Raw genomic sequence first — 57,671 nt, 5'->3', positions numbered from 1 at the left:
AGTGCACGGCAACAGTTTTGATGCCAAGCTCTTTACATGCGCGCAGAATACGAAGTGCAATTTCACCTCGATTCGCGATGACTAATTTATCTAACATAAAGCAAACCTCGATTATTCGATAACAACAAGCGGTTGGTCGAATTCAACGGTCTGGCCGTCTTCAAGTAGGATTGCCGTAACGATACCTGCTTTATCGGCTTCGATTTGGTTCATCATTTTCATCGCTTCAACGATGCATAGTGTGTCACCGACTGAAACACTTTGACCGACTTCGATGAACGCTTTTGAATCTGGACTTGGTGAGCGGTAGAAAGTACCGACCATTGGCGAAAGCACTTGGTGACCTTTTGGCGCTACAGGCGCGGCGGCTTCAGCCGTTGGCGCAGGGGCAGCGACTGGCGCGGCTTGTTGTGCTGGCGCTGGTGCAGCGTAATGCATCTGAGCCATCTGTACTGGCGCAGTGTTACGACTGATGCGTACCGATTCTTCACCTTCAGAGATTTCTAGTTCAGAAATGCCAGATTCTTCTACCAGTTCGATAAGCTTTTTGATTTTACGAATATCCATCTTTTCTTTCTCTTTATCTTGTGAATACGTCAGCCCTTAAGGTTGGGCCGTAGAGTGTTTGTTTATCGTTGATCGTCTGTGGGTTATTTTGCCTGTAGCGCTTTTATGGCAGCTGCAAGAGCAAATTCATAACCTTGTGCACCTAACCCGCAAATCACCCCTTGCGCCTTATCCGACAGATAGGAGTGATGGCGAAAAGGTTCACGTGCGTGAACGTTGGATAGATGCACTTCAATAAATGGGATGGCGACACCCAATAACGCATCGCGCAGTGCCACACTGGTGTGCGTCAATGCGGCGGGATTAATGATGATGAAGTCGACCTTGCCGTAAGCGGCATGGATGGCTTCGATCAGCTCATATTCGCGGTTCGATTGAAGATGTTCTAACTCAATATCTGCTTTTTGCGCTTGTTCGCGTAATGTCTCGACAATGTGCGCTAAGGTGTCAGAACCATAATGTGCAGGTTCACGTAGCCCTAACAGGTTAAGATTTGGCCCATTTAAGACCAGAATGCGAGATTTAGCAGTCATTGTGTCGACATCTCCCTATATCGTGAAACGAATATTAATATTCCCATATTATTCTTAGGTCAGAGTGAATTTTTCGTCAAAAATTCCCTGAATTTAAGAAATTGCCCAAGATTATAGCTAATTCAGCGCAAATGGCAGCAATTTACTGGTCTTATCAGATAGTTTACTCATTTAATTCTGCAACCGAGTTAACAGAATGAGAAGAACTGAGAGGGAAAGAAAAAGCCGCCACAAGTGTGACGGCTTAATCATCTCAATGCCTCGCGGCAGGTAGAATCGTTAGCGTTAAGACAATTCTGCTTTTTCGGCGATCAATTTATCCACTACGCTAGGATCGGCCAGTGTCGAGGTATCGCCCAAGTTGCTTGTGTCGCCGGTGGCGATTTTACGCAAAATACGACGCATGATTTTGCCAGAACGGGTTTTGGGCAGTGAATCGGTCCAGTGCAGTACATCGGGCGTTGCAATTGGGCCAATCTCTTTTCGTACCCAATCTTTGACCTCTTTGTGCAACTCGGCACTGGGGTAGACGCCATCATTTAAGGTGATGTAAGCATAAATGGCTTGGCCTTTAATATCGTGTGGCACGCCGACAATTGCCGCTTCTGCAATTTTATCAAAAGCAACCAAAGCTGATTCAATTTCCGCAGTGCCCATACGGTGGCCAGAAACGTTTAACACGTCATCCACACGGCCCGTTATCCAGTAGTAGCCATCCTCATCACGGCGTGCGCCATCGCTGGTGAAATACATGCCTTTGAAGGTTGAGAAATAGGTTTGTTCAAAACGGTCATGATCGCCATAAACGGTGCGCATTTGGCCCGGCCATGAATCTAAAATAACCAAGTTACCTTCGGCAGCTCCTTCAATGATGGTGCCCATGTTATCAACCAAGGCAGGTTGCACGCCAAAGAATGGTCGTGTGGCCGAACCCGGTTTAAGTGCCGTCGCGCCCGGCAGTGGCGTAATTAAAATGCCACCCGTTTCGGTTTGCCACCATGTATCGACAATCGGTGATTTTTCGTTACCGATGGTTTTGTAGTACCACTCCCACGCTTCTGGGTTAATCGGTTCTCCCACCGAACCCATAATGCGCAAACTGGTGCGTGACGTCTCTTTGACGGCTTCATTGCCTTTCGCCATCAAGGCGCGAATAGCGGTCGGCGCAGTGTAAAGAATGTTGACTTGGTGTTTATCCACCACTTGACTCATGCGGTTGGTATCTGGGTAGTTGGGAACCCCTTCAAACAGAACGGTTTTTGCACCATTGGCCAAAGGACCGTAAACCAAGTAGGTGTGGCCAGTGATCCAGCCCACATCGGCGGTACACCAAAACACTTCGCCCGGCTGATAGTCAAACACATATTTGAAGGTCATCGCCGCGTAAACAAGGTAGCCACCGGTTGTGTGTAGCACACCTTTGGGTTTACCCGTTGAACCAGAGGTATAGAGAATGAAGAGGGGATCTTCCGCTTTCATGGCTTCGGCTGGGCAGTGGTCGGAAGCTTTTGCGGTTGCTTCATGCCACCACACATCACGATGTTCGTGCCAGTCAATTTGGCCACCAGTGCGTTTAAAGACGATCACTTTGCTGATGTTTTTCACTTCAGGGTGAGTCAAGGCTTCATCGACGTTTTTCTTCAAGGGCACAGCGCGACCGCCACGCACACCTTCGTCGGCAGTGATGACTATTTTGGAATCGGAATCAATGATGCGACCGGAAAGGGCTTCCGGTGAAAAGCCACCAAACACCACAGTATGCACTGCGCCTATTCGAGTACAAGCGAGCATCGCAACGGCTGCTTCTGGCACCATTGGCATGTAAAGACAGACCACATCTCCTTTGCGTACTCCTTGATCTTTTAACACATTAGAAAAGCGACACACTTGTTGATGGAGTTCTTTAAAGGTGAGGGTTTTATCGTCAGCCGGATCGTCACCTTCCCAGATAATCGCCACTTCATCACCACGAGTGGCAAGGTGGCGATCGATGCAGTTGGCGGAGACGTTTAATGTGCCATCTTCAAACCAGCGAATATCTACATGGCCAGTATCAAACGAGGTTTGTTTCACTTGAGTGAAAGGCTTAATCCAATCCACAATCTTGCCGTGTTCACTCCAGAAGCCTTCTGGGTCGGTCACTGATTGTTGGTACATCGCTAGGTAAGTGTCATTATCCGCATGTGTTTTGGCTTTAATGTTCTCTTTTACCGGATAAACGTGGGCTTCACTCATTGCTTTTCTCCTTGTGAATTTGAACAATTTCCCTGTTGATTGGCGATCAAATTGCGCTGAAAGGAAAATCTGTATGTGGGTAACTGTCAGTCAGAGTGCGATTTTCTACAATTAGACTTTAGGATGAGTGTGGGGTAAGTGCTAGCGCGAGTAAGGTGCAACAAAGGGAGGCAGATCACCTTTGGTCAAGCGCACAAACACTAATGCCGCGGCGATGGCATCTTGCAGCGCGTCGTGTTTATCCTGCATCGGCAAGTCGAGATGGCGACAAATCGCCTCTAAGCTGAGGTCGATGTACGCGTTCGGCAGCATTCTCTCTAACTGATCATGATAGATCTGACTTACTTCGATGAGAGCATTGGGCAGTGGAAAGCCTAAATGTCGTCGGCAAGCGAGGTCGAGGATTTTTTTGTCATAACGAATGTGATAGCCCACTAAAGGTCGGTTGCCGATAAAGTCTAATAGGTGAGTGATGGCCTCTTGCTCGTCGATGCCATCGACCAGATCTTGATGGCGAATTTTGTGGATTTTGACTGAACCCGAGTCGAGCGATTGTGGCGCGCTCAAACGCACTTCAAATGGCTGGCTGGTTAAAATACGGTTGTCGATAATTTTGGTGGCGGCAATCGTCACTAACTCGGCGCGATTCGGGTCAAGGCTGGTGGTTTCGCAATCGAGCGACACATATTCCCCTTGCATCGGCGTCGCAAACAACGGCTGATAAGGCGAGTCTTTCAGCTTGTGAAACCAATAATGGCGTGTAAACCAATTCAATTGTTCGCCTCCACTATTCGCGAATTTGATAGTGATAGCCAAGCCACTGCTTGAATTTTTTCACCACGTGTAAACTGTGCCTGAGCAGGTCACGCTCGGTTCGGTCGAGCTGTTTTAAATCGAGTTTATTGGTGCTGTGTTGATTGCTCAGTTGCTGAGCTAAGCGCAATTTAAAGAACTGTTTGAGCGCTTCACTGAGATTATCGGCGGTTTCTTTTTCCAAAACCCGTTGCTCTACTAGCGCCTCGATGCGTTCAAAGGTGTTGTTTTGTTGAACTTGATGTTCAAGGCTTAGGGCGCGAATGCCATGCACAATCGGGAAAATGCCACCTTGTTTAATATCTAAGCCAGATTTGGAGTGTTTTACGGTGCCAAACAGCGTGAGTGGCACAGAAAAACTCAGCGCGGGGCGAGTAAACTCCATCAAAATCAATTCTTGGTCGGCCATTAAATGGCTCAAGTGCTGTTTAATAGGGGCCAATAAGTGTTTGTTGCCCGCGACGGCGTGTGCGTCGGCCATGATCGCAATATCCATCACTTGCTCGGGTTTGGCCGCTTTCACCCATTGGCTAAGCGTGGTTTTCCACTCAGTTTGGCTTTTAACCCATTTGGGATTATTGACCATCACATTGCCTGGACAAAGCGGATAGCCGAGCTGCTGTAAGGTGTGGGTGAGCGTGTCCATGACCACCCCCATTTGATGCCACTGCAAGCCATCTTTGATGATCAGCGCGTTATCTTGGTCGGTTTTGAGGATCTGCTCTCCACGGCCTTCGGAGCCGAGTACGATCAAGCAGCAGTGATCATGCAGCGCGGGTGGCACAACCAAATGAAAGGCTTTTTCGATGATCTGTTCATTGACTGCTGAAATCAGCTCCATAATAAAACGAGTGCGAATGCCATTGTTGATTAGGCTTTCAACCAGTTGCCGCTGTTTGTTGGAGGCGAGAGCTAACTCTTCTACGCAGTTAGCGCGAGCAATACTTAACGTCAGCACGTGAGAATGAGTGGAGAAAGCACTGAGAATTTGTGTCATGTCCAGCATGCCAACGGCTTGATGGCCATCACACACCATCACCCGTTTTATGCGGTTGCGCGTCATGGCGATCATCGCATTAAACAGAAAATCGCCATCGTTGATGTGCAGCACAGGAAAGGTAGCTATTTCCCCAACAGGGGTATCGAGCGGGTGGTTATCGAGCATAACGGAATGCAGCATATTGGTGCGCGTGACGATAGCATAAGGGTGCGCGCTGGGGTTTTCGATTAAGCGTTGATCATGCTCGGCAAGACGAACTAAGGCCGCATCAACTCCGTTATCGCGTAATTGCTGGGTTACTTGGTTGAGCGGTTGATCTGGGCTTAAAATCATCGGTGGATGGTAAATCGAGTCATCAACCTTAGTTAAAATAAATTCGGCTAAATTCTTCTGCTGATGCGCCACATCAAGCAGAGCCTGGCGTTTGGCGAGGTTATTGTCGAAGTAGGCGGCGAACTGACCGTTGTCATTATACAGTTCGAGAAAGACGGCTTTCGGCAGCAGATAGCTTAAGGTATCTTCCAGCGCCACGTACTGATGCTTGGCTTTTTCTTCAAACAGTGCGCGTACATCAAACATGTCATCGTTGGCGTAGTGAGCAAAAATCTCTTTGCCATCTGGCGAGCGTTCTTCGACCGCACCTTTGATCAGTACGTGCAGATACAGGCTGGCTTTACCACTGGCCTGCAGCAGATCGTTGCTACGAAAATACGCCACATCCAAGGATGAGCGAAGTCGCTGTTGCTGCGGCGGTGTTAAGCGGTCAAAGGGCGGTGACTGCATGTTGAATTTGTCAGGCATAACGATCGTCACTCAGAAGAAATTCCTATCTAAGTGTGACAAAAATCGCCACTACCTCCAGACGACTTTGGTCTAATGAGTGATATGACCCGCAAGGTTGTGAATAAGGAAACAGATTTATCAGTAAACTTCCCTTTTTAGAATCTTAAACTGCCTGCATAATACCGCCGTTTTCTCTCCCTCGTTTTGTTCAGGATGAATCATGCTTAACCCCTCTCCATATGGTTGGATATCGCAGTACTTTGTTGGTTTCTTCTTTGCGTATGGCGTTTACTTGCCATTTTGGGCGCTGTGGTTTGAAACCCAAGGTGTGTCTGCAACCGATATTGGCGTATTAATCGGTATGGGCTTTGCCACGCGTTGCGTCGCTAACTTTGTGATTACGCCGCGTATCCATAAGGCCGAGCTTCTTCTACCAGCACTGCGTTGGTTAAGTTTGGCGGCGTTTTTATTTATTGGTTTTCACTTTTTTACGGGCGGCAGTTTCTGGCTGATGGCATTAGCTACTGTGTTGTTTAACCTTTGCTGTGGCCCCGTGGTGCCGCTATCTGATGCGATGGCTAACTATTATGCACGCTTAAAAATGCTCGATTATGGTCGCACCCGCTTATGGGGGTCGGTGGCTTTTATCGCTGGTTCTACCGTGGTTGGCGTACTTGTGGCACGTTATGGCTCTGACATGATCCTCTACACCGCCTTGGCTGGGGTGTTTGTTTCGCTATTGATTAGCTTGCGCAATCCCAACCCAATGCCCGTGACGGTTGGTGATGCACATGCCGTCCGGCCGAAACTGACGCAGTTATTGCGTGAATGGCCAGTGATAAAATTCTTGATTTTAGCGGCGCTAATACAGGGCAGTCACGCGGCGTATTACAGTTTTAGTTCGATTCACTGGAAAGCGGCGGGGCATTCGGAAGAGCTAATCGGTTATTTATGGAGCCTTGGGGTTGCCGCTGAAGTCGCGGTATTTGCGCTCAGCAAACGCCTTTTTTCAGGGTGGTCACTACGCACACTATTTGTTGCCGCGTCGATCGGGGTTGTGGTGCGCTGGGGGCTTATGGCATCGACCACCGCGCTGCTTGCGTTGGGGACGATTCAACTGCTGCATGGGGTGACGTTTGCGATGGCGCATATAGCGGCGATTCAATACATTCAGCACGCACCGCAAAGCAAAATGGTGGCTATGCAAGCGCTGTATAACGCCATTCCACTTGGGGCATTTATTGCGTTGATGACTACCTTGAGTGGCTGGGGTTATGAACGCTGGGGCGCGAATGTATTTTGGGCGATGGCGGCAATGGGTATCTTAGCGCTATTGATCAAAGTCGAACCGACCTCATCTAACGTGTCAGGTATTGAGGTAATGAAAGCTACGCCTGAAGCACAGAATTAACCTTAACTGATTGAGATTAAAAATTATCCTTAGTTAAATGAAGCCTCTTCTTTGAAGAGGCTTTTTTGAACCGATAAGGATATCAAATGCAAGGATGGATCGTCGTTCCCGTTTCGCTCGCTTACTTAGGCGTGCTGTTTCTCGTCGCTTGGTATGGTGATAGGCAAAGCCAATGGCTGGCGAAATGGCGACCGTGGATCTACAGCTTATCGATCGCAGTCTATTGCACCTCTTGGACTTTTTACGGCACTGTGGGTCAAGCGGCTAGCAACCCTTGGTCATTTCTGCCTATCTACATTGCGCCTATTTTAGTGTTTACCCTTGGCTGGCGTATGTTGGCGCGGCTGATTTTGATCGCGAAGCGCGAACATATTACCTCCATCGCCGATTTTATTGCTGCTCGCTACGGAAAATCGCAAGGATTAGCGGTAACCGTAACTTTGATTGCCGTGGTGGGCATTTTACCTTACATCGCCTTGCAACTGCGCGGCATCACTATGGGGCTTGAGATTGTCGCCCCCAACCTCGCTACGCAATTTGGTTATCAGAATTATCACGTCTCGTGGTTTGTGGTCGCGGCTTTAGCGCTATTTACCATGCTGTTTGGTACACGGCATATTGATAACACCGAGCACCACCGCGGCATGATGATGGCGATTGCGTTTGAATCGATTGTTAAATTGGTCGCTTTTTTAACCGTGGGCGGTTTCATCATTTATCTGGCTTCAAGCCGTGAAACGGTTGATCTAAGTGCGATTGCCGAGCAGACGTATCAAGCGCCCAACTGGCCAACGCTGTTGATCCACACCGTATTAACCATGATGGCGATCATCTGCTTACCGCGTCAGTTTCATACCATGGTGGTAGAAAATGAACGCGCGCAAGATCTACACACGGCACGCTGGTTATTTCCTCTTTACCTGACTTTAATGGGATTATTTGTTCTACCTATTGCATGGGTTGGGCAAAGTTTGTTAAGTGGCAGCCCCGCCGATACTTATGTGCTTAGCGTGCCTATGTCGGTGGGCGCAGAGCAGATAGCGCTACTGGCGTTTTTAGGTGGCACGTCAGCGGCCAGCGGCATGGTGATTGTCTCGACCATTGCATTGGCGATCATGGTTTCTAATGATTTGGTGATGCCGCTTCTGCTGCGCCGCATGCGCTTAACTCAGCGCAACTACCGTCATTTATCAGGGTTGTTGCTCAACATCCGTCGCGGGTTGATTCTATTGCTGCTGCTTGGCGCTTGGGGTTTTTATCAAGCGTTGGATGCGATTGGTTCTTTATCGGCGATCGGTTTTCTCTCATTTGCGGCGATTACCCAATTTGCCCCTTCATTGATTGGTGGCATGTACTGGCGTGAAGGCAACCGCAAAGGCGTTTATGTTGGATTGGCGGTCGGTTTTACTGTGTGGCTAGTAACCTTAATGAGCCAAACGGAGATGTTGGCGGGCGATGCACAAAGTAACGTTCTGTTATGGATGATCACCCCGCCGGATTGGTTGGTGCAGATGGGGCTGAAAAACTCAGATTGGGGCATGATGCTCAGTGTTGCACTCAACACATTCTGCTACGTTGTTGTCTCTATGGTGACTCGTCCGAGTTTGAGTGAGCGTTTGCAATCGGCTTCTTTTGTCGGTACGCCGCTGCCTGAGAGTGAGAATCTCAGCTTGTATCAAAGCCGCGTGACAGTGGCTGAGCTTGAAATGTTGGCCGCTCGTTTTGTGGGGCGCACTCGTGTTCGCACTGCCTTTCGCCAATATTGGAGCCAGCAGCGAGAGACGTTACTGCCTAACCAACAAGCGCCATCTACCTTAATCCGTCATACAGAAAGAGTGCTAGCGGGGGTGTTTGGTGCTTCTTCGGCCAAATTGGTGCTCACTTCCGCACTGCAAGGGCGCAACATGCAACTTGAGGAAGTGGCGACCATTGTTGATGAAGCATCCGAGCTGTACGACTTTAGTCGCGGCTTATTGCAAGGGGCCATTGAGCATATTGGTCAAGGAATTACCGTGGTCGATAAAAAGTTACGGCTGGTGGCGTGGAATCAACGCTATCTCGAACTGTTTGAGTTTCCCGCTGGGCTGATTCAAGTGGGGCGGCCGATTGCGGATGTGATACGGCACAACGCGCAACACGGATTATGCGGCCCTGGTGACCCTGAGGATCACGTGCGGCGGCGGGTGTATCACCTTGAGCAAGGAACCAGACATACCTCGGCGCGTATTCGTCCTGATGGACGAGTTATTGAAGTGCAAGGCAACCCGATGCCTGGCGGCGGGTTTGTGATGAGCTTTAGCGACATCACCGTTTTTCGCGAGGCGGAGCAGGCATTAAAAGAGGCCAATGAAACCTTGGAAGAGCGCGTGCACCAACGAACCCTAGAGCTTGAAACCCTTAATAAACGTTTGGTGGCGGCAACTCAAAAATCAGACCAAGAATCGCAATCAAAATCGCGCTTTTTGGCCGCTGTCAGCCACGATTTAATGCAGCCGTTGAACGCTGCGCGCCTGTTTGCCTCTTCGCTCTCGGAGGTGGCCAAAGAGACGGAAGTGAAAACGTTGGCGGGTTATATAGAGAGTGCTCTGGGCGCGGCTGAAGATCTGATTGGTGATTTGCTGGATATTTCACGTTTAGAGTCCGGCAAGCTCGATGTGCATTCTCATAGCTTTGCTATTAATGATGTATTTTCGAATCTTAACGCTGAATTTAGCGCCTTAGCTAAGCAGCAAGGGATTGATTTTAAAGTGATCCCATCCTCGCTCTATGTGATGTCTGACCCTAAATTATTACGTCGCGTGGTACAAAACTTTCTCACTAACGCGTTTCGCTACAACCCTAAAGGTAAAGTGGTGCTGGGTGTACGCCGAGTGCGAGATCAGGTCAGGATTGATGTTTGGGATAATGGCATTGGTATCGAGCAAGATAAGCAGCAAGAAATCTTCGAAGAGTTTAACCGTGGTAGTCAAGTCCGTTCTGACCAAGGTTTGGGGCTCGGTTTAGCGATTTCAAAAGGCATTGCATATGTGCTGGGTCATGAAATTTCGATGCGCTCTTGGCATGGAAAAGGCAGCGTGTTTTCGCTCTCTTTGACGCGCGCTGAAGCTGTCAAACAGGCTCCGACACTGGCGATAGAACAAGGTATGCCATCTGATCTCAATCATCTGCGCGTACTGTGTGTGGACAACGAAGCTGATATTTTAGTTGGCATGAACGACCTGCTCGCAAGGTGGGGGTGTGATGTCAAAGTAGCAGCGGACTTACTGCAAAGCCTGAAAGCATTAGAAAACAATTGGTTGCCTGATGTTATTTTGTCGGATTACCGCTTAGATAATGGTCGCACTGGTTTAGAAGTGTTGCAGCAGTGTCGCTTGCGGCTTGGAGATAGCTTTGAAGGGGTCATCATCAGCGCTGATCGCACTGAAGAGATGATGGATGCGATTAAATCCAATGGCTTTAGCTTTATTCCCAAACCAATAAAACCACTCAAACTGCGCGCGTTGTTGAATCGAGTCAATTAAGCATGCAGCATAAAGCCGATGCGTGGGCATCGGCTTTATGGTTGTTATCACACTTCACTGCGGAGCGAACATCGAGCATGACGCTCGCAGGTGAAGATTAGTGGTCGTGAGCTTGCCCCGCGCCTTTCGGGAAGCGGATTGATTCCACCATTTCTTGCACTTCGGTTGGAACTTCTGCGGTAAATTTATTCACCACAATCGATACCACGAAGTTCAAACACATACCTAACGTACCAATGCCTTCAGGGCTGATACCAAACAACCAGTTATCTGGCGTGCTGGCTGCCGGGTTAATGAATTTGAAGTAGATGATGTAGGTTGCAGTAAAGATAATCCCTGCGACCATGCCCGCGATCGCGCCTTCTTTATTCATCTTCTTGTAGAAGATGCCCAAAATAATGGCCGGGAAGAAGGAGGCGGCTGCCAAGCCGAAGGCAAACGCTACCACCTGAGCCACAAACCCCGGTGGGTTAATGCCTAGGTAACCAGCACCCACAATCGCAATGATGGCGGCTAAGCGTGCGGCTAACAGCTCTTGTTTATCGGTCATGTTTGGTTTGAAGCCTTTCTTCAATAAGTCGTGAGAAATTGACGTCGAGATAACCAATAAAAGACCTGCAGCTGTCGAAAGCGCAGCAGCTAAACCCCCAGCGGCGAGTAAGCCAACCACCCAGTTTGGCAGTTTTGCCAATTCAGGAGACGCCAATACGATGATGTCACGGTTAATGTTCATCTCGTTGCGCTCATCGCCGGAGTAAAACATACGACCGTCGTTGTTCTTATCTTTCCAGCTTACAAGGCCAGTATTCTCCCAGTTTTTAAACCAAGTAGGCGCGTCTGTTGCGGGTACGCCTTGCATGTCTGGGCCATTAATGGTCTCAATCATGTTCACGCGAGCAAAAGCAGCAACACCTGGCGCTGTGGTGTATAGCAAAGAGATGAACAGCAATGCCCAACCCGCAGAGATACGCGCATCACGCACTTTAGGCACAGTGAAGAAGCGAATAATGACGTGAGGAAGACCAGCAGTACCCACCATCAAGGCTGCGCAGATAAAGAACACGTCAACCTTGCTCTTGTTGCCTTCGGTATAAGCGGTGAAGCCGAGCTCTTGAGTTAAGCCATCGAGTTTATCGAGTAGGTAAACATCGGTACCAGTAATGGTTGAGCCCATACCAATCTGTGGCAGAGGGTTGCCTGTCATCATGATCGAGGTGAAAATGGCGGGAACAAGGAAGGCGAAAATGAGCACGCAGAACTGTGCAACTTGCGTATAAGTGATGCCTTTCATGCCACCGAGTACCGCATAGAAAAACACGATCCCCATACCGATGACGATACCAACGTTAATATCTACTTCGAGGAAGCGAGAGAATACCACGCCGACGCCGCGCATTTGCCCCGCAACATAAGTAAACGAGATAAAGATGGCGCAAAATACCGCCACCATACGCGCGGTCTTTGAGTAGTATCGCTCACCGATAAAATCTGGCACGGTGAACTGGCCAAATTTACGCAAGTAAGGTGCAAGGCAAAGTGCCAATAACACATAGCCGCCTGTCCAGCCCATCAAGTACACGGTACCATCATAGCCAATGAACGAGATGATACCCGCCATTGAGATAAACGAAGCGGCTGACATCCAGTCCGCTGCGGTTGCCATGCCGTTAGCAACAGGGTGAACACCACCGCCAGCAACATAGAATTCACTGGTCGATCCTGCACGGGCCCAAATGGCAATGCCGATATAGAGTGCAAACGTAATACCGACCAGAATAAACGTCCAAGTTTGAATATCCATTTCGTAAACCTCTTAGTCTTCCTGCACGTTGTATTTCTTGTCGAGCGCATTCATGCGCACAACGTAAATAAAGATCAAGGCGACAAAGGTATAGATGGACCCTTGTTGTGCGAACCAGAACCCTAGTTTGAACCCGCCTAAATGAATCGTATTAAGTGCGTCGACGAAAAGAACGCCTGCACCATATGATACCAAGAACCACACTGCCAGCAGTGAGCCCATAATTCCCAAGTTTTCCTTCCAGTAGGCTTGAGCATGTTCGGTTGATTGGAACGCCATGACCTTCTCCTTCGGTTTGCATATCGTAGTGTTAATTTAATGTTACGAAATTAAGATAGCAGTGAAAGGGTGGTGGGTCTGTGCAACTTTAGTCGGGAGGTTGTTTTTTCCAATTCATTGTAACTAATTGAAATTCCTCAGTTTTGAAGGTCTTTCTTATGTTGAGAAAATGTTAAATTAGCCAAAAGTATAAGATCATAAGCTCTTGATTGGAAAATCGCTCATGGCGAGTTAACGATTTTTTATGTGGTTGGTTATTCATGCCGCGATAAAAACGATCAATGTTTACATAAAGTTGTCTTAAAAACGGATTAAACTAAGGCACAATGGAACGCGAATTTATGTTGGTTACTCAATCAATAATAATTAAATCAATAAGGAAGGAATATGGATGCAATCGCTATCAATGGTTTTTTTCTCGTAGGTGCTTTGCTGATTGCATTAAGTGTGTTGTTAAGTCCAGTCTCTTCTAAGTTAGGAATTCCTATTCTGCTCGTTTTTTTATTGGTGGGTATGTTGGCTGGGGAGGATGGCCCCGGTGGCATCTTATTTGATAATTATCCGATTGCTTATTTAGTCAGTAACTTAGCGCTCGCTATCATTTTATTGGATGGCGGCATGCGTACCCGCGTTGCCAGTTTTCGGATTGCCTTTTGGCCGTCAGTCTCATTAGCGACGATTGGGGTAGCAATTACCACTATGCTAACGGGGTTAATGGCTGCATGGCTGTTTAATTTGGAGTTGCTACAAGGCCTATTGGTTGGTGCGATTGTCGGCTCAACCGATGCGGCGGCGGTTTTTTCTCTGCTGAAAGGACGAAGCTTGAATGAGCGCGTCGGTTCAACGTTAGAGATTGAATCGGGCACTAACGATCCAATGGCGGTGTTTTTAACCGTGACATTAATTGCGGTACTGGGTAGCCAAGGCGATGATCTCAGCGCAGGATTCTTGCTGCTGAGTTTTATCCAGCAATTTGGCCTCGGGGCTTTATTTGGATTAGCCGGAGGTTGGCTGCTCTGGAAGCTGATTAATAGCAATCAACTTCCAGAAGGGCTCTACTCCATTTTGGCCATCAGTGGCGGTTTGATTATCTTTGCGCTGTCCAATTCACTCGGCGGCAGTGGTATTTTATCCATCTACTTGACGGGTTTATTACTGGGCAATAAACCGACTCGTTGCCGCTATTCCATTTTGAACGTACTGGATGGGATGACGTGGCTTAGCCAAATTGGCATGTTCTTGGTGCTTGGGTTATTGGTCACACCTTCTGAATTGCTGACCATTGCGGTGCCGGGCTTTGCGCTCGCCTTTGGTATGATTTTGTTTGCGCGCCCCATTTCTGTATGGATTGGTTTATTGCCATTCAAAGCATTTACTGCGCGTGAAAAGTGGTTTATCTCTTGGGTTGGACTGCGCGGCGCTGTACCCATTATTTTAGCGGTTTTCCCAATGATGGCCGGTTTGCCGAATGCGCAGCTCTATTTCAACTTAGCCTTCTTCGTGGTGATGGTGTCGCTAGTGGTGCAAGGGGGAACCTTGATGAAAGCGGCCGCTTTGGCTCGCGTTGAACTACCGCCCAAACCTGAGCCAATTTCACGTACCGGTGTTGAGATATACCCGTGCAGCGAATGGGAAATGTTGGTCTATAAACTCAAACAAGATAAATGGTGTATTGGTGAGCCATTACGCAACCTCTCTATGCCTGAAGGAACACGTATTACCGCCGTGTTTCGTGACGAGCAACTGCTTCACCCATCGGGCAGCACTAAGTTGCAAGAGGGCGATGTCTTGTGCGTGTTAGCACAGGAGAAAGATCTCGAATCACTGAGCAACCTATTTAGTGAAGCGCCAGAAAAAGCCTCGTTAGAGCGCTTCTTTGGTGACTTCTTTTTGGATGTGGATGCAAAACTCGTTGATGTCGCAGCCTACTATGGTTTGACGATTGAGCACCTCAATCAAGAGATGACGCTCAACGATTTGCTGATCCAAGAGCTCGGAGCCACACAAGTACTGGGTGACCATTTTGAATGGCAAGGTCTGTATCTGGTGGTAGCGGATGTGGCCGATTGGCAAGCAACCAAAGTCGGCTTGCGATTACCTTTAGAAGAAACGTTAGATGAAGCGAGCGAGTAGCCGACTACTCGCCCAACTCATTGAGTAAAATTACTGCTTGAGTGCGGTTTTTAACCCCAAGTTTACGGAAAATAGCCGTCATGTGCGCTTTGATGGTCGCCTCAGAAACATTAAGCTCATAGGCGATTTGTTTGTTGAGTAGCCCATCAGAGAGCATGCCTAATACTTTGTATTGTTGCGGGGTTAAGGCGGCAATTTTCTTGGTTAAATCATTGCACGCGGCGTGATTGGCAATTAGCCCTTCAGGGAAAAATGGGTCACCGGCTAGGACTTGATTGAGTGCTGCGATCAGCGCGCGCATGTCACTCGATTTCGGAATAAAGCCAAACGCGCCATGGCTTTTTACTTGCGCTACTACCGAAGGCTCTTCACTGGCTGAAATCACCACAATCGGTAAATCAGGGTATTCGGCTCGCAAGTGAATGAGCCCTGACATCCCATTTGCGCCTGGCATTTTGAGATCCAACAGCAGCAAATCCACATCGCTCTGTTTGGTTAATAAGGCTAACAGGGCATCTAGCGAATCCGCTTCCAATAAATTGGCACCGCTTATCGCCATATGCACCGATTGAAATAGCGCATTGCGAAACAGAGGGTGGTCGTCAGCAATGATGATGGTGTAGGTCGAATCCATGACGTTTTACACTTTTAGCAATGTCGTTAAATCGATTATTGACCGCGATCTCTCGCTGAACAATCTTTATACGCTAAAAGTCTGAACTGTATCCACTTTTTGTCTGATACTTAGTAGTGACTGAGCCTGATCTGAGAGTGGTGTATGTCAGGCGGTTCGAGAAGAAGTGATGGCGTTCACGCGCTATTATTGCCGACGGTTGCAATGGCTTGCTCAAACAGTCGGCAATAATCGGTAAACCTTAAAGCTGATGGGCGATGAGGTGTGCTAAAAAGCGATCGGCTGGCATAAAACCGCTGATACGTGCGTTTGAAACGCGTTCACCTTGCGCATTCCAAAAATCAATCGTCGGTAACCCTAGCACGTTCATCGCCTTGAGCAGCTCAATATCTTGTGGCTGATTTTTGGTGACGTCCGCTTGCAATAGCACAAAGTTTTGCAGTTTCTGCGCGACCTCTTGCTGATGGAAAGTGTACTTTTCAAACTCTTTACACGCCACGCACCAGTCGGCGTAGAAATCGAGCATGACGGGTTTACCTGCTAATTTGGCTTGGCTCAACTGCAAGTTGAGCTCGGCAATATTATTCACCCGAATGAACTCGACATGGCTACGGCTTGCTAGGTTGGTTTGTTCTGGCTTAAACCACACATCTAGTGCAGGTTGCGCTGAAGCAAACAGACCCAATACCGCAATAATGCCAACCATGCTCTGTTTCCAGCCACCAAACGGCAAGCTGTTTTTACAATGATAGAGCCAACCAAACGCGGCGATCCCAAGCGCGGACCAGAGCGCCGTTGACCACACTGGTGGTAATAAGCGTTCAAGTAAGAATATCGGCGCAGCCAGTAAAATAAAGCCAAACAGTGTTTTGACTCTCTCCATCCAGCCACCGGCTTTGGGGAGTAGTTTGTTACCAAATACGGCGACCAAGATCAGTGGAATCCCCATGCCCATTGCTAAGGCATACAGTGCAATCGCCCCCGTGAATAGGTCGCCACTTTGCGCGACATACAGCAGCGCGCCAGAAAGAGGCGCGGTGGTGCACGGTGAGCAAACCAAACCGGAAATCGCGCCCATGGCAAACACACCAACACTGCTACCGCCTTGCTGCTTATTACTCAGGCTGTTTAGCCACGTCTGCACTTTGCTTGGCAGTTGCAAGGTATAAACGCCAAACATCGACAAGGCGAGTAGCACAAATAGGGTACTGAGACCAATCAGTACATAAGGGTGCTGTATCGCGGCTTGAAATTGTAACCCAGCCGAAGCGACGACTAGGCCAAGTACGGTATAAGTGAGCGCCATACCTTGCACGTAAATAAACGACAAAATCAACGCGCGCCGTGGTGAAAGTTGACCACGACCAAGCACGATACTGGTGAGGATCGGGTACATAGGGAGTACACAAGGTGTAAAGGCTAGGCCAACGCCAAGTGCTAAAAAGAGCAGCGGTGTCCACCAAGAATCGGCGAGGCGGCTTGCTAGCCCGTCTTGTTCAGCCACGGGCGCTTTTGGTGAAGCTGTTTCGCTTTTCGCCATATTGGCCGCCGTGTTGTTGTCAGAGCGAGTATCGCTTGCCACAGCTTGAAGGTCGATAATTCGCGTTTCTGGTGGATAGCAAAAGCCCGCTTTTGCACACCCTTGGTACTGGATAATTAATTTGGCGTTCGCTGCTGCACTGAGGAGCGGTACATCGACAAACAGTGGTTCAGTATAGATCTTTACATCACCAAAAAATTCATCACGATATGGCTGACCATCGAGCATCTCTATTTCACCAAGCTGCGCATTTTCGGCGCTGATACTGATCCGATCTTGGTAGAGGTAATAGCCCTGCTTGACCTGCCAATCTAAGAAGACCTGCTTACCTTGCTGCTCGGCATGAAAAGGAAACGCTTGGTCAACTGGGACAAATTGATTGTCGGCTGAGGCCAAACCGAGGTTGTTACCACTATTGAATGGATTGTCATTGCCGAAGACTGCTAACGCAGGTTGGGAAAGTGTCAGCAGAGCTAGCAGTACAAAGGAAAAGAGTAGGCGCATACAAAAATCGAGTCTTCATTAGGTGAGTGTCATCTTAACCCAATCAGACCGCTTTTCGGCGCAATAAGTTTCACAGTGATGGAAAAATCGTCGCTGATGAGGCAGTGAAGCGAGAAAAGCCAAGTGAGGTTGTGGACCTCACTTGGCTGGGCGATGGGGGTTAAGCGACACCTAGGCGAGTTTTCACCACCGCTTCACACGCTTCAATATTATTGATGTCTTTGGGAATAATAAGCACAGTGTCATTACCACCGACCGTTCCTAAAATCTCAGTGTGGGGATCAATATCAACCAATCGTGCGACCAATTGAGCACTTCCAGGATGCGTTTTTACCACCACAGTGGATTGATTGTGAGTGATAAACTCAATTTGTGAGGCGATAGATGACTCAACACGCACTGGCGCGGTTTCGACCGTAATGCAGTATACTTTTTTGCCGCACGCATTTTGCACTTTCACCACACCAAGTTGGGAAAGCAAGCGTGACACAGTGGATTGGCTAATGCCCTCATAGCCGAGCTCTATTAGCCTGAGTCGTAGCTCATTTTGGTTAGCAAAACTTTGTTGTTGTAGGATTTTTTTACAAGCGGAAGCTAACGTTTTGTCATCGGTTTGCATTGCGCCGTGGGGGATTTTTCTGTTCACGGGCGGTTCCTTTTATACACGCTACTGCGTCTGGGGTATCGGTGATCCTTACCATGCCAGCACACTCCCAAAGCCATAGAGTGTGAGTTCACGTTATGTTTGACGCCAATGGCGCAACGGTTGAGCATTGCTCTTTTCCCCTCTATAAGTGGTGGGGGATTATTATTGATGCCTGTAGCTTAACATTAATCAATGTGTCGCTTTTTGCGGGGGATCACCAAATAATAAACTAGATTACCGATTGATTTTTGGCGTTTTATGTTGATTTGATGGAATAATATGCACGGAAATATGCAAGATTCGGAAGTTGTCCAGCGCCGAGTTAGGACGCTGGAGGCTCGCAGGGCTGTAAACGCGATGGATGCGCGCTTAGTGCTGTTTTAGCAACGTTCAGTCATGATTTCGCGCGAGAATACTTTCTCACAATAGTGGCATTTGAGATGCACATTCTCTTGTTTGAGCTGCACTTTAAAGCGGCTCTCGACAGGCTCGCCATGAGAGATGCAGTTGCTGTTTGGGCAACGAAATACGCTGTCAATTCGCTCTGGCAAAGTGAGGGTCAGTTTGTTGACCACTTTATACTCTTCAATTTGATTGACGGTGGCTTTCGGGGCATACAGTGCTAATTGGTTCGCTTGCTCTTTGGTGAGATAAAGGTTTTCTATTTTAATCAGATCTTTATTACCTAACGCAGAAGAGGGTAGGTTTAGGCCAATCGTCACACGTTGATTGGTTTCATTTAACTTAAACAAAGAGAGAATTTTGATCCCAAGGTTGGCAGGGATATGGTCAATCACGCTACCGTTACGAATCGCTTCAACTTGCAATTGGGTCTCTTTTACCATGATGTTATCTCCTACTTATAAGGTTGGGTTAAGAACAAGGGCTAATAAAGCTTCACGCGCATAAACGCCGTTTTCGGCTTGTTGGAAATAGTAGGCGTAAGGTGTTTTATCGACATCGGTGGTGATTTCATCGACCCGAGGCAGTGGGTGCAGCACTTTTAAATTGTGGCGCGCTTCTTTTAATGTTTCTGCGGTTAAGATGTAAGCCGATTTCATGTGTGCGTATTCGGATGCATCAAAGCGCTCTTTTTGTACGCGCGTCATGTACAGCACATCCAGTTCAGGCACGACCTCTTCAATGCTGGCGTGCAAACTAAACGCAATGCCAGCCTCTGAGAGCTCTTCGCAAATGTAATCTGGCATCGCCAGCACTTCTGGGGCGATAAAAAAGAAACGTACATTGTTGAATTTCGATAAGGCTTGGGTGAGCGAATGGACGGTGCGGCCATATTTTAAGTCGCCGACGAACGCGACGTTAAGGTTATCGAGCCTGCCTTGCGTTTCATAAATGGAAAACAGATCGAGCAAGGTTTGAGTTGGATGTTGGTTAGCTCCATCACCACCGTTGACTACGGGGACGCCGTTGGAAAACTCAGAGGCTAAACGTGCAGCGCCTTCTTGTGGGTGGCGCATAACAAATGCATCGACATAAGAGGAAATAACTTGCACCGAGTCAGCTAAGGTTTCCCCTTTCTTGGCAAGTGACGTATTGCCGCCATTATCAAAACCAATCACTGTGCCGCCTAGGCGCTGCACTGCCGTTTCAAACGACAAACGGGTACGTGTAGAAGGTTCAAAGAAGCAGCTTGCTACTACTTTATTTTTGAGAAGTTCAGGGTTTGGTTCCGCTTTAAGCCTTGTTGCGGTTTCAACAATCAGCTCCAGTTCCGCGCGGCTCAGTTCTGGAATGGAAATGATGTGCTTGTTAAATAACGAATGCGCCATAACGTGTCTTCCCTCTGTATGGTTCGCTTTGGCTACTAGCCTTTGCGAAATTTTGCTTAAAAAAAAAGCCCCCTAAAATAGGAGGCTTCAATAACGTTCAGAACAGAAAAACAAAACAGCTAACTCGACCGGCGCCGGGTGTAATGGATGGCGTTGATGGGGAGTGCTGCGGTTCATTTTCTGCTCCGTTTAGACAAATTGCGAAGGATTATACGGACAAAAAACACGCTGGCAATACTCTTTGGAAAATATCCAGAAAATGGATTTTTATGCGAAATTAGCTTAATTTCGATGTTATTTACTACGCGTTTACAGCTAAAGCATAAGCGCGATTTGTGAGTGTTATTGACTGAAAAAAAATGCGAGCTTTATTCAAGCTCGCATCGATTCAACATCAAAGAGATGAAGTAGACGATTCATCGCCTACATTCATTATCTACTATTCGTTACCTAAGTTAGCTGCCCTAAGTTAGTTACCTAAGGTGGCCACCATCACGGCTTTGATGGTGTGCATGCGGTTTTCAGCTTCATCGAACACGATGGAATGCTCAGATTCAATCACTTCATCGGTCACTTCAACGCCTTTGGCAAGCACTGGGTAGTTTTTCGCAAGCTCTTTGCCAACGGTGGTATCTTCGCCGTGGAAAGCAGGCAAGCAGTGCATGAATTTCACATGTGGGTTACCAGTGGCTTTTAGCATTGCCATGTTCACTTGGTAAGGCAGCATCAATTCAATGCGCTCTGCCCATGCTTCTTTCGCTTCGCCCATCGATACCCAAACATCGGTGTAAAGGAAATCACAGCCTTGAACGCCTTCTTGAACATCATCTGTAAGCGTAATTTTCGCGCCTGTTTGCTTTGCAATAGTGCGACATTCCGCGACTAATTCTTCGGTTGGCCAGAACGCTTTTGGTGCAACAAGGCGAATGTCCATGCCCATTTTCGCAGCGCCCACCATCAAGGAGTTACCCATGTTGTTGCGTGCATCACCGAGGTAGGCAAATTTCATTTCATGGAGGCGTTTGCCACGGCCATGTTCGATCATGGTAAGGAAATCAGCCAGAATTTGTGTTGGGTGGAATTCGTCAGTTAAGCCGTTCCATACTGGTACGCCAGCGTAGGCACCAAGCTCTTCAACGATCTCTTGACCAAAGCCGCGATATTCGATGCCGTCATACATGCGGCCTAAGACGCGCGCGGTATCTTTCATCGATTCTTTGTGGCCAATTTGTGAACCTGATGGGCCTAAGTAGGAGACTTGAGCACCTTGGTCAAACGCCGCTACTTCGAATGCACAGCGAGTGCGAGTTGAGGTTTTTTCAAAGATAAGTGCAATGTTTTTGCCTTTGAGACGAGGCTGCTCATAACCGTTGTATTTGGCTTTTTTCAGCTCAAGTGATAGATCCAATAGGTGCTGGATTTCGCGTGGAGTGAAATCAAGAAGTTTTAGAAAGTTACGATTGCGTAAGTTAAAAGCCATGATCTTTTCCTCATTTGCAACGCTTGCTTCTGATGAAAGGGTGGAAGAAAGCGTTAATATTTGTTTAAAGTTAAAAACAGTTGTTTAAAGTTAAAAACAGATTCGGTTTATAAAATAGATTTTAAAAACAATGTTTTAGTCACGCGTAATATTGGTACCTGCTGTGCCTTCTAAGATGCGTAGGCCATCTTCTAACGCACCGATCCCAACGACTTTCCCGCCTTGTTGAATGAATTCGCACGAGGCTTCAATTTTGGGCCCCATAGAACCGGCATCAAATTGATAGTTGGCAAGCTCGCTTGGCGTTGTGCTGCGCAGCGCATGTTGGGTTGGTTTACCCCAATCAAGGTAAACGGCGTCAGCATCGGTCAAAATCAGCAGCGCGTCGGCGTTCAATTGTTTGGCAAGAAAGGCAGCCGACATGTCTTTGTCGATCACTGCTTCTACACCGACTAATTTGCCGTTTTCACGTTTGACTGGAATACCGCCACCACCAGTGCAAATCACTAAATGACCGGCACTGATAAGCTGGGAAATCGCATCATGTTCGACGATACCTATCGGTTGAGGGCTCGGAACCACACGGCGGAAGTATTGGCCGTCGGGTTTGACTGTCCAGTGGTATTTCTCAGCCAATTCACGCGCTTCTGCTTCTTGATAAACTGGGCCAATCGGTTTGGTTGGGTTGGCAAATGCAGGGTCTTTCGGGTCGACCATCATTTGGGTCAACATGCACGAAATATTGCGTTCAGGCAGCATGTTTTTGAACTCTTGCATCAACATGTAGCCAATCATCCCTTGAGTTTCACTGCCCAATACGTCGAGTGGGTACGGCGCTACTTTTTTGTATTCGAGACCTTGTAGTGCCAGCAGGCCAACTTGAGGGCCATTGCCATGCACCAGCACCACGTTATAGTGTTTGGCTATTTCGGAAATGGTTTTGACTGCAATTTCAATGTTGCGACGTTGAACATCTGCTTCTAATGGCTGACCACGACGAAGTAGCGCGTTTCCACCTAATGCAACAACAACGGTTTGTTTGCTCATAATTCTATCTCTTCTAAGGTGGGTTGAGGCGTGCAGAGGAAATTTGCCTCAACCCATTTGATTAACCTAAGGGCTAGATACCGTCACGCTCAATTGGGCAGCTCATGCAGCGTGCACCGCCACGGCCACGACCCAATTCGTCACCAGGAATAGACAGAACAGTGATGCCTGCTTTGTCGTATTTTTCATTGGTATAGGTGTTGCCTTCATAGCCAATCACTACGCCAGGTTTGACGGTTAGGACATTGTTTGCATCGTTCCACTGTTCACGTTCTGCATTGAAGTTGTCACCGCCCGTTGTGATTAGGTTGAGCTTGTCAACGCCAAGTGCTTTTTCGATGGCGGTAACGAAGTAACCTTCTTCTTTCACGTTCACGGCACCAGACTCATCGCCTGTGAGGCTCCAGCATTTCACATCTTTGCGTACCACTTCTGGATAAACAGAGAAGGTGTCTTCACGCATGTGTGTCATGACGGTATCTAAGTGCATGCAAGAGCGGTGTTTTGGTAGTTCCATCGCAATGATTTGCTTCGCTTGGCCATGTTTAAATAGGCCCGCAGCTAAGTGTTCAACACCTTGCGCTGTGGTGCGCTCAGACATACCAATCAGTACTGCACCTTTGCCAATCACAAGAACGTCGCCACCTTCAATGGTTGAATTATCGTAATTAATGCTCTCGTCATCACCGAAGTATTTAATGAAGTCTTGGCCCGCAAAGCTTGGATGCCAGCGGTAAATCGCACGCACATGGTTGGTTTCACGTTGACGTGCAGGTTTTGCCATCGGGTTGATTGACACGCCACCGTATACCCAGCAAGACGTATCGCGAGTAAAGAGATGGTTTGGCAGTGGTTCAATGATGAAATCGGTTGGTGCATGCAAGCCTTGCATCATTGAAGAGGATTTCATTGGCATTTCAGCGTAAGACAAACCACCTGTCAGGATTTTTGCCAATTCAAGGTTTGGCAGATCGCTGAGGTAGCAGCGCACGTCATTCGCAAATGTTTTGCCAAGGCGGTAATCCGATACTTGTTGAGTAAGCAGCCACTCTTTTGCGACGGGAACCGCTAGCGTGTCGGCTAATAGATCGGTCAGCAGTAAAACTTCAACACCTTGGTCACGTAGCGTTTGTGTGAACGCATCATGCTCTTTCCCCGCACGCTCTACGGCCAATACATCATCAAACAAAAGGTCGTGACAGTTGGATGGTGTTAAGTGAGTGAGTGAGCGTCTTGGGCGGTGAACAAGAACTCGACGTAATTGACCAATTTCAGAACCAACATATAACTTACTCATAATAGTATCTCTCTTAATTTATATGCATTTATGCCGTTATATTTTTGACATTAAATTCAACTTGTTCTGGATAAATACATAATTATTTCTGTAGGGAATTCAGTATGAATTTATTTATTCACTTCTTTGTTCTGCAATTAATATTACCCTTGGTCTGTATATGTTCTTAGAGGTCCATCACAGAATGATTTATATTGAAATTCGGCTAAAATAAGAGTTTTTTAACAATGTTTATGCAGTGTTTATATTGTGAGTGTCATATTTATTACTGCTTTTTTTATGGATGTTCATTCAATTTAAATCTCACGCAGCACTACTCCATATAGGATCGGTATTTTGGTTGGGAATTTTATGCACCAAAAACACATCGATAATTCATCGAATTGGTTAAGAATATGCACTTGAAAAGGGTATATAGTTGAATATGAGTCGAAGAAATGGGCTGTGTTAACATAACTTTCTTAATAAAACTTGATCTCACGCAGGCTTTCTAATGTAGATGTTTTGTCTGAATGGGCGTAATAGAGGACGGAAAATGAGAGATGAAATAGCAGGCGATCTGAATTTGGTGATAAAGGAATATCGGCCGCATTTTATTTAGTCACCAAAAGTGGTTATTTATCCCAGCCGATTGCTATAAAAAAATAGCCATCAAAACTAATGGCTATCTAACGATGTTGAAAGCCATCATTTCCTGATTTGGCTAACGTATCATGTTTAGAGTTGAGTAGCTGCGCAGCCAATGAGCTTAAGTCGGCCTGCCAATAAAAAAGCCGCAATCATGCGGCTTTTAAAGGATGTGACGCGGTTTTCACCTACGACATATCGTTCATCAGTTTGGCGCTATAGCATCGCACCTAGGCTGAGAGATAGCATAATGAATACGCACAATATGCCTAGCAGTGGTGCGACCCATTTCACCCAGCGAACATAAGGTACGCGAGCAATTGCTAAGCCGCCCATCACTACCGCAGAGGTTGGCGTGATGAGGTTGACTATCCCTGAAGCTGATTGGTAAGCCGTGACGACAAGGTCGCGACCAACGCCTGCAAAGTCAGCCAATGGAGCCATGATGGGCATGGTTAATACCGCAAGGCCAGAAGACGAAGGTACAAGGAAGGAGAGAAGAATTTCCAGTAAATACATTACGTTAATAAAAATGACGGATGAAAGGCCAGTAACCATTTGCTCGGCTGAGAACAAAATAGTGTCGGTGATCATCCCGCGGTCCATGATCACCACAATGCCGCGTGCGATACCAATGATCAGCGCTACGCCTAATAGGTCTCGTGCACCATCAATAAAGCTGGTGGTGAATTCCTCTTCACTCATACGAGCAATTAAACCGATAATGATGGTTGCGCCCAAGAACATGGCTGAGATCTCAGCCATCCACCATCCAGCAACAGATACCCCATAAATCATCACGCCAAAAGCGGCCGCGAAAATGGTCAAAATAACTTTGCGGGTGGCGGTGAATTCGAGTTTCTCTCCACTTTGGTTGCCAAGGAAGTGAGCTTTGTTCTCTTCGTACTTGTCGTACACAATCGATTTGCTTTGATCTGCTTGCACCATTTTCGCGTAGCGCATCACGTACAGTACACAGATAACCCAACCGACAGCTAACATTGCTAAGCGCAACATTATGCCATCAGTAAACGGAATGCCCGCTGCGTTGGCCGCAATTACGGTGGCAAACGGGTTGATAGTGGAGCCCAGCGTACCGATACCCGCGCCAAGCAGTACGGTAGCGGCGGCAACCAGTGGGTCAAAACGAGCGGCCATCATCACAGGTACGAGTAAGGTGTAGAAAGGTAAGGATTCTTCCGCCATACCGTAAATCGTACCGCCTGCGGCAAACAGCGCCATCAGGATGGGTATCATCAACTCTTCACGCCCTTCAAGCCGCGCTGTTACGCGTTCAATGCCCGCATCAATCGCACCTGTTTTGGTCACTAGGCCCAAAAAGCCACCAATGACTAAAATGAACAGAGACACGTCAATCGCGGCAGCTTCGTAGCTGTTGTGGTCATAAAAGCCGTCAATCGGTGCCATCAACACATCGATCACCCCTTGTGGGTTACCTTCTGCGTGTTGATAAGTTCCCGCAATAGGCACTTCTTTGCCCAGTTCTTCATTCATGGTGCGCTGATACTGACCGGCAGGCACAATCCAGGTTAAAAGGGCCACAAGAGCAATTAGAATGAAAAGGATGGTGTAAGCGGAAGGAAACTTAAAGTTAGCAAAGAAGCCACCTTTAGGTTCCGTGGATACAGTTTGGGTTGTCATAGCGATCTCCTTACACTCAGAGAACAACGAGATTCTGAGTGTGTTCAGCGGCTAATGTTCTTCAGTCTTCCAGCCCATTAAAATATTATCTATTAGGGGTGAAAGAATAAAAAGTTATTGGAACTTCAATTAAATACGTTAAATGAAAAGTTTTAATTATTATTAAGTGAACATAAATGCTCACTTGCTCAGATATCTGTATAAATTCTAAGGTGAGTTTTAAAGCGTAACTTTGTCTTGCTTCACAAAAAAATAGTACCGAGTTACACACCATTTTTTTAGGGAATTTAATTTAGGGTAATTGAGTGTAAATAATGGAATTATATTCTTACGCTTTTTATTCGAAGACATGGAGATAGGCGGATAATCGTTGTAGGGTAAATATATTGAAATTTTATTCATTAAGCTGAATGAATGAAGAGAAGTAATTATTTATTGCTTTATTGATATGTATCAATATTTTATACGTAACAAATAAAAAGGGAGCCAAAGCTCCCTTATAACAATAGTAGAGATTACATCAAAATATTGGAGAACAACAAACCAAAACCAATACTAAACACCATGCTTAACAAGCCTGGGAGCATAAAGCTGTGGTTGAAAATATACTTACCAATACGAGTGGTACCAGTCCGGTCAAAGTCGATAGATGCGATGATAGGGCCGTAGTTTGGAATGAAGAAGTAACCGTTAACGGCAACGAAAACCGCAATAATAATGGCTGGTGGCAAACCCAAGGTTATTGCAACAGGGACTAACACGGCTGTTGTTGCGCCTTGGCTATTGACCATCACCGACAGAGCAAATAACGCGAACGCGAATGTCCATGGTGCGACTTCCACTAAGCCAGAGACCGCTTCTTTGACCATGGCACCATGGCCGGCAATGAAGGTGTCACCTAACCAAGCGATACCGAAGATCGCCACGATGGCACGCATACCTGCATGGAATACGGAACCTTGGCTGATGGCGTTGCCGTCAGGTTTGCACAGTAAAATGATCAGCGCCGCGATAGACAGCATCACGATTTCAATCGTGTGCGCCATCCCCATGGCTGAGCCGTTAAATTGTGGGCGCAAGCTAGGCAATGCACCCATCACCACCACCACAATGGCACCGAACAAAAATAGCCCGACCGATTTTTTCGCTTGTGGCGTGATTTGAATATCAGCAATTGATACTTCTTGTTCCATCTCTGCGCGAAATTCTGGGTCTTGCAAGCGACGTTGATATTCTGGGTCGTCTTTCAGTTCAACACCGATTTTATTGACGAATAAGCACGCGCAAGCCAAACCAAGAATGGTACTTGGGATGGTGATCATCAACACATCCGTTAGCGTGATGCCTTGTGGTTCTAAGAAGGCGACTAACGCCACGACGGCGGCCGCAATTGGGCTAGCTACAATCGCAAATTGTGACGCGATCACCGCCATACCTAAAGGACGTTCTGGACGAATACCACTGCGACGGCTCACTTCAGCAATAACGGGCAGTACTGAATAGGCCACGTGACCTGTACCAGCCATCATTGTAAAAAAGTAAGTTACCAAAGGGGCGATGAAAGTGATGTGGCGAGGGTTTTTATGCAAAATGTTAGTGGCAATTTTGATCAAATAATCTAAACCGCCAGCCGCTTGCATTGAGGCTGCTGCTGCAACCACGGCCATGATCATCAACATCACATCAATCGGTGGGCTGGTTGGTTGCATGCCAAATCCAAAGCTCAGTACAGCAAGGCCAATACCGCCCATCACACCAAGCCCAATACCACCAATCCTTGCACCAATTAGGATACATCCTAATACGATAAGGAACTCAATTAAGAACATCTTATACTCCTAAAGATAATGAAAAATAGGGTCATTCTACAGGTTCAGCGATATTGAACGGTATGCTTTGCGCCATGATGTAACGCAATTTTTCCTCACTTAATAACTTGTAGAAAGTAAAAAGGCTCTGAATCAGAGCCTTTTTTGATTATTCGTAGCGTTTCGCTTTGTACTGAGGGCGCATAAAGTTTTCGACGGACAAGATGTCATCGAGCTCTTCGGCGGTGAGTAAGCCTCGCTCAAGCACCACTTCACGTACGCTCTTACCCGTTTCCGCACAAATTTTACCCACGATGTCACCTTCATGGTGGCCAATATATGGGTTAAGGTAAGTCACGATACCGATAGAGTTGAATACGTAAGCTTCACACACTTCTTTATTGACAGTGATGCCGTCAACACACTTGTCACGAAGGTTTATGCAGGCGTTTGAAAGAATTTCAATTGACTCAAACATGCTTTGTGCAATCACAGGTTCCATCACGTTTAGCTGTAATTGGCCACCTTCTGCGGCAAAGGAAATAGTGTTGTCGTTACCAAGTACTTTAAAGCACACTTGGTTGACCACTTCAGGCACCACAGGGTTTACTTTTGCAGGCATGATGGAAGACCCAGCTTGCAGTTCAGGTAGGTTCAACTCGTTTAGACCCGCGCGAGGGCCAGATGAAAGAAGACGCAAGTCATTACAGATTTTAGAGAGTTTCACAGCAAGGCGTTTTAGCGCGCCGTGCGCCATCACATAAGCCCCGCAGTCAGAGGTTGCTTCAATTAAATCTTCCGCTGGTACCACAGCTAAGCCAGTCACCGCAGCAAGGTGCTTCACTGCCGCCGCTTGGTAGCCCGGCGCTGCATTGAGGCCAGTACCAATAGCCGTTGCACCAAGGTTGATTTCAAGCAGCAGTTTAGAGGTGTACTCTAGGTTGCGGATCTCTTCATTAATGGTGACCGCCCAAGCGCGGAACTCTTGACCTACGGTCATCGGTACGGCGTCTTGCAATTGAGTTCGGCCCATTTTCAAAATGCCAGAGAACTCTTGGCTTTTTAGCTCAAACGCACCTTTTAGATAGGCAATTGAATCAATCAGTTTCAGGATGCTGTTGTATACCGCAATACGAAAACCAGTAGGGTAAGCACAGTTGGTTGATTGGCTTTTATTAACGTGGTCATTGGGGTTGATGAACTCGTACTGACCCTTTTCTTTACCCATCAATTCCAGAGCAAGGTTTGCGATCACTTCGTTGGTATTCATATTGACAGAAGTGCCGGCACCGCCTTGGTATACGTCTGACGGAAATTGATCCATGCACTTACCTGTTTCTAGGATCAAGTCACATGCTTGGAGGATGTAATTAGCCACTTGGCTTGGAATGACGCCGAGCTCTTTGTTGGCTAGCGTGGCAGCTTTTTTAGTCATCACCATACCACGTACAAATTCAGGCACATCAGAAATGGTTGATTTTGAAATATTAAAGTTTTCGATAGCGCGCAGCGTATGAATGCCGTAATACGCGTCAGCAGGAACGTGACGTTGACCTAATAGATCTTCTTCGATACGAGTGGCCGAGTTAGCTGTAGCAGCTGTCGTTTCTGATAGGTTAGCCATAACAGGATCCTTAGAGAATTATTCTGATAATTAGTGAAATTATTAGCCATTTCTGCAACTTAAGAGTCCATTCGTCAGAGTTTTAGGCTGGAAAATCCGTCCTGACTTCTGTGGCACATCATACTTAACCTAGATTTAAAAAATAGTAAGTGGATCACCTTTTAAGTCAATATTTGATGAAAATTTGATGTGTATCCATAGGCGTTATTTTCAGGTTTAAAAAATGATTCTCACCTTGATTAACTAATAAGTGACGATTATGTTGGTGGTGGTATTTATTTGTATGCATGGGGTTTGTTTGTATTTTGTTAGCGAAGGTTAGGCTTTGTCGGTGTGGATATTGAGTGATGGCTAAGTATATGGTCTATAAATGTAAGGATGGTATTGGCATAAGGATGTATTGATATGACGCAAGTCGATGGGCTCTCCCTTACACAGTTTCAAGACTATTTTTTCCGGTCGCTTGATATCATTCCTCTCCCGATAGTCGTTTCGCAAGGGATAATTTCTACCATAGAGGGAGATAACAATCGGCAGCATCTCTATTTTAATCAGACTTTTGTGAAAGAGTTAGGTTACACCATCCAAGATATTCCTGATATTTCTACTTGGTTTACCACGGTTTATCCAGATCCTGAGTATCGGCAAGAAGTTGCTCTAATGTGGGAGAAGGAAGTCCATGCTTCGATGCTTGCGAACCGACAAATTGCAGAAATTCCCGCACTAATTAAGTGTGGTGATGGTTTGCAACGTTGGTTTACCGTAAGTGCTCAAATTAAGGCTGAGTGCCAGCCTAATTGGCATATCGTTACTTTCCAGAATATTCATCAATTAAAAGCGTCGTTGGAAGAGGTGCTTCATATCTCCAATTCCGATCCTCTAACCCATTTAACTAACCGACGTGGCCTAGAGTATTGGATTGAAGATAGGGAGTTGGGTTGTGATGTGGGGGTTATCATGCTCGACATTGATCATTTTAAATCGATCAATGATAATTTTGGACATATGGCGGGCGATCAATTGCTGTGTACCTTGGCCAATATTCTTTGGCAATCCACCAGTATTGATGCCTGCTGTGTGCGCTGGGGGGGCGAAGAATTTTTAGTTGCCTTACCCGGTGCATCTCCACAAGAGGTGATCGCAATGGCCAATAAAATTCGTTATCACATCGCTTCGTTTGGATTCTATTGGCAGGGGAAGCTTGTACCCGTGACGGTGAGTGCTGGCTGCACGACAGGCGTATTGTTTGATGGCCTTGATAGTTTGATTCAAAAAGCCGATGTTGCATTGTATCAAGCCAAGTTAGGTGGCCGTAATCAGGTTGTGTGCTTTGATTGACTAGCGGGTGTTGTAGTTGCTTGTGGTTGACGGTAAGGTGAGAGCAATAAACAAAGGAGGGCGTGTGTTTCCAATCTTACTTCTGGCTTTTATTTTTGTGCCAATCATTGAAATTGGTCTCTTTATCCAAGTAGGCAGCTTGCTAGGTATGTGGCCAACCATCGCCTTGGTGCTGATTACGGCATTCGTTGGTGCTTCATTGGTTCGTAGTCAAGGTATTCAGACCTTATTGAGTGTTCAACATCGCTTGCAACAAGGTGAGCTACCTGCTCAACAAATTGTTGAAGGTGTAATATTGGCGGTGGCTGGAGTTCTGCTTTTAGTTCCTGGCTTTTTGACCGATGCACTTGGTATGGTGGCGTTATTGCCAGCCCCTCGTGCGTTACTTGCCAACTATTTGATGAACAAAGTAGTCGTAAATAGTGCTAGTCATTTCCAAACGGAATTTCGCGCAGGCCGGCATAGTCATGGTTCTTTTTCCCAAACTCCTTTCTCATCATCGGAGGCGGGAGAAACATTAGAAGGTGAGTTCGAACGTAAAGAGGGCGAACGCAACAAGTTGAATTAAAAGGCTTTGATGAGCCTTTGGGATTGACCAGAGTTGACCGGACAATTTAGATCGCGAAATAGGTTGCTTAGTGTAACGTTAAAGCCTATAGTGGCCTCGCTCTGTTGTTCAGGGGTTATTAATGAAACAAAAAATAAAAGTAAAAGTAAATTCTCAGAATCCATCGTAAAAATTGATGTCCTCAGTGTTTCCCTTACCTTATTCGTAACATTAAATAATTCAATCTATCAGTGCATTGCGCATAAGCGCGATAACTTTATGAATTTAAATAAAAGGGACACATTATGTCTAACAAAACAACTGGTTCTGTAAAATGGTTTAACGAAACTAAAGGTTTCGGCTTCCTTACTCAAGATAACGGCGGCGCTGACGTGTTCGTACACTTCAATGCAATCGCTTCTGACGGTTTCAAAACTCTAATTGAAGGCCAAAAAGTGTCTTTCAATGTAGAAAATGGTCAAAAAGGCCTACAAGCAGCTCAAGTAACTGTTCTGTAATCTAGCCTAATATCTAGAATTAATAAAAAGGTCGCCTAGGCGGCCTTTTTGCTATTTGGTGATTTATCTTCCTACCGTTTTAGAACACTAGCGCTGTTATTGCGCACCTTCAAAGCCCATTTGACGCCACGCTTCAAACGCAATAATAGCGACCGCATTAGAGAGATTTAAACTGCGAGCTTCTGCCATCATCGGAATACGAATACGTTGTGTCATCGGTAGGCTTTCGATGACTTGCGCTGGTAATCCACGAGTTTCTGGGCCAAACATCAACACATCTCCTTTTTGAAACTGCGCATCGACGTGGTGCCCCGTGGTTTTAGTGGTACAAGCAAAAATCCGGTACGTTTCGCGCTCTGCATTGAGGTAGTCCATAAAGGCATCCAAGTTGGCATGACGCGTTACGCGCGCTAAATCGTGGTAATCAAGCCCTGCGCGGCGCACTTTCTTATCTTCTAGATCAAAACCTAGCGGTTCAATAAGATGCAAATTAGCGCCGCAATTGGCACACAAGCGAATAATATTTCCGGTATTAGGGGCGATTTCAGGTTCGTAAAGTGCGATATCAAACATGGTATAGCTGCTCTTAAAGAGTGTGGGCCGGAAGTATAAGGTGACGAGCCTATTGAGTACAAGTCACCCGTTATTTGGCGATATAGGCATAAGTGGAATTTAACTATCCAATGGGAGCGTGAATTGTACTTTTAACCCACCTAATTGGCTGCGACTTGCGTGAATCGTACCGCTGTGTTGACGAATGGCACTTTCGGTGATGGCTAAACCTAACCCTGTACCACCACTGTGCCTATCACGCGCAGTGGAAACACGATAAAAGGGGCGGAAAATATCGTCTAACTCGTTTTCGGGAACGCCTTCACCATTGTCTTCCACGCAAACCGATAGTCTGCCTTTTTCGACCGAAAAGGTAATATTGATTTCATCTTTGCCATAGTAAATGGCGTTACGCACAATGTTTTCCAATGCGCTCATCAGCAGTTTTGGTGTACCGGAAATCGTGTGCGGTGGAATCGCATTATAGGTGAGTCTTTTTTCCATCTGCTCCGCCTCAAATTGGGCATCACTCAATAATTCCTCCCATAAACTGGATAGCGGTTGAGTTTCTCGGCTGAGATGGCTATTGGTTTGCATACGCGAAAGCGTCAGAAGTTCACCGATCATCTGCTCTAAACGCTGTGCTTCGGTGTCGATCCGCTCCAATTCTGAGCTGCTACCTTGTTTTCGAGTGGCAAGTGCATTGGCCATTCTCAGTCGCGTTAAAGGGGAGCGCAGTTCGTGTGAAATATCCGACAGCAATCGCTGCTGGCCAGAAATCATCTGATTGACGGCTTCTACCATTTGGTTAAAGCTTTTTCCTGCTTGGCGAAATTCACTGGTGCCTTTTTCTAAGCTTGGGTCGACCACAAATTCGCCGCGAGCGACCCGTTTGGCGGCTTGCTCGAGGCGGCTGGCGGGTTGACTCAATGCCCATGCGAGCCATAAGAGTAGTGGTGTACTGACGAGCATCACGGCAAGCAGTAGGCCGAACGGACGGTCGAATAGTTGCAATAAGAACGGAGGGGGCTCATTCCAGCGAATACCGACAAACATGAGTAGATCTTGCTTAGCAAGGGTAATTGGCAATGGACCTGAAATCATATAACGGCCATAGAGCTTCTGTTGTGGCTTATCAATGGATTCAATGCTGGTCACGAAATTTTGGAGTGCTTTAAACTTAAAGTCGGCTTGAGTTTTGGTGGTGAGAATTGTGCCATCTGGCGTTGTGATAAAGAATTGTGGAGTGCCGTTCTTCTCGCGCATGTGCCCTTCACCACGCTTGTTGCTGCTACTTTCTAAACGAAAGAGGATGCGTGTGAGTTCATGCTCATCTTTAAACATACTCTCTATTTTTTGTTTTAAGTGTGTAAGACGTTGGTATTCATCGCTAGGTATATCACGGGTTTTACGAGGATCAAGGTGCGGCAGTGCTAATACTGCGATCAGCACCAGCAGCATCGTAAACCAAAAAATGGCAAAAATTCTGCCATAAAGGCTGTTGATTTTAGGTAGGCGCATTAATCCTCCAGAATCATGAGGTAGCCACGACCACGCAGCGTTTTAATCCGTGATTTACCATCGACACGCTCAGGTAATTTCTTGCGTAAATTCGAGACGTGCATATCAATCGCGCGGTCAAAGGCCGCCAACCGTTTTCCTAGAACATCAAGGCTGAGCGCTTCTTTAGTTAAGGTTTCGCCTGGGTTTTGCACAAAATGAGTCAGCAAGGCAAATTCCGTGGTGGTAAGGTCCAGCAATTGCCCTTGGCAATAGGCTTCCTGCTTGCTGGGGTATACTTGAATATCTTGGCACTCAATGACTTCATTATGTTTGGTGCCATTGCTGGTTTGGGTTCGGCGCAAAATCGCGCGAATGCGTGCCAGCAGCTCTCGGTCACTGAAAGGCTTCGGTAAATAGTCATCCGCGCCGAGTTCTAGACCGATGACGCGATCGATCTCCTCTCCTTTGGCGGTGAGCATTAATACCGGGGTATGCCAGTTTTCACGTAACTTTTTCAGCGTTTCCATCCCATTAAGCTTAGGCATCATTACATCGAGTAAGACAAGATCAATGCGATCATGAATGGCCGCGAGCCCGCTCTCTCCATCATTCGCTTCAGAGACATCGAAGCCTTCATAGCTCAAGACTTCTTTTAGTAAGCTGGTGAGCTCAGTATCATCATCAATCAGAAGAATATGCGCCATGTGTCGCCTCGTCGTTGGGGAAGTTATGGGTACAGTTTACTGCGAAATAGGCAAGATATTCAGTGAGCAATAAGCTCTTTACGATTCTTTACGCTCACTATACGTTGCTTTACCGTACAGGCCCTATTCTACACTCAAGCGCTGTGAATACAGCTTGTTAGAATCCACTTAGTGAAGGAATAGATGATGAAAATGGCAAAAAAATTAGTACTTGCGGCGGTGATACTTCCTCTGACTCTTAGCACAGCAAGCGTCTTTGCATTTGGTGGTAAAGAGCAGCATAAAGGCCCAAATGATGAGTGTGGCGGTTTTGATCGCGGCATGATGCAGCAGCTTGATTTGACGTCTGATCAACAAGCAAAGCTGAAAGGAATGCGTGAGGCGAATCGCGAAGCGATGAAGGGTGAGCACAAAGGTCAACGCCAAGCGAAAATGAAAGCGCACCATGACAAAGTACAGGCTCTCGTGCTCGCTGAGAACTTTGATGCGGCAGCGGCAAATGAACTAGCCAAAGAGATGGTCGATCAACAGGTCGCTCACCGTGTCAAGATGCTAGAAAAACGTCATGACATGATGAGTGTGCTAACTCCGGAACAAAAAGCAAAACTGCAAACGCTACAACAAGATCGCATGCAGAAGTGCATGGAAAATGGTCCTAAGCACATGAAAAAAAATAGCTAGTCATTGATAACCGCTAATCATTGATAACCGCTAATCATTGATAACCGCTAATCATTGATAATAGGCCTCGGGTGAGGCCTGTTCATTTTTGTGTCATATTCATTCTTAATTTGAGAAGGTATACTACCTGCTCATTCTCAAGCTGATTTTAGTGATATGAAACAAGAATACGCACGCCTTGTTACGCTTGCTGCCTGGACAGCAACCCTTGTAGCCTCATTGTTGCTGATAGTAAAAGTGATCGCTTGGTGGGTTACTGGCTCGGTCAGCCTACTCGCATCCTTGATTGATTCCTTACTTGATATTGCCGCTTCCGTGGTCAATTTAATTGTGGTGCGTTACGCACTGCAGCCCGCAGATAAAGAGCACGCCTTTGGTCATGGTAAGGCGGAATCGCTTGCGGCTCTTGCCCAAGCGATGTTCATTTCAGGCTCGGCCTGTTTTCTTATCCTCAATGGGGTTGACCGTTTTTTCCGCCCACACGAATTAACTTCTCCTGAATATGGCGTTTATGTCAGCCTGTTTGCAATGCTAGTGACTTTTGGCTTAGTGTTGTTCCAAAAGCATGTGGTGAAAAAAACGGGCAGCCAAGCCATTGCCGCGGATTCATTGCATTACCAAACCGATCTGTTCATGAATGCGGCGATTATGATCGCGCTTATATTGAGCTGGTTTGGCTTTAAACAGGCCGATGCCATCTTTGCGATCGGCATTGGCGTTTATATTCTTTACAGCGCTTTTCGTATGGTGCAAGAGGCCATTCAGACCTTATTGGATCGTAAGTTACCTGATGAGGAATTGAAGCAAATCCGCACAGAATGTCTTTCTGTGGCTGGTGTGTTGGGTGTGCATCAATTAAGAACTCGCATGTCTGGACCTGTAAGATTCATTCAGCTACATCTGGAACTAGATGACAATATCCGCTTGATTGAGGCGCATCGCATTTCCGATGAGGTGGAAGATAAGCTACTCGAGGCTTTCCCGGGAGCTGATGTATTAATCCACCAAGATCCTTATTCTGTGGTGTTTGGACCAGAAAAAAAGCAAAAATCACAAGGGTGGTAGCGACAAAAACGCGCTTATTAACTATCTTTTTAAGAACAATAAATAAGCCTGATTCTGATATGAATCAACAAAGCATTAACTCAAAACTGTAATACTCTTACATAAGTAGCAAACTTACATAATTTCGTGCAAATAACAGTAGTATTCCTCTTTAGGAAAGGTAACATTATGCACAGATTAGAAAGATTTTGCTGTCGGTTTTATCGCTAACGGACAGCGTAAAAAATTAGTATTAAGTTCCCAAAAAATCGAGGGTGAGCATGATTAAGAAGATCGGTGTTTTGACTAGTGGCGGTGACGCACCTGGCATGAACGCAGCAATCCGTGGTGTTGTTCGTACGGCACTCGGTGCTGATTTGGAAGTATTTGGTATTTACGATGGCTACCTTGGTCTTTATGAAGATCGCATTAAAAAATTGGATCGTTCAAGCGTTTCTGACGTTATCAATAAAGGTGGTACTTTCCTAGGTTCTGCGCGTTTCCCTGAATTTCGTGAAGTCGCAGTACGTGAAAAAGCGATCGAAAACCTAAGAAAGCATGGTATTGATGCTTTAGTTGTCATCGGCGGTGACGGTTCTTACATGGGTGCGAAAAAGCTGACCGAAATGGGTTTTCCATGCGTTGGTTTACCAGGCACGATTGATAACGACATTGCTGGTACCGATTACACAATTGGCTACTTAACAGCATTAAATACGGTTATCGATGCGATTGACCGTTTACGTGATACTTCCTCTTCTCATCAACGTATTTCTATTGTTGAAATTATGGGTCGTCATTGCGGTGATTTGACTCTGATGTCGGCGATTGCAGGCGGTTGTGAATACATCATCACCCCTGAAACTGGCCTGAATATGGAGCAACTGATTGCAAATGTTCAAGACGGTATTAAGAAAGGTAAGAAACACGCCATTATTGCACTGACTGAGTTGATGATGGATGCTAACCAACTGGCGAAAGAAATTGAAAAAGCAACGGGACGTGAAACTCGCGCTACCGTGCTGGGTCATATTCAACGCGGTGGTCGCCCGACGGCGTTTGACCGTGTTCTTGCGTCACGCATGGGTAATTTTGCGGTACATTTACTGCTTGATGGCCACGGTGGTCGTTGTGTTGGTATTCAGAAAGAGCAGTTGGTTCACCACGATATTATCGACGCAATTGAAAATATGAAGCGTCCAGTTCGCACTGATTTGTATAAAGTGGCTGAAGAGCTGTTTTAATCGCTTCTTCCATCTTGGTATAAAGTGAGTAAATAAAAAAGACCGCATTGCGGTCTTTTTTGTCTCTTTATGCTTTGTCGTTAAAATAAAACAGAACAAAGCACTGGCGGATTACAAAATGATCGCGCGCACTTCTGGGTCTTTGCGTTCTAAGTAGTGAATTGATTTAATACGGCGAATGGTACGACAGCGGCCACGAATTAATAGCGTTTCTGTGGTGGCGATGTTGCCTTTGCGGGTAATACCTTCCAGCAGATCCCCTTTGGTGATACCAGTAGCTGAGAAAATGACGTTATCACTGCGGGCCATCTCTTCCATTTTCAACACTATGCCAGCTTCGACACCCATTTCCGCGCAGCGAGCTAACTCTTTTGCACCGTAAATGCGGTTTTCTTCCGTATCGCCTTTGACTTCATGACGTGGTAGTAGACGGCCATGCATGTCACCATCTAGAGCTCGGATGACCGCGGCTGAAACCACTCCTTCAGGTGCACCGCCGATGCAGTACATCACGTCGACTTCACTATCAGGCATACAAGTTAGGATCGAGGCGGCGACATCGCCATCTGGCACAGCAAACACGCGAACACCCATCTCTTGCATCTGCGCTATGGTGGCATCATGGCGAGGTTTCGCTAAGGTGATCACAACTAGAGTGTCTAATGGTTTATTCAGCGCGGCGGCGATATTTTCTAAATTCTCTTTTAAAGGCTTATTGAGGTCAATGCATCCTTTAGCGCCGGGGCCAACCACCAATTTTTCCATATACATATCAGGTGCTTTAAGGAAGCTGCCTTTTTCGCCAGCCGCCAAAACAGCCAATGCGTTTGACTGGCCCATTGCCGTCATGCGCGTACCTTCAATAGGATCCACTGCGATATCAACCGCATCGCCACCAAGGCCAACAAGCTCGCCAATGTAGAGCATTGGAGCATCGTCAATTTCGCCTTCACCGATTACAATTTCACCTTGGATGTCGGTTTTATTGAGTAGGTTGCGCATGACTTCTACCGCTGCGCCATCGGCCGCATTTTTATCGCCTCGGCCAAGCCATTTGTAACCTGCCAGTGCGGCACCTTCAGTGACTCGAGAGAATGCCATTGCTAAATCGCGTTTCATGCTAGCTCCAAAGAAAAGGGAATAGGAAATTTCGGCGGGAATTTTAGCATATCAAATAGTAAACGTTTGCTTTTTTAGTTCGCAAGGGTTGCACTTGATCAAAGCTAAGCCTCAAATTGAGCAAATCCATGGCCAGATAAAGTGTTTTTCGGCCTAGGTTTGGCGCTTAAGTGAGTTGACGGTTAAGTTGAGCCGATTTTTTAGCCAAATAGCGAGAAAATTTGCATATAGTGAGTGTTTCTGAGCGCTGTGCTGAGTAGAATGAACCAATAAGTGAAATTTTGTTCACCTCAACCGAATAACTAAGGGTATGCACCATGTCTTTTGAAGTATTAGAACTACTAGAAGCAAAAATTCAAACCGCAGTTGACACCATCGCACTTCTACAAATGGAAGTGGAAGAGCTTAAAGAAGAGAAACAGCAGCTCGTGAATGAAGCGAATGAGCTAAAAGTAGCGCGTGAAGAGCTTGAGCAAAAAGCGCAGCAGATGGAGCAAGAGCAGAATGCATGGCAAGATCGTATTCGTAGCTTACTTGGTAAAATGGACGACGTGGAATAATCTGCTCGCTTAAGTGATACCACAACGCCGACATCAAGTCGGCGTTACTTTTAATCAATCATCGCGTTTTATCACGAGCAACATTTACCAATAATAGCGTTATGAGTGCAGAGAAAGTTTATGCTTTCGGTCTTACGCCCAACGTATGGCACAATGCGTAGGTCATTTCAGCGCGATTGAGCGTATAGAAATGGAAGTCTTTGACGCCTTCACGGCTTAAAATGCGAACCATGTCAATTGCTTGGCTTGCACCCACGAGCTGGCGTGTGGTTGGGTCATCATCTAATCCATTAAATTGTTTCGCCATCCATCCGGGGACTTTAACGTTGTTTTGCGCGGCAAAGCGAGAAGCTTGTTTAAAGTTTGATACCGGTAGAATGCCCGGTACAATTTCAGCATCAATACCAGCAGCTACGCAGCGGTCGCGAAATCGTAAGTAGCTTTCAACATCAAAAAAGAATTGAGTAATTGCGCGGTTTGCACCTGCATCAATTTTGCGTTTTAGATTGACCAGATCGGATTGCGCGCTTTTCGCTTCAGGGTGGACTTCTGGAAATGCCGCGACAGAAATATCAAAATCATGGCGAGATTTGAGTAGAGTCACTAAGTCGGAAGCATACATTTCTGGTTTGCCGCCACCAGCGGGAATATCGCCACGCAGTGCAACTATGTTCTGGATGCCGTTGTGCCAGTAGTCATCGGCAATCTGAATAAGCTCATCGCGAGAGGCATCAATGCAAGTGAGGTGCGGTGCTGCAATAAGGCCAGTTTGATCTTTAATCTCTTTAATGATCGAATGGGTGCGGTCGCGCTCGCCAGAGTTTGCCCCGTAAGTCACAGAAACAAATTTAGGTTGCAGGGTTTTTAAACGGTGAACGGAATTCCACAATGTCTCTTCCATTTGCGCTGAGCTGGGTGGAAAAAACTCAAATGAGACATTGATATTATCTGATAGCTCAGCCACGTTCTGGTTGAGTGCATCAATATGACCGGCGTGCGTGTATCCCATTTTATTTCTCCCTGTGGCGTTCTTCCGCCAATCTATCATTCCTTAAGTTGACGTTTAGACGTCTATATGTCCACAGAATGTATTGAATAGCATTTAATGTCAACACTGTAATTATGAATATTATTCATGTTGATTGTGAGTGACCTTCAAGTCATGCTCAACCTCGGTATGCATGACCTAATATCATCCTTTCGCAGTTAAATTAAGGAGCCTAGTGGCCCCTTAATCTGGAATAAGCTGGAGTGTTACAGCAAGCTTGACAGCAAGTTGAGGTCAGATTGGATAGCTCCTGCTGTCACTTCTCTACCAGCGCCCGGGCCACGAATCACTAACGGGTTATCGCGATACCATTTACTCTCGATAGCAAAAATGTTGTCACAAGGTAAAAGGTTAGCCAAAGCGTGTTCACGCTCTAAAGCTTCAACCCCCACCGTTGCTTTGCCATTTTTCTCAAGCCTTGCGACATAGCGTAGCACTTTATCTTCACGTTGTGCTTTGGTTAGTCTCTCTGCTAATTTTTCACTCAGCAGTTGGCCTTTGTCTAAAAAGTCATCCAGTGAGAGGTGCTTGAGCTCATCAGGAACCAGTGATTCAACTTTGACATTTTCCGGTTCGATATGTAATCCCGCTTCACGGGCTAGGATCACCAGTTTGCGCATTACGTCTGAACCATCCAGATCGCTGCGCGGATCAGGCTCGGTAAGTCCTTGTTGCCATGCTAAATCGACCAGTTCGCTAAACGGTATTGAGCCGTCGAATTGCTGAAATAACCAAGATAAAGTGCCAGAGAAAATACCAGAGAGGGCGACGATTTCATCACCGCTTTCACGCAAATCACGTACCGTGTGGTTAATGGGTAAGCCTGCGCCAACCGTCGCGTTGTAGAGCCAATGGCGGCTAATTTTCGCGAACGCTTCTTTTATTTGGTGGTAATCGACGCTAGAGGAAGAGCCCGCGACTTTATTCGCTGAGATGAGGTGCACCCCATTTTCAGCAATGTTGAGGTAGTGATCAGCCAGTTCTTTGCTTGCGGTTACATCGAGCACAACCGCTTCGTCATATCCTTGAATATTGCTTAATCGCTGTAGCCAAGCCATTCCTTCACTGGCAATCGCTTCATCGTCAAAATGCTTTAAAACCGATGCTGCATCAATCCCTTGCTCATCAAACCAATAGGTTTGGCTATCGACCACCGCGACCAACTCGAAGTTCATGCCATGGCGTTTTTCTAACTCTGATTTTTGTTCAGCAAAGAGTTTTAACCAACTCGAACCAATGTTGCCTTTGCCACATAGTGCCAGTGCGACCCGTTTTTGCGCCTGAAATAGTTGGTTATGCATACCCACCACTAAGGGGGTGATCGGCGTTTTACGCAGTACTGCGACTAAACTCAGCCCAGATTCGGCTTCACAGATAAACTCGATCGGTGATGAACGTAGCTGTTGATAAAAGCCGTAGCAGTGATTGGGGTTTTTCGTCACTCCCGCACCCACGGCACCGACTAATGAAAAGCCTTCTTTGAGTTTAATTTCTGCTTCAAAAGCGGCATCTTGCAGATGGGCTAGGGCTCCACCTGAAATCTCAGCAGTATAGGCAAGGCGCAGTTGGTGTTGATCGGCTTGAGTATCGAAAGCTAGCGGTTCGAGTTGAGCACGACGCAAGCTGCGTAGTACATCATTTTGTAGGCGCTGGAAGTCATGCCCGTGAGCAAAATTAAGCTCAATCAACAGCACATCATCAAGTGAAGTAATGATTTTGGCACCGCGTCCCGATGCCAATACACGCTCAATACGAGTCGATCCTGCTTCGGGTTGATAACTGCAGCGCAAGTGCAAATCCATGGTGCTTTGCGCCACGGGCTGCAAAGTTCGGCTGTGCAATACTGGGGCGGCAAGGCGCGCTAACTCGTTGGTTTCGTCCAAACGCAGTAGCGGCAGTAAACAGGCATCACTAACAATGCGCGGGTCGGCGCTATAAACACCGGCCACATCACTCCAAATCGTTACTCGGTTTACTTCCGCAAGTGCGCCGATCATCGTAGCGGAGTAATCAGAGCCATTGCGCCCAAGTAGCACAGTATCACCTTGTTCACTGCGAGCCATAAAGCCTGTGATGATCACTCGGTGATGCGCGTGTTGTGCCAAAATTTCTTTCAGCAAAGGGTAGGAGCGGGCGCGATCCACTTCCGGTTGTGTGCCTGCTTGCGCGCGAAGAAATTCGCGGGCGTCTTGTGCCACAGCCGCAAGGTTATGTTGATTGAGTAACGCCGCCAATAAGCGTGATGACCACACTTCACCATGGCCAAGTACCGCCGCTTGTTGAGCTGGCGATAGGGGCGCGCAAAGCTGACCCAAGGTGCGAATTTCGTTGGTGAGTAAAGTGATGAGCGGTTGCGCTGCATCTTCATCGAGCAGCGCGTTGATTAAATCGATTTGGTACTGACGGACCGATTGCAAGTTCTCATGAGCTACTCGGCCATCTTTATTGAGAGCGTCGAGAAATTCGATTAAACGATTGGTGGTTTTTCCTGCGGCAGAAACCACCACCAAATCATCAGCTTGAGAATACTCTTTTAAGATATTAACGACCCGTTTGTAGCATTCAGGATCGGCAAGGCTGCTACCGCCAAACTTGTGCAATTGACGTAGGGCAGTCATTAATAGGCCTCCTTCGCTTTAGCAAAGGCTTGCACGAGATCGTCAATCAAATCTTGGGCATCTTCTAAGCCGACCGATAGGCGTAATAGCTGCTGTGAAACACCGGCTTCGGCCAACGCTTCTTCGCCCATCGCTCGGTGAGTCATCGAAGCGGGGTGGCAGATTAAGCTCTCCACGCCTCCTAATGATTCTGCCAGTGAGAATAATGTTAACTGAGAGACAAAATATTTGAGCTGTTCAAAGCTGCCCGCAAACTCAAAACTGAGCATAGAGCCAAAGCCAGATTGCTGCTTTTTCGCTATCTCATGGCCAGGATGCTCTGGCAAACTCGGGTGATAAATGACCTTTACTAAGGCTTCGCTTTGCAGATAGTCCAAAATGGCACGTGAGCTTTCCTCATGGACGCGCATTCTTGCGCCTAAGGTACGAATGCCACGCAGCGTCATATAGCTATCAAAAGGGGTTCCCGTTGAGCCAAGGCAGTTGCCCCACCATGCTAGCTCTTCAGCGTGCTGCTCTGTTTTGGTGATAACAACTCCGCCAATCACATCGGAGTGGCCATTGATGAATTTGGTGGTGGAGTGGATGACAAAATCTGCGCCCAACTCTAATGGTTTTTGGAAGACAGGCGTTAAGAAGGTGTTGTCAACCGCCACTAATGCACCGACGGCGTGTGCTTGTTGGCAAATATCAGCAATATCGACCACGCGAACTAATGGGTTGGATGGGGTTTCAATGAGTACCAATTTGGGTTTTTTCGCCAAAGCGGCCTGCAAAGCGTTTGGATCGGATTGATCAATAAAGAGTGTCTTAAAATCGCCTTTTTTGGCGCGTGTATTAAACAGGCGATATGTGCCACCGTAACAGTCATGCGGGGCCACAATCAGATCGTCAGGACTTAAAAAGGCGGAAACCCATAGATTCAGCGCCGAAGTGCCACAGTTAGTCACCACCGCGCCTTGACCCGATTCGAGTTCAAACAACGCTTTTTCGAGCAGCCCTCGATTTGGGTTGCCAGAGCGTGTGTAATCGTATTTAGGCACTTCACCAAACGCAGGAAAGCTATAATTTGTCGAAAGATAAATTGGAGGCACAACAGCATGATATTGAGAGTCGGATTCAATACCGGTTCTAACGGCGATGGTGGCTGGCTTGCGAGTGGTCATGACGGTTTCCTTACTTAATTAAACTCAATAAACTGACTTTTATTGAGGGGTTCCTGCTTTATCTGGGGACAACGAAATGGCAACGTCCATTGTCTCGAGTATTAGCTATATCCGATAGTGCGTGAGATTGCTATCCCCTTTCTAACTTGAAGTTGCTGCGATGTTGGCTAGGTTCACCTACTTCAATCACATAGTCTGGCTGCCTTGACTTGCCGCTCTGCTGAAATTTCAAGTATTTCGGGTATCTCTTTGTCGATAATGGCACACTTTACTGAACTCAAAAGAAGACGTCAATATATCTAGACGTCTATATGTCTTTGCTTGTGGCGGTAAATCCCGCTAAAATCCAACTTTCAAATTTTTAACGACCAATTACGATAACGAAGGTGCGCAATGGCAGACTGGAATGGGGAATACATTAGCCCATATGCTGAACATGGGAAGAAGAGTGAGCAAGTCAAAAAAATCACCGTTTCAATCCCATTGAAAGTGTTGAAAGTATTAACTGATGAGCGCACTCGCCGTCAAATCAATAACTTACGCCACGCAACAAACAGTGAGCTGCTGTGTGAAGCCTTCTTGCATGCTTATACCGGTCAACCTTTACCGACCGACGAAGATTTGAGAAAAGATCGTCCAGACGATATTCCGACGGAAGCAAAAGCATTAATGACCGCCATGGGCATTGAATTTGAAGCGTATGATGATGAAGAAGTGTAGCGCGTAATTGCGGTACAACGAGATAAAATCGAGAGGATACTGGGTAAGTTGCCATTGTGACTTTGGCTCTGTGTCTCAGAATATAAAAAAACCGCTGAAAGTCAGCGGTTTTTTTTCGAGCGAGGCATTTAGCCGCTCAAGCTTGTGATTATTCTTGCATGTAATTGACAGGCATCTCGATTCGAGCGACGCCAGAGTCAACCGCTGCTTGAGCAACCGCTTTAGCAACACGAGGCAGTAGGCGTGGGTCCATCGGTTTTGGAATGATGTATTCAGGGCCGAAACTTAACGCTTTTACGCCTGCAGCTTTCAACACTTCAGCCGGCACTTCTTCTTTAGCCAGTTCACGTATCGCCTCAACTGCGGCTAGCTTCATTTGGTCATTAATTTCACTAGCACGGACATCCAAAGCGCCACGGAAAATAAATGGGAAGCACAACACGTTGTTGACTTGGTTTGGATAATCGCTACGACCTGTGCCGAGAATTAAATCATCACGTACCGCGCGTGCGAGTTCCGGTTTAATTTCCGGATCCGGGTTTGAGCAAGCAAATACGATCGGTTTATCGGCCATTAATTTTAGCGCTTCGGCAGGCAGCAGGTTGGGGCCTGACACACCTAGGAATAAGTCAGCGCCTTCAATCACATCTTCCAGTGTGCGTTTGTCGGTGTTATTAGCGAACAACTGCTTATATTCATTAATGTCATCGCGACGAGTATGAATCACACCTTTGCGATCAAGCATGTAGATTTTTTCACGCATTGCGCCGCACTTAATCAATAGTTCCATGCAAGCGGTGGCTGCTGCGCCAGCGCCAAGACAGACGATAGTGCATTCGTTGAGTTTCTTGCCTTGCAGTTCAATCGCATTGAGCATGCCAGCTGCGGTAACAATCGCAGTGCCGTGTTGATCGTCATGGAAAACAGGCACATTACAGCGTTCGATCAAACGGCGTTCAATCTCAAAGCAATCTGGTGCTTTGATATCTTCTAAGTTGATGCCGCCAAAGGTGTCGGCGATATTGGCAACCGTATCGACAAATTCATCGATTGTGCGGTGTTTTACTTCAATATCAATTGAATCAAGTCCAGCAAAGCGTTTAAACAGTAGCGCTTTTCCTTCCATGACGGGCTTGGAAGCCATCGGACCTAAGTTACCTAAACCAAGAATAGCCGTGCCGTTTGAGATCACAGCGACGGTGTTGCCTTTCGCAGTGTATTTATAAACGTTGTCGATGTTCTGTGCGATTTCACGAACCGGTTCAGCGACGCCCGGGCTGTAAGCTAAAGCAAGGTCTTCAGCCGAGTCGGCAGGCTTAGTTAGTGAAATGGCAATTTTACCTGCGGTTGGGTAAGCATGGTAATCGAGTGCGCGTTGGCGAAATTGTTCTTCTGCCGTTAATTCTTGGTGAGTGTCATCAGACATAGGTATAAGTGCTCGTGTTGGATTGGAAAAGGTCCATAATTCTAATGGATGTCGCTCAAACTTCCTAGGCGGGAACCTGACGTGCTTCATCAAAAAATGGAGAAAATGTCGCAGATAAGACCAGTGCGTACTGACAACTATACAAAAAATGCCAACAAAAAAGGATGCCGAAGCATCCTTTTTTAATTTTCTAGCAAAAAAGAGATTATTTGCTAGAAAGAGCACCGAAACGCTTGTTGAAGCGATCTACACGGCCGCCAGTATCAACGATACGTTGCTTACCAGTGTAGAATGGGTGACATTTGTCACACACGTCTAGGTGGATAGAATCTTTGCCTAGCGTTGAGCTGAACTCGAAAGAGTTGCCGCAAGAACAAGTCGCGCTAACTGCTTTGTACTCTGGATGGATACCAGCTTTCATGGGATAACCTCTAATTGGGCCGCGTCGCTATCCGAATCGAAGCCGGACACCACACGTAGTTAATAAAAAAATGTTGATACCGCTGACTGCTTAACATCAAGCAAGAAGCCATATCATCAAGGCGCGATATATTAATGAATCCTCTTCAGTGGATCAAGCCATTTCGCCGCTATTTTCGCCACATTTTTGTCCAATGACGAAGCTCGAATTTCGGTGACGCATCCAGTAGACTGTCTTTTCACATTTTTTGTAGAACGAACGGTCGATTATGCGCCCCACCATTGCACGCGTTGCCTTACCTGTCCCATTGGATAAGCAGTTTGATTATCAGATCCCAAGTCATCTGTTTCCGATTGTTGGTGGACGAGTGTCGGTGCCATTTGGTCGGCAAACTCTGGTGGGTATCGTCACCGCTATAGTCAGTGAGTCTGAGTTTTCAGTCGATCAATTAAAGCCGCTAAAAGCGGTGCTCGATAGCCAGCCAGTCTGGCCAGAGAAACTCTATCAATTGCTGTTATGGTGTAGCCAATTTTATCAATACCCATTAGGCGACACGTTATTTAATGCATTGCCTGGCGCATTACGCAAAGGGAAAGCGGCCGATTTTTCGACCTTAGTGGAGTGGCAACTGACGCCCAGTGGGCGCGATCAACTCATGCAAGGATTCGGGCGAGCGGTAAAGCAAGCCAAAGTGATGACGATGCTTGAGTCTGGCGCTGTGCCCCATCAACTGTTTATTGATGAAGAGGTAGGTAGCAGCGTACTCAAAACCTTACAAGAGAAAGGCTGGATAGAATCACTGGAAAAACGGCCGACACAGACGGCTTGGCCGCAGAATGTTGAAGCGGATGTGGAAAAGCCCAAGCTAAACCAAGAACAAGCGATCGCGATTGCTTCAATTAATAGCCATCACCATTTCGCATGCTATTTACTTGAAGGGGTCACCGGTTCAGGGAAAACCGAAGTTTATCTAAACTTAATCAAGCCCGTTTTAGAAAAAGGACGTCAGGCATTGGTACTGGTGCCTGAGATTGGTCTAACACCACAAACCATTAACCGCTTTCGTAAGCGATTTAATGTGCCAGTTGCCGTGGTCCACTCGGGGCTCAATGAAACCGAGCGCCTCAACGCGTGGTTAGCGGCGCGTGATAATATTGCGGGCATTATCATTGGTACTCGCTCAGCGCTGCTAACGCCTTTTGCAGATCTAGGTATCATCATTGTTGATGAAGAGCACGACGCTTCGTATAAACAGCAAGATAGCCTACGCTACCATGCAAGAGATGTCGCGGTAATGCGTGCAAATCTTGAGCAGATCCCGATTGTGCTCGGTTCTGCCACTCCAGCATTAGAAACGTTGCATAATGCATTGAGTGGCAAATATCATCACTTAAGCTTAACTCAGCGTGCGGGCGTAGCGGTTCCCACTAAAAACAAAGTGTTGGATGTGAAAGGCCTGTTTTTAGAGAGTGGGTTATCAGCGCCGCTGATTGCTGAGATGAGAAAACACCTCAGTGCAGGTAACCAAGTGATGCTGTTTCTCAATCGGCGCGGCTTCTCGCCCGCGCTGATGTGCCATGAATGCGGTTGGATTGCCGAGTGCAAACGTTGCGATGCGTACTATACCTTTCACCAATACAGCAGTGACATGCGCTGTCACCATTGTGGCTCGCAACGTTCGGTGGTTCATCAGTGTCAAGGTTGTGGTTCAACTCAGTTGGTTACGGTTGGGGTAGGTACTGAGCAACTTGAAGCGCAACTGGCGCAGCTTTTCCCCGAATATAAAACGGTGCGTATTGATCGCGATAGTACGCGTCGTAAAGGCAGTTTAGAAAGTGCTTTATCATCGATTCGCCAAGGTGAGTATCAGATTTTAATTGGCACGCAGATGCTCGCTAAAGGGCACCATTTTCCCGATGTGACTTTAGTAGCGTTATTGGATGTGGATGGTTCGCTATACAGCAGTGATTTTCGTGCCGCCGAACGCTTGGCGCAGCTATTTACTCAAGTGGCAGGTCGAGCAGGGCGCGCTAGTAAACCCGGCGAAGTGATTTTACAAACGCATCACCCGGAACACAGTTTGCTGCAAGCACTGTTGCAAAAGGATTATCGTCATTTTGCAGAAACCGCGTTAGAAGAGCGGAAAATAGCGATGTTGCCACCTTACACCTATCTCACACTGTTTAAAGCGGAATCCAATCAAGCTTCGATGGTGGAAGAGTTTTTACGCCAAATTAGGCATACGTTAGAAGCGCATCCGTTATTTGATGATTCGTGCTTAGTCTTAGGGCCAACTCCAGCCCCATTGGCGAAAAGAGCGGGCAAATATCGCTGGCAGTTATTACTGCAAACTCAACATCGCTCCAAAATGCAAAAACTATTGATGAGTGCTAAGCCTGCGATTGGACTGTTACCATTAGCCAAGAAAATTCGCTGGTCGTTAGATATTGAACCGCAAGATCTCAGTTAAACCTCAGTAGCGTTTTCGATGAAATGAGATGTAACATATTGAAGCAATCGAGTGCTAAAAAGGTTACTGTTATTTTTGTCAGCCTATTTAATCCTCTCTAATGTGAGTGGCTTCACGCTTATTATGTGAAATTTGTTAATCTGACCGTAACTTTCTGGGTGGAAATGAATAGACTATCACTCATATATCCGCTGTGAATAACAGCTCAGCGTTCAAAATGGATAACCAGATTTTACAACCGGATTTTATAAACATAACAACGGGTGATTTCAGCCCAGTAACAACTTTTAAAGAGGTTAATTTCTATGGCGACAATGAAGGATGTTGCCCAGCTTGCAGGTGTATCAACCGCCACAGTATCTAGGGCGTTGATGAACCCTGAAAAAGTATCATCTTCAACGCGAAAGCGTGTCGAAGATGCTGTTTTGGAAGCTGGTTACTCACCAAATTCTCTCGCTCGCAACTTACGCCGTAATGAATCTAAAACCATTGTCGCTATCGTGCCTGATATTTGTGACCCTTACTTCACAGAGATCATTCGTGGTATCGAAGATGCGGCGATGGAACATGGTTATTTAGTACTGTTGGGTGATAGTGGTCAGCAGAAAAAGCGAGAAAGTTCGTTAGTTAACCTCGTATTTACTAAGCAGGCCGATGGCATGTTGTTGCTGGGAACGGATTTGCCGTTTGATGTTAGTAAGCCGGAGCAAAAAAACCTGCCACCTATGGTTATGGCATGTGAATTTGCGCCAGAACTTGAGTTGCCGACGGTACATATTGATAACCTTACTTCAGCGTTTGAAGCGGTGAACTATTTGACGCAGCTCGGGCACAAACGCATCGCGCAAATATCGGGGCCAGCAGAGGCCACGCTGTGTAAGTTCCGCCATCAAGGTTATCAACAAGCCTTACGCCGTGCAGGAATTACCATGAACCCTAATTATTGCACTTATGGTGATTTTACTTTTGAAGCTGGGGCTAAAGCACTGCGCCAATTATTGGCGTTATCTGAGCCACCCACAGCCATTTTTAGTCATAATGACAGTATGGCTATCGGTGTCATTAAGGAAGCCAAAAAATTGGGCTTGCGCGTTCCACAAGATATTTCAGTGGTGGGATTTGATGATATTCAATTTGCGCTCTACTGCGATCCACCGTTAACGACCATCTCACAGCCGCGCTATGAGATAGGACGTCAAGCGATGCTCATGATGCTCGATCTTCTTCGCGGTCAAGAGGTTGGCGCAGGTTCTCGACTATTAGAAACCAAGTTAGTGATTCGAGAAAGCGCAGCACCTCCTCGCTTGAGCTAACCACATGCAGCGCACTTTTGATGCGCTGCAACTCTTTCAACACTATTAAGTCGTTGGAAACTGCATTAACATTGGCACAAACCATCAACTTTTGAATTCTCTGTGGCTAATAAAGATTATGTAAGGCGCGGTCGTAGTCCGAAAAAGCCGACCCCGAAAAAAACAACTCCACGTCGTAAACCTTGGCGTAGTGGCTTATTGGCACTGTTGCTCGTTTCCTGTTTTGGTTATGGGCTGTTCTTACTCAGCCGTGATCCTGAGCCGCCTCAAGCGGTTGTGGTTCCTACAAAACCAGTCGCAAAACCTAAGCCAGAGAAAGTGATCCCACCGCCTCCAGAGGAAAAATGGGATTACGTGGATAGCTTGCCGAAACGTGAAGTGGAAGTGGTAGCCAAAGAACAAAAAGTGTCTGAAATCCCTTATATCATGCAGTGTGGGGCGTACAAAACTTCGGCACAGGCTGAAAGCCGTAAACTTGATATCGCGTTTCAGGGTTTAAAAAGTGAAATCCGAAAAACGGAAGGCAGCAGTTGGTATCGCGTGGTATTAGGGCCATACAAATATAAGCGTGATGCGCAGCGTGACGAGCATAAATTACAACGCGCTAAAATTGAGCCGTGCGCCATTTGGACTGAACCACAATAAGAGCGATCACTCACCGCATCCAATCGATTCGCGGTGAGTGTTTTTTGTGACTTGAAATCTTCCCCAACCATCCTCATATATTTGCTAACTCCATCGTGAAAACAAATAAGAGGTCCTGTCGTGACTACCATCGTCTCTGTACGTCGTAATAATAAAGTTGTCATCGCCGGTGACGGACAAGTATCGCTCGGTAATACCGTAATGAAAGGCAACGCGCGCAAGGTTCGCCGTCTGTACAATAATCAAGTCTTGGCAGGGTTTGCAGGTGGCACAGCCGATGCGTTTACCTTGTTTGAGCGCTTTGAAAGTAAGCTGCAAATGCATCAAGGTCATCTTACTAAGGCCGCGGTTGAGCTGGCAAAAGATTGGCGTAGTGACCGAGCACTGCGTAAGCTAGAAGCGATTTTAGCGGTGGCTGATGAAACTGCATCGCTCATTATTACGGGCAATGGTGACGTCGTTCAACCAGAAAACGACCTGATTGCTATCGGTTCGGGTGGTAATTTTGCCCAAGCTGCGGCGACCGCATTATTAGAAAATACCGATTTAGATGCACGTGAAATCGCTGAAAAAGCACTGAAAATTGCGGGCGACATTTGCGTGTTTACCAACCATTTCCACACTATCGAAGAACTAGAAATACCGGCGGAATTGCTACTGCAACAAACAGTGACCACCGAAAAATAAAGACAGTGTTAGGGTAAAGAATTAAGGAAAATCTGATGTCTGAAATGACTCCACGTGAAATTGTTCACGAATTAAATCGCCATATTATTGGTCAAGATAAAGCCAAACGTTCGGTGGCGATTGCGCTGCGTAACCGCTGGCGTCGCATGCAGCTCGAAGAGAGCTTGCGCGCCGAAGTAACGCCGAAAAACATTTTGATGATTGGTCCAACTGGGGTGGGAAAAACGGAAATTGCTCGTCGTCTCGCCAAGCTTGCCAACGCACCATTTATTAAAGTGGAAGCGACCAAATTTACCGAAGTGGGTTATGTTGGTAAAGAAGTGGAAACCATTATTCGCGATTTAACCGATGTCGCGGTAAAAATGACTCACCAGCAAGCGATGGAAAAAGTGCAATTTCGCGCGCAAGAGCAAGCAGAAGAGCGTATTTTAGATGCTTTATTGCCGCCAGCTCGTGATGCTTGGGGAGAGAATGAAAAGGGCGAAGAGAGCTCGAACACTCGCCAAATCTTCCGTAAAAAGTTGCGTGAAGGAAAGCTCGACGACAAAGAGATTGAAATCAATGTCGCTGTCCCTCAAATGGGGGTTGAAATTATGGCACCTCCAGGCATGGAAGAGATGACCAATCAGCTGCAAGGTTTGTTTCAGAACCTTGCAGGGGATACCAAGAAAAAACGCAAACTCAAAATCAAAGAGGCCTTCAAAGCTTTGACTGAGGAAGAAGCGGCAAAATTGGTCAATCAGGAAGAGCTGAAAGATCAAGCTATTTTTAATGTTGAAAATAACGGCATTGTCTTCATCGATGAGATTGACAAAATCTGTAAACGCGGCGAAAGCTCAGGTCCAGATGTGTCGCGTGAAGGGGTACAACGTGATTTGCTACCTTTGATTGAGGGCAGTACCGTCTCGACTAAGCACGGCATGGTTAAAACTGATCATATCCTCTTTATTACGTCGGGTGCATTCCAAGTGGCGAAGCCCTCTGATTTAATCCCCGAGTTGCAAGGCCGCTTGCCGATTCGCGTCGAACTTGAAGCATTATCGAGCCATGACTTTAAACGTATTTTGACTGAGCCGAAAGCCTCTCTGACCGAGCAGTATATTGCGCTGATGAAGACGGAAGAGGTGCACATTGAATTCACTGAAGATGGCATCACTCAAATTGCGGAAGCCGCGTGGAAAGTGAATGAAACCACGGAAAATATCGGCGCACGTCGCCTGCATACCGTGATGGAGCGTTTGATGGATGAAATCTCATTTGATGCAACAGAAAAGCCTGGCTCCTCAATGATTATCGATGCCGCCTACGTCAAGCAGCGCCTAGGTGAGTTAGTCGAGAATGAAGATTTGAGCCGCTTTATTCTTTAGCGGATCGAATGGCCAGTACACTGTTTGTAGCCCGTCCAAAGTGACGGGCTTTTTATTGCCGTGTTATACTCGCCAGCAGAACAGTATATACTGACCCCTTTTTTGAACGGCAGTGACCTTGCATGAAGAATTCGCTCCATATCTGGCTTGATGCGGCCAGGCCTAAAACGCTCCCTCTCGCGCTAGTTTCTATTTTAACGGGCAGCGCGTTAGCTTTCTCATCGGGCCATTTTTCGTTGCCAGTAGCGCTGCTTGCTCTGCTTACCGCAACTTTACTACAAATTTTATCTAACCTTGCAAATGATTATGGTGATGCGGTCAAGGGCACGGATAATGAGGCTCGCTTAGGGCCAATCAGAGCGATTCAGTCCGGTGCGGTGACGCTCGATGATATGAAGCAAGCGATGCTGATTAACATCACATTGACGGTTATCTCGGGTTTGGTGTTGATTTTTTATGCACTGGATAGTGTGCAAAGTATTCTGGCTTTTGTCGGGCTGGGCGTGCTCGCTATTGTGGCCGCGATTGCTTACACGGTCGGTAACAAACCCTACGGCTATGTCGGCTTAGGTGATTTATCCGTGTTCATTTTCTTTGGTTTACTTGGGGTGTCTGGAACCTATTTCTTGCATACCGGCCATGTGGAACCGAGCCTGTTCTTACCCGCGTTAGGCTGTGGCTTATTGGCGGTCGCTGTGCTCAATGTCAACAATATGCGTGATATTGAAAATGATGCAGTTTGCGGAAAAAAAACCGTTGCCGTACGTCTTGGGCAAACGCGCGCCAAGCAATATCACTTTATGCTATTGGCGGGTGCGGTGGTCGCTTTTGCTTGGTATTTAGTGATGCAAAGCAGCCCAACGTGGATAAGTTTGCCCTTTTTGTTGAGCATTGTGGTAGTGGTAAAACACAGTAAAGCGGTGTGGGTGAGTGATCAACCTGCGCAGATAGCACCTATGATGCCCGCTATCGTTAAATGTTCACTGATCACCAACTTGTTGTTTGTTGGAATTGTTATAGCTCAAACTCTGACGAGTTAATTGTCGCTTGTCATTGCAATGACTTAATGACCCTATATACTCGGTGAAGATAATTTTCGGCAAGAGAAGAACCATTATGGAATACAACACCTCTGCGTTATGTGATATTTATCTCGACCAAGTCGATGTGGTGGAGCCAATGTTTAGTAACTTTGGTGGAAGCGCATCCTTTGCTGGCCAGCTTACGACGATTAAATGTTTTGAAGATAATGGCTTAATCCGTGAAGTATTAGAGCAAGATGGGCTAGGACGGGTGCTGTTAATTGATGGTGGTGGTTCACTGCGCCGTGCGCTGATTGATGCAGAATTGGCCGCTCTTGCTGAAGAAAATGAGTGGGAAGGCATCGTTGTTTACGGTTGTGTCCGCGAAGTGGATGAACTCGAAGAGATGAGCATCGGCATTCAAGCGCTCGCCTCTATTCCTGTTGGAGCATCCAATCAAGGTATCGGTGAAGTGGATGTGCCTGTCAATTTTGGTGGCGTCACTTTCCTACCTGAAGATTATTTATACGCTGATAATACGGGTATTATTTTATCTCCTGAGCCTTTAAATGTGGATATGGACTTAGATGATGACCTTGACGAGATTGAAGAGTAGTTTCTCGCGCTGAAAGGCGATGCTTCTAAGTGATAAAGCCAGCATGAATGCTGGCTTTTTTATATTTAGTTCACCACGACGTGCTCAACCAGATAAATGGTAGCATTAGCGAAACAGGTAAGTTCGTTTTAGACGCAGGGCGTAGTAATAACCCAGCAGCCCACCTAAGGTATTGCCTGCGGCAATCCCGATAAACAGCCCTTCGACATCATAGAGATACGAACCTGACCACGCGGCAGGAAGAGTGAACACAAATAGCCGCATCACGCTCCACTGAAAGGCGCGCATGGGTTGATGCAATGCATTCAATCCAGATACAAGCATCATCACAATGCCTTGAAAGCCATAGCTCAGTGGCACCACCAGCAAATAGTGCCACAATAGATCGCGCACCGAGGGCTCTTGAGAAAATAGGGCTGACAAAGGGATGCTCAGCGGTACCATCATCGCAAAAATCATCAATTGAAATACGATAGAAAAACGCATGCTGAGGAACAGGCCAGCAAAGCTACGCTCGATATTTTTTGCGCCGATGTTTTGTGCCATAAAGGGAGTCAGTGCTGAGGTTAGTGACATCAAGACCAAAATGAGTATCGACTCAATACGCTGCGCGGCGCCGTAAGCGGCCACGGCAGCCGTGCCATGACTGGCCAGCATTATCATTAATAGCGCGCCAGAGAGTGGATTCATTGCATTGGAGAGTGCCGCTGGTGTGCCCACTTTTAAGATCTGCTGCCAATCATGCCATAAAGTAGGAAAATACGGCCATGCCAATAATTTTTCTCTTTTGATTAAGACATATAGCGATCCACACAGTGCGCCTAACCAACTGAATGCACTGGCAATAGCAGCACCCTGGATTCCTAATTCAGGGAAAGGGCCATAACCAAAAATCAGCAGCGGATCGAGCAGACCGTTAATACAACCTGCGAGCATCATAATTTTAGCCGGTGTTTTGGTGTCACCTGTGGCTCGAATTGCGCTGTTACCAGCCATGGGAATAACGAGCAAAGGAATAGTCAAATACCAAACCTGCATGTATTGCTCAATCAAAGGGATTAAATCGTCAGTGGCACCAAGCAGTAGGAAGAGTGGCTTAATGGTCAGTAAACCCAGAATTGAAGCGAATGTCACCAGCACCACAGCCAGTAACACACCGTGACTAGAAAAACGCGCCGCATTCTTAGCGTCACCTTGACCGAGTAAGCGGCCAATACTCGTCGAAAGTCCAATACCAATTCCCATGGTGATGCAGTTGACCGCAAAGGTGACGGGAAAGGTAAAACTGATGGCGGCAAGAGATTCGGTGCCCAGCAGTGAGATAAAAAAGGTGTCGACCAAGTTAAACATCAAAATCGCGATCAAACCAAAAATCATTGGGATCGTCATTTGACTGAGCACATTTGGAATTGGGGCGGTTAATAGGCCGTGTTTATCGTGCATTACTGGCAACGTAGGTTAAGCAAAACGTTAGGATACTTGATTCTGGCGATCGCGACTATAGCTGCTAGGATGGGAAGCGTGACGAGAGTGAAGAAACAAAAAGGCCAGCAAATGCTGACCTTCTTAACGATAATTAGTGTGAATAATTACGCTTTTTTCGCTTCAGCTGCTGCTTTTGCGATAGCTGCAAAGCTTTTCGCATCAAGTGCTGCGCCGCCAACTAGAGCACCATCAATGTCTGGTTGTGCGAAGTAAGCTGCTGCATTTTCAGGTTTTACAGAACCGCCGTATTGGATAACGACATTCTTCGCGACTGCTTCTGATTTTGCAGCAATGTGCGCGCGAATGGCAGCGTGAATACGTTGAGCATCATCTGCTGTTGCTGCTTTACCTGTGCCGATCGCCCAGATTGGTTCGTAAGCGATGATCGCACCTTCTAGCGCTTCAACACCTTGAGTGTTGATCACAGCGTCAAGTTGACGTGCACATACGGCCACTGTTTCGCCAGCTTCGTTTTGTGCTTCAGATTCACCGATACAAAGTACTGGTGTTAGGCCATTTTCTTTTAGGAATGCAAATTTTTGCGCCACAAATTCATCGGATTCGTTGTGGTATTCACGACGCTCTGAGTGACCAATGATGATGTGTGTTGCACCGAATTCTTTCAGCATTGCTGGAGACATATCGCCAGTGAATGCGCCACTGTTGTGTACGTCGCTGTTTTGGGCACCCAGAATGATCGCGCTACCCGCATCGGTCAGAGTGCGCTCTGCTAGGTCAATAAAAAGTGCTGGTGGAGCAACGGCTACGTCAACACCAGTTACGCCTTCAAGCTCTGTATTCAGACCATTTAGCAGCTCAACAACCATCTCTTTGCTGCCGTTTAGTTTCCAGTTACCCATAACTACAGGATGACGCATAGGAATATCTCCATTATCTATCAAAGTTAAAATGAATGAATGTCAAAAATAAACGTGATTGCGAAAGAATATAACAGATAAAATCGGTCAGATCATGATTCGAGTCATGACTTTATGGGATCTTAAGCAATGCGTGATACCCCTTATCAGTGATCAGATAGACAGAATAGCCGATAATGGCTCGGATTTTACGAGATTAATTGCTATTAGTGGCTGTTAAAAGAAAAGCTAGTGATACCAATAA

At 46.7% G+C, this 57,671-nt stretch carries 48 protein-coding genes (1 of these 48 cut by a window edge); 18 read left to right on the top strand and 30 right to left on the bottom strand.

All coding sequences use genetic code 11. The features are described 5' to 3' along the window. The 6 genes from accC to PL85_RS08200 all read right to left on the bottom strand — a co-directional run. Window positions 1-97 carry the beginning of an acetyl-CoA carboxylase biotin carboxylase subunit gene (gene accC, locus PL85_RS08225; RefSeq protein WP_017042212.1) on the bottom strand. It extends 1,250 nt beyond the left edge of the window, so the window shows 97 of its 1,347 coding nt (coding positions 1-97); the start codon lies at window positions 95-97; its stop codon lies beyond the left edge, outside the window. Between the two features lie 14 nt (window positions 98-111). Next, entirely contained in the window at window positions 112-567 is a 456-nt protein-coding gene (gene accB / locus PL85_RS08220) for an acetyl-CoA carboxylase biotin carboxyl carrier protein (RefSeq protein WP_013855810.1), read from the bottom strand. 83 nt (window positions 568-650) lie between these two features. After that, window positions 651-1,100, bottom strand: a complete 450-nt coding sequence (gene aroQ, locus PL85_RS08215; RefSeq protein ID WP_013855811.1) for a type II 3-dehydroquinate dehydratase — start codon at window positions 1,098-1,100, stop codon at window positions 651-653. Between the two features lie 285 nt (window positions 1,101-1,385). Next, window positions 1,386-3,335: an acetate--CoA ligase gene (gene acs, locus PL85_RS08210; RefSeq protein WP_115339364.1), complete on the bottom strand. Its 1,950-nt coding sequence runs from the start codon at window positions 3,333-3,335 to the stop codon at window positions 1,386-1,388. A 141-nt stretch (window positions 3,336-3,476) separates the two neighbouring features. Next, window positions 3,477-4,109, bottom strand: a complete 633-nt coding sequence (locus PL85_RS08205; protein WP_026027882.1) for a 3'-5' exonuclease — start codon at window positions 4,107-4,109, stop codon at window positions 3,477-3,479. A gap of 13 nt (window positions 4,110-4,122) precedes the next feature. Then, entirely contained in the window at window positions 4,123-5,949 is a 1,827-nt protein-coding gene (locus tag PL85_RS08200) for a DUF294 nucleotidyltransferase-like domain-containing protein (protein WP_115339898.1), read from the bottom strand. 202 nt (window positions 5,950-6,151) lie between these two features. Here PL85_RS08200 and PL85_RS08195 point away from each other — a divergent pair, with 202 nt between their 5' ends. Together PL85_RS08195 and PL85_RS08190 are read left to right on the top strand one after the other, a co-directional pair. Further along, window positions 6,152-7,342: a 3-phenylpropionate MFS transporter gene (locus PL85_RS08195; protein ID WP_115339363.1), complete on the top strand. Its 1,191-nt coding sequence runs from the start codon at window positions 6,152-6,154 to the stop codon at window positions 7,340-7,342. An 86-nt stretch (window positions 7,343-7,428) separates the two neighbouring features. Next, entirely contained in the window at window positions 7,429-10,863 is a 3,435-nt protein-coding gene (locus tag PL85_RS08190) for a PAS domain-containing hybrid sensor histidine kinase/response regulator (RefSeq protein ID WP_115339362.1), read from the top strand. Window positions 10,864-10,960: 97 nt separating this feature from the next. Here the strand turns inward: PL85_RS08190 and PL85_RS08185 are convergent, their stop codons facing one another. Continuing rightward, entirely contained in the window at window positions 10,961-12,664 is a 1,704-nt protein-coding gene (locus PL85_RS08185) for a sodium:solute symporter family protein (protein ID WP_017048884.1), read from the bottom strand. A gap of 12 nt (window positions 12,665-12,676) precedes the next feature. Beyond that, window positions 12,677-12,943 (bottom strand): DUF4212 domain-containing protein, encoded by a 267-nt coding sequence (locus tag PL85_RS08180; RefSeq protein ID WP_013855818.1) that lies wholly within the window; start codon window positions 12,941-12,943, stop codon window positions 12,677-12,679. Between the two features lie 387 nt (window positions 12,944-13,330). On the opposite strand from PL85_RS08180, the gene PL85_RS08175 reads away from it, so the two are divergent. Further along, window positions 13,331-15,076, top strand: coding sequence for a potassium/proton antiporter (locus tag PL85_RS08175; RefSeq protein WP_094166247.1), 1,746 nt, complete (start codon window positions 13,331-13,333; stop codon window positions 15,074-15,076). 4 nt (window positions 15,077-15,080) lie between these two features. Here PL85_RS08175 and PL85_RS08170 read toward each other — a convergent pair whose 3' ends face one another. From PL85_RS08170 to aspA, 11 genes are all read right to left on the bottom strand, one after another. After that, window positions 15,081-15,710: a response regulator transcription factor gene (locus PL85_RS08170; protein ID WP_094500620.1), complete on the bottom strand. Its 630-nt coding sequence runs from the start codon at window positions 15,708-15,710 to the stop codon at window positions 15,081-15,083. A gap of 241 nt (window positions 15,711-15,951) precedes the next feature. Further along, window positions 15,952-17,754 (bottom strand): protein-disulfide reductase DsbD, encoded by a 1,803-nt coding sequence (locus PL85_RS08165; RefSeq protein ID WP_115339361.1) that lies wholly within the window; start codon window positions 17,752-17,754, stop codon window positions 15,952-15,954. A 160-nt stretch (window positions 17,755-17,914) separates the two neighbouring features. Continuing rightward, entirely contained in the window at window positions 17,915-18,373 is a 459-nt protein-coding gene (locus PL85_RS08160) for an arginine repressor (RefSeq protein WP_088718009.1), read from the bottom strand. A 407-nt stretch (window positions 18,374-18,780) separates the two neighbouring features. Further along, window positions 18,781-19,245 carry an aspartate carbamoyltransferase regulatory subunit gene (gene pyrI, locus PL85_RS08155; protein WP_017042201.1) on the bottom strand — a complete coding sequence of 155 codons (465 nt, stop codon included), beginning with the start codon at window positions 19,243-19,245 and terminating at the stop codon, window positions 18,781-18,783. Between the two features lie 15 nt (window positions 19,246-19,260). Beyond that, window positions 19,261-20,190: an aspartate carbamoyltransferase gene (gene pyrB / locus PL85_RS08150; RefSeq protein WP_017042200.1), complete on the bottom strand. Its 930-nt coding sequence runs from the start codon at window positions 20,188-20,190 to the stop codon at window positions 19,261-19,263. 469 nt (window positions 20,191-20,659) lie between these two features. Then, window positions 20,660-21,670 (bottom strand): ornithine carbamoyltransferase, encoded by a 1,011-nt coding sequence (locus PL85_RS08145; protein WP_013855826.1) that lies wholly within the window; start codon window positions 21,668-21,670, stop codon window positions 20,660-20,662. Between the two features lie 135 nt (window positions 21,671-21,805). Further along, window positions 21,806-22,717 (bottom strand): carbamate kinase, encoded by a 912-nt coding sequence (gene arcC / locus PL85_RS08140; protein WP_013855827.1) that lies wholly within the window; start codon window positions 22,715-22,717, stop codon window positions 21,806-21,808. A 73-nt stretch (window positions 22,718-22,790) separates the two neighbouring features. Beyond that, the gene (gene arcA / locus PL85_RS08135) at window positions 22,791-24,014 is read right to left on the bottom strand and encodes an arginine deiminase (RefSeq protein WP_017046788.1); all 1,224 of its coding nucleotides are present in this window, start codon (window positions 24,012-24,014) and stop codon (window positions 22,791-22,793) included. 843 nt (window positions 24,015-24,857) lie between these two features. After that, a complete protein-coding gene (locus PL85_RS08130; protein ID WP_026027156.1) occupies window positions 24,858-26,303 on the bottom strand; it encodes a YfcC family protein in 1,446 nt (481 codons plus the stop codon). A gap of 515 nt (window positions 26,304-26,818) precedes the next feature. Then, entirely contained in the window at window positions 26,819-28,132 is a 1,314-nt protein-coding gene (locus tag PL85_RS08125; protein WP_017042196.1) for an anaerobic C4-dicarboxylate transporter family protein, read from the bottom strand. A 148-nt stretch (window positions 28,133-28,280) separates the two neighbouring features. Beyond that, window positions 28,281-29,735 carry an aspartate ammonia-lyase gene (gene aspA / locus PL85_RS08120; protein ID WP_115339360.1) on the bottom strand — a complete coding sequence of 485 codons (1,455 nt, stop codon included), beginning with the start codon at window positions 29,733-29,735 and terminating at the stop codon, window positions 28,281-28,283. 405 nt (window positions 29,736-30,140) lie between these two features. On the opposite strand from aspA, the gene PL85_RS08115 reads away from it, so the two are divergent. From PL85_RS08115 to cspE, 3 genes are all read left to right on the top strand, one after another. After that, entirely contained in the window at window positions 30,141-31,073 is a 933-nt protein-coding gene (locus PL85_RS08115) for a GGDEF domain-containing protein (protein ID WP_115339359.1), read from the top strand. Window positions 31,074-31,137: 64 nt separating this feature from the next. Next, window positions 31,138-31,641 (top strand): FxsA family protein, encoded by a 504-nt coding sequence (locus tag PL85_RS08110; RefSeq protein ID WP_174223809.1) that lies wholly within the window; start codon window positions 31,138-31,140, stop codon window positions 31,639-31,641. A 284-nt stretch (window positions 31,642-31,925) separates the two neighbouring features. Then, complete coding sequence (gene cspE, locus PL85_RS08105; RefSeq protein ID WP_013855834.1) at window positions 31,926-32,138, top strand: transcription antiterminator/RNA stability regulator CspE; 213 nt, start codon at window positions 31,926-31,928, stop codon at window positions 32,136-32,138. 96 nt (window positions 32,139-32,234) lie between these two features. Here the strand turns inward: cspE and trmL are convergent, their stop codons facing one another. From trmL to PL85_RS08090, 3 genes are all read right to left on the bottom strand, one after another. Further along, window positions 32,235-32,711, bottom strand: a complete 477-nt coding sequence (gene trmL / locus PL85_RS08100) for a tRNA (uridine(34)/cytosine(34)/5-carboxymethylaminomethyluridine(34)-2'-O)-methyltransferase TrmL (RefSeq protein WP_115339358.1) — start codon at window positions 32,709-32,711, stop codon at window positions 32,235-32,237. 99 nt (window positions 32,712-32,810) lie between these two features. Then, window positions 32,811-34,211 (bottom strand): envelope stress sensor histidine kinase CpxA, encoded by a 1,401-nt coding sequence (gene cpxA, locus PL85_RS08095; RefSeq protein ID WP_013855836.1) that lies wholly within the window; start codon window positions 34,209-34,211, stop codon window positions 32,811-32,813. Then, window positions 34,211-34,897 (bottom strand): response regulator, encoded by a 687-nt coding sequence (locus PL85_RS08090; RefSeq protein ID WP_013855837.1) that lies wholly within the window; start codon window positions 34,895-34,897, stop codon window positions 34,211-34,213. Before PL85_RS08090 ends, cpxA begins: the two co-directional genes overlap by 1 nt. Before the next feature lie 183 nt (window positions 34,898-35,080). Here PL85_RS08090 and PL85_RS08085 point away from each other — a divergent pair, with 183 nt between their 5' ends. The 3 genes from PL85_RS08085 to pfkA all read left to right on the top strand — a co-directional run bounded on the left by PL85_RS08085 (window position 35,081) and on the right by pfkA (window position 37,866). Then, window positions 35,081-35,578, top strand: a complete 498-nt coding sequence (locus PL85_RS08085; RefSeq protein ID WP_017049227.1) for a CpxP family protein — start codon at window positions 35,081-35,083, stop codon at window positions 35,576-35,578. A gap of 156 nt (window positions 35,579-35,734) precedes the next feature. Next, entirely contained in the window at window positions 35,735-36,643 is a 909-nt protein-coding gene (fieF, locus tag PL85_RS08080; RefSeq protein ID WP_010318335.1) for a CDF family cation-efflux transporter FieF, read from the top strand. 260 nt (window positions 36,644-36,903) lie between these two features. Beyond that, entirely contained in the window at window positions 36,904-37,866 is a 963-nt protein-coding gene (pfkA, locus tag PL85_RS08075; RefSeq protein WP_026027886.1) for a 6-phosphofructokinase, read from the top strand. A 111-nt stretch (window positions 37,867-37,977) separates the two neighbouring features. Here pfkA and glpX read toward each other — a convergent pair whose 3' ends face one another. Next, window positions 37,978-38,985, bottom strand: coding sequence for a class II fructose-bisphosphatase (gene glpX, locus PL85_RS08070; protein WP_064625978.1), 1,008 nt, complete (start codon window positions 38,983-38,985; stop codon window positions 37,978-37,980). Between the two features lie 317 nt (window positions 38,986-39,302). Between glpX and zapB the strand changes: the two genes are divergently transcribed. After that, the gene (gene zapB / locus PL85_RS08065) at window positions 39,303-39,545 is read left to right on the top strand and encodes a cell division protein ZapB (RefSeq protein WP_010318338.1); all 243 of its coding nucleotides are present in this window, start codon (window positions 39,303-39,305) and stop codon (window positions 39,543-39,545) included. A gap of 118 nt (window positions 39,546-39,663) precedes the next feature. On the opposite strand, the gene metF is transcribed toward zapB, so the two are convergent. The 3 genes from metF to PL85_RS08050 form a co-directional block, all read right to left on the bottom strand. Then, window positions 39,664-40,554 carry a methylenetetrahydrofolate reductase gene (gene metF, locus PL85_RS08060; protein WP_017043191.1) on the bottom strand — a complete coding sequence of 297 codons (891 nt, stop codon included), beginning with the start codon at window positions 40,552-40,554 and terminating at the stop codon, window positions 39,664-39,666. Window positions 40,555-40,799: 245 nt separating this feature from the next. After that, window positions 40,800-43,211: a bifunctional aspartate kinase/homoserine dehydrogenase II gene (locus PL85_RS08055; RefSeq protein WP_081245075.1), complete on the bottom strand. Its 2,412-nt coding sequence runs from the start codon at window positions 43,209-43,211 to the stop codon at window positions 40,800-40,802. Further along, a complete protein-coding gene (locus tag PL85_RS08050) occupies window positions 43,211-44,377 on the bottom strand; it encodes an O-succinylhomoserine (thiol)-lyase (protein WP_017046779.1) in 1,167 nt (388 codons plus the stop codon). Before PL85_RS08050 ends, PL85_RS08055 begins: the two co-directional genes overlap by 1 nt. Before the next feature lie 393 nt (window positions 44,378-44,770). Between PL85_RS08050 and metJ the strand changes: the two genes are divergently transcribed. Then, window positions 44,771-45,097 (top strand): met regulon transcriptional regulator MetJ, encoded by a 327-nt coding sequence (gene metJ, locus PL85_RS08045; RefSeq protein WP_010318342.1) that lies wholly within the window; start codon window positions 44,771-44,773, stop codon window positions 45,095-45,097. Between the two features lie 148 nt (window positions 45,098-45,245). Here the strand turns inward: metJ and PL85_RS08040 are convergent, their stop codons facing one another. Both PL85_RS08040 and rpmE read right to left on the bottom strand, forming a co-directional pair. Then, on the bottom strand, window positions 45,246-46,523 hold the full coding sequence (locus PL85_RS08040) for a malic enzyme-like NAD(P)-binding protein (RefSeq protein ID WP_026027888.1): 1,278 nt from the start codon (window positions 46,521-46,523) through the stop codon (window positions 45,246-45,248). 205 nt (window positions 46,524-46,728) lie between these two features. Further along, window positions 46,729-46,944, bottom strand: a complete 216-nt coding sequence (gene rpmE, locus PL85_RS08035) for a 50S ribosomal protein L31 (RefSeq protein WP_010318344.1) — start codon at window positions 46,942-46,944, stop codon at window positions 46,729-46,731. 268 nt (window positions 46,945-47,212) lie between these two features. Here rpmE and priA point away from each other — a divergent pair, with 268 nt between their 5' ends. The 7 genes from priA to rraA all read left to right on the top strand — a co-directional run bounded on the left by priA (window position 47,213) and on the right by rraA (window position 55,064). Then, window positions 47,213-49,414, top strand: coding sequence for a primosomal protein N' (gene priA / locus PL85_RS08030; protein WP_115339357.1), 2,202 nt, complete (start codon window positions 47,213-47,215; stop codon window positions 49,412-49,414). A 305-nt stretch (window positions 49,415-49,719) separates the two neighbouring features. Next, the gene (gene cytR, locus PL85_RS08025; protein WP_017043195.1) at window positions 49,720-50,727 is read left to right on the top strand and encodes a DNA-binding transcriptional regulator CytR; all 1,008 of its coding nucleotides are present in this window, start codon (window positions 49,720-49,722) and stop codon (window positions 50,725-50,727) included. A gap of 102 nt (window positions 50,728-50,829) precedes the next feature. After that, window positions 50,830-51,372, top strand: coding sequence for an SPOR domain-containing protein (locus tag PL85_RS08020; protein ID WP_088729196.1), 543 nt, complete (start codon window positions 50,830-50,832; stop codon window positions 51,370-51,372). 120 nt (window positions 51,373-51,492) lie between these two features. Beyond that, on the top strand, window positions 51,493-52,059 hold the full coding sequence (gene hslV, locus PL85_RS08015) for an ATP-dependent protease subunit HslV (protein WP_010317615.1): 567 nt from the start codon (window positions 51,493-51,495) through the stop codon (window positions 52,057-52,059). A gap of 35 nt (window positions 52,060-52,094) precedes the next feature. Then, window positions 52,095-53,426, top strand: coding sequence for an HslU--HslV peptidase ATPase subunit (gene hslU, locus PL85_RS08010; RefSeq protein WP_013855851.1), 1,332 nt, complete (start codon window positions 52,095-52,097; stop codon window positions 53,424-53,426). Between the two features lie 122 nt (window positions 53,427-53,548). Beyond that, window positions 53,549-54,466 (top strand): 1,4-dihydroxy-2-naphthoate polyprenyltransferase, encoded by a 918-nt coding sequence (locus tag PL85_RS08005; RefSeq protein ID WP_017049221.1) that lies wholly within the window; start codon window positions 53,549-53,551, stop codon window positions 54,464-54,466. A 76-nt stretch (window positions 54,467-54,542) separates the two neighbouring features. After that, on the top strand, window positions 54,543-55,064 hold the full coding sequence (gene rraA / locus PL85_RS08000; RefSeq protein WP_026027418.1) for a ribonuclease E activity regulator RraA: 522 nt from the start codon (window positions 54,543-54,545) through the stop codon (window positions 55,062-55,064). Between the two features lie 105 nt (window positions 55,065-55,169). Here rraA and PL85_RS07995 read toward each other — a convergent pair whose 3' ends face one another. Both PL85_RS07995 and tpiA read right to left on the bottom strand, forming a co-directional pair. After that, a complete protein-coding gene (locus PL85_RS07995) occupies window positions 55,170-56,507 on the bottom strand; it encodes an MATE family efflux transporter (protein WP_115339356.1) in 1,338 nt (445 codons plus the stop codon). Window positions 56,508-56,653: 146 nt separating this feature from the next. Then, complete coding sequence (tpiA, locus tag PL85_RS07990; RefSeq protein ID WP_088729193.1) at window positions 56,654-57,427, bottom strand: triose-phosphate isomerase; 774 nt, start codon at window positions 57,425-57,427, stop codon at window positions 56,654-56,656. Between the last annotated feature and the right edge of the window lie 244 nt (window positions 57,428-57,671).

It is taken from the genome of Vibrio anguillarum (genome assembly GCF_001989995.2).
Lineage (GTDB): Bacteria > Pseudomonadota > Gammaproteobacteria > Enterobacterales > Vibrionaceae > Vibrio > Vibrio anguillarum.
This window is presented reverse-complemented; position numbering and strand designations above follow the sequence as displayed.

Coding starts and splice junctions, on each gene's coding strand:
- accB (WP_013855810.1), bottom strand. CDS start 567: ATGGATATTCGTAAAATCAAAAAGCTTATCGAACTGGTAGAAGAATCT.
- aroQ (WP_013855811.1), bottom strand. CDS start 1,100: ATGACTGCTAAATCTCGCATTCTGGTCTTAAATGGGCCAAATCTTAAC.
- acs (WP_115339364.1), bottom strand. CDS start 3,335: ATGAGTGAAGCCCACGTTTATCCGGTAAAAGAGAACATTAAAGCCAAA.
- PL85_RS08200 (WP_115339898.1), bottom strand. CDS start 5,949: ATGCCTGACAAATTCAACATGCAGTCACCGCCCTTTGACCGCTTAACA.
- PL85_RS08195 (WP_115339363.1), top strand. CDS start 6,152: ATGCTTAACCCCTCTCCATATGGTTGGATATCGCAGTACTTTGTTGGT.
- PL85_RS08190 (WP_115339362.1), top strand. CDS start 7,429: ATGCAAGGATGGATCGTCGTTCCCGTTTCGCTCGCTTACTTAGGCGTG.
- PL85_RS08185 (WP_017048884.1), bottom strand. CDS start 12,664: ATGGATATTCAAACTTGGACGTTTATTCTGGTCGGTATTACGTTTGCA.
- PL85_RS08180 (WP_013855818.1), bottom strand. CDS start 12,943: ATGGCGTTCCAATCAACCGAACATGCTCAAGCCTACTGGAAGGAAAAC.
- PL85_RS08175 (WP_094166247.1), top strand. CDS start 13,331: ATGGATGCAATCGCTATCAATGGTTTTTTTCTCGTAGGTGCTTTGCTG.
- PL85_RS08170 (WP_094500620.1), bottom strand. CDS start 15,710: ATGGATTCGACCTACACCATCATCATTGCTGACGACCACCCTCTGTTT.
- PL85_RS08165 (WP_115339361.1), bottom strand. CDS start 17,754: ATGCGCCTACTCTTTTCCTTTGTACTGCTAGCTCTGCTGACACTTTCC.
- PL85_RS08160 (WP_088718009.1), bottom strand. CDS start 18,373: ATGCAAACCGATGACAAAACGTTAGCTTCCGCTTGTAAAAAAATCCTA.
- pyrI (WP_017042201.1), bottom strand. CDS start 19,245: ATGGTAAAAGAGACCCAATTGCAAGTTGAAGCGATTCGTAACGGTAGC.
- pyrB (WP_017042200.1), bottom strand. CDS start 20,190: ATGGCGCATTCGTTATTTAACAAGCACATCATTTCCATTCCAGAACTG.
- PL85_RS08145 (WP_013855826.1), bottom strand. CDS start 21,670: ATGGCTTTTAACTTACGCAATCGTAACTTTCTAAAACTTCTTGATTTC.
- arcC (WP_013855827.1), bottom strand. CDS start 22,717: ATGAGCAAACAAACCGTTGTTGTTGCATTAGGTGGAAACGCGCTACTT.
- arcA (WP_017046788.1), bottom strand. CDS start 24,014: ATGAGTAAGTTATATGTTGGTTCTGAAATTGGTCAATTACGTCGAGTT.
- PL85_RS08130 (WP_026027156.1), bottom strand. CDS start 26,303: ATGACAACCCAAACTGTATCCACGGAACCTAAAGGTGGCTTCTTTGCT.
- PL85_RS08125 (WP_017042196.1), bottom strand. CDS start 28,132: ATGTTCTTAATTGAGTTCCTTATCGTATTAGGATGTATCCTAATTGGT.
- aspA (WP_115339360.1), bottom strand. CDS start 29,735: ATGGCTAACCTATCAGAAACGACAGCTGCTACAGCTAACTCGGCCACT.
- PL85_RS08115 (WP_115339359.1), top strand. CDS start 30,141: ATGACGCAAGTCGATGGGCTCTCCCTTACACAGTTTCAAGACTATTTT.
- cspE (WP_013855834.1), top strand. CDS start 31,926: ATGTCTAACAAAACAACTGGTTCTGTAAAATGGTTTAACGAAACTAAA.
- trmL (WP_115339358.1), bottom strand. CDS start 32,711: ATGTTTGATATCGCACTTTACGAACCTGAAATCGCCCCTAATACCGGA.
- cpxA (WP_013855836.1), bottom strand. CDS start 34,211: ATGCGCCTACCTAAAATCAACAGCCTTTATGGCAGAATTTTTGCCATT.
- PL85_RS08090 (WP_013855837.1), bottom strand. CDS start 34,897: ATGGCGCATATTCTTCTGATTGATGATGATACTGAGCTCACCAGCTTA.
- PL85_RS08085 (WP_017049227.1), top strand. CDS start 35,081: ATGATGAAAATGGCAAAAAAATTAGTACTTGCGGCGGTGATACTTCCT.
- fieF (WP_010318335.1), top strand. CDS start 35,735: ATGAAACAAGAATACGCACGCCTTGTTACGCTTGCTGCCTGGACAGCA.
- pfkA (WP_026027886.1), top strand. CDS start 36,904: ATGATTAAGAAGATCGGTGTTTTGACTAGTGGCGGTGACGCACCTGGC.
- glpX (WP_064625978.1), bottom strand. CDS start 38,985: ATGAAACGCGATTTAGCAATGGCATTCTCTCGAGTCACTGAAGGTGCC.
- zapB (WP_010318338.1), top strand. CDS start 39,303: ATGTCTTTTGAAGTATTAGAACTACTAGAAGCAAAAATTCAAACCGCA.
- metF (WP_017043191.1), bottom strand. CDS start 40,554: ATGGGATACACGCACGCCGGTCATATTGATGCACTCAACCAGAACGTG.
- PL85_RS08055 (WP_081245075.1), bottom strand. CDS start 43,211: ATGACTGCCCTACGTCAATTGCACAAGTTTGGCGGTAGCAGCCTTGCC.
- PL85_RS08050 (WP_017046779.1), bottom strand. CDS start 44,377: ATGACCACTCGCAAGCCAGCCACCATCGCCGTTAGAACCGGTATTGAA.
- metJ (WP_010318342.1), top strand. CDS start 44,771: ATGGCAGACTGGAATGGGGAATACATTAGCCCATATGCTGAACATGGG.
- PL85_RS08040 (WP_026027888.1), bottom strand. CDS start 46,523: ATGTCTGATGACACTCACCAAGAATTAACGGCAGAAGAACAATTTCGC.
- rpmE (WP_010318344.1), bottom strand. CDS start 46,944: ATGAAAGCTGGTATCCATCCAGAGTACAAAGCAGTTAGCGCGACTTGT.
- priA (WP_115339357.1), top strand. CDS start 47,213: ATGCGCCCCACCATTGCACGCGTTGCCTTACCTGTCCCATTGGATAAG.
- cytR (WP_017043195.1), top strand. CDS start 49,720: ATGGCGACAATGAAGGATGTTGCCCAGCTTGCAGGTGTATCAACCGCC.
- hslU (WP_013855851.1), top strand. CDS start 52,095: ATGTCTGAAATGACTCCACGTGAAATTGTTCACGAATTAAATCGCCAT.
- PL85_RS08005 (WP_017049221.1), top strand. CDS start 53,549: ATGAAGAATTCGCTCCATATCTGGCTTGATGCGGCCAGGCCTAAAACG.
- rraA (WP_026027418.1), top strand. CDS start 54,543: ATGGAATACAACACCTCTGCGTTATGTGATATTTATCTCGACCAAGTC.
- PL85_RS07995 (WP_115339356.1), bottom strand. CDS start 56,507: ATGCACGATAAACACGGCCTATTAACCGCCCCAATTCCAAATGTGCTC.
- tpiA (WP_088729193.1), bottom strand. CDS start 57,427: ATGCGTCATCCTGTAGTTATGGGTAACTGGAAACTAAACGGCAGCAAA.